The sequence below is a fragment of the Bariatricus massiliensis genome (assembly GCF_900086725.1).
Classification (GTDB): Bacteria; Bacillota; Clostridia; order Lachnospirales; family Lachnospiraceae; genus Allocoprococcus; species Allocoprococcus massiliensis.
In genome coordinates this window covers 290,858-348,055 of sequence record NZ_LT574837.1, presented here as the reverse complement: position 1 = coordinate 348,055, position 57,198 = coordinate 290,858, and the positions used below count along the sequence as shown (strand labels likewise).

The 57,198-nt window shown below is 43.3% G+C and carries 66 protein-coding genes (1 of these 66 running past the window's edge); 62 read left to right on the top strand and 4 right to left on the bottom strand.

The annotated features are described in order from the left end of the window. From BN6465_RS07810 to BN6465_RS07795, 4 genes are all read left to right on the top strand, one after another. On the top strand, positions 1-970 hold the 3' portion of the coding sequence (locus BN6465_RS07810) for a hypothetical protein (protein ID WP_066733236.1). It extends 146 nt beyond the left edge of the window; 970 of the gene's 1,116 nt are visible here — the last part of the coding sequence; its start codon lies off the left edge, out of view; it ends in the stop codon at positions 968-970. Positions 971-1,063: 93 nt separating this feature from the next. Continuing rightward, positions 1,064-1,966, top strand: a complete 903-nt coding sequence (locus BN6465_RS07805) for a coiled-coil domain-containing protein (RefSeq protein ID WP_082891621.1) — start codon at positions 1,064-1,066, stop codon at positions 1,964-1,966. A gap of 4 nt (positions 1,967-1,970) precedes the next feature. Then, on the top strand, positions 1,971-2,369 hold the full coding sequence (locus BN6465_RS07800; protein WP_066733235.1) for an HIRAN domain-containing protein: 399 nt from the start codon (positions 1,971-1,973) through the stop codon (positions 2,367-2,369). A gap of 31 nt (positions 2,370-2,400) precedes the next feature. After that, positions 2,401-3,273, top strand: coding sequence for a hypothetical protein (locus BN6465_RS07795; RefSeq protein WP_066733234.1), 873 nt, complete (start codon positions 2,401-2,403; stop codon positions 3,271-3,273). A gap of 36 nt (positions 3,274-3,309) precedes the next feature. Here BN6465_RS07795 and BN6465_RS07790 read toward each other — a convergent pair whose 3' ends face one another. Beyond that, positions 3,310-3,843, bottom strand: a complete 534-nt coding sequence (locus BN6465_RS07790; protein WP_066733233.1) for an ImmA/IrrE family metallo-endopeptidase — start codon at positions 3,841-3,843, stop codon at positions 3,310-3,312. Between the two features lie 100 nt (positions 3,844-3,943). Continuing rightward, on the bottom strand, positions 3,944-4,354 hold the full coding sequence (locus BN6465_RS07785) for a helix-turn-helix domain-containing protein (RefSeq protein ID WP_003525181.1): 411 nt from the start codon (positions 4,352-4,354) through the stop codon (positions 3,944-3,946). Positions 4,355-4,502: 148 nt separating this feature from the next. Here BN6465_RS07785 and BN6465_RS07780 point away from each other — a divergent pair, with 148 nt between their 5' ends. From BN6465_RS07780 to lepB, 35 genes are all read left to right on the top strand, one after another. Then, complete coding sequence (locus BN6465_RS07780; protein WP_050618047.1) at positions 4,503-5,738, top strand: DNA polymerase Y family protein; 1,236 nt, start codon at positions 4,503-4,505, stop codon at positions 5,736-5,738. Positions 5,739-5,750: 12 nt separating this feature from the next. Further along, positions 5,751-6,050, top strand: coding sequence for a hypothetical protein (locus BN6465_RS07775; protein WP_003525179.1), 300 nt, complete (start codon positions 5,751-5,753; stop codon positions 6,048-6,050). Between the two features lie 2 nt (positions 6,051-6,052). After that, a complete protein-coding gene (locus BN6465_RS07770) occupies positions 6,053-6,304 on the top strand; it encodes a hypothetical protein (protein ID WP_014635881.1) in 252 nt (83 codons plus the stop codon). A gap of 19 nt (positions 6,305-6,323) precedes the next feature. Further along, entirely contained in the window at positions 6,324-7,055 is a 732-nt protein-coding gene (locus tag BN6465_RS07765; protein WP_050618048.1) for an ImmA/IrrE family metallo-endopeptidase, read from the top strand. Next, positions 7,052-7,249: a hypothetical protein gene (locus BN6465_RS07760; RefSeq protein WP_003525176.1), complete on the top strand. Its 198-nt coding sequence runs from the start codon at positions 7,052-7,054 to the stop codon at positions 7,247-7,249. Before BN6465_RS07765 ends, BN6465_RS07760 begins: the two co-directional genes overlap by 4 nt. 244 nt (positions 7,250-7,493) lie before the next feature. Next, entirely contained in the window at positions 7,494-8,078 is a 585-nt protein-coding gene (locus BN6465_RS07755) for a chromatin SPT2 (protein ID WP_050618049.1), read from the top strand. Between the two features lie 109 nt (positions 8,079-8,187). Beyond that, on the top strand, positions 8,188-8,748 hold the full coding sequence (locus tag BN6465_RS07750) for a type II toxin-antitoxin system PemK/MazF family toxin (RefSeq protein ID WP_066733232.1): 561 nt from the start codon (positions 8,188-8,190) through the stop codon (positions 8,746-8,748). Then, entirely contained in the window at positions 8,741-8,962 is a 222-nt protein-coding gene (locus tag BN6465_RS07745) for an excisionase (RefSeq protein ID WP_066733230.1), read from the top strand. The genes BN6465_RS07750 and BN6465_RS07745 overlap by 8 nt, the downstream gene beginning before the upstream one ends. Before the next feature lie 97 nt (positions 8,963-9,059). Continuing rightward, complete coding sequence (locus BN6465_RS07740) at positions 9,060-9,278, top strand: excisionase (protein ID WP_066733229.1); 219 nt, start codon at positions 9,060-9,062, stop codon at positions 9,276-9,278. Between the two features lie 15 nt (positions 9,279-9,293). Beyond that, positions 9,294-9,527, top strand: a complete 234-nt coding sequence (locus tag BN6465_RS07735; RefSeq protein WP_066733228.1) for an excisionase — start codon at positions 9,294-9,296, stop codon at positions 9,525-9,527. Positions 9,528-9,537: 10 nt separating this feature from the next. After that, positions 9,538-9,789 (top strand): excisionase, encoded by a 252-nt coding sequence (locus BN6465_RS07730; protein ID WP_066733227.1) that lies wholly within the window; start codon positions 9,538-9,540, stop codon positions 9,787-9,789. 11 nt (positions 9,790-9,800) lie between these two features. Continuing rightward, positions 9,801-11,051 (top strand): site-specific integrase, encoded by a 1,251-nt coding sequence (locus BN6465_RS07725; RefSeq protein WP_066733223.1) that lies wholly within the window; start codon positions 9,801-9,803, stop codon positions 11,049-11,051. Between the two features lie 443 nt (positions 11,052-11,494). Next, positions 11,495-11,767, top strand: coding sequence for a DUF6462 family protein (locus tag BN6465_RS07720; protein ID WP_025641423.1), 273 nt, complete (start codon positions 11,495-11,497; stop codon positions 11,765-11,767). Beyond that, complete coding sequence (locus BN6465_RS21780; protein ID WP_442876299.1) at positions 11,764-12,249, top strand: DUF6462 family protein; 486 nt, start codon at positions 11,764-11,766, stop codon at positions 12,247-12,249. Before BN6465_RS07720 ends, BN6465_RS21780 begins: the two co-directional genes overlap by 4 nt. 80 nt (positions 12,250-12,329) lie before the next feature. Continuing rightward, complete coding sequence (locus BN6465_RS07710) at positions 12,330-13,403, top strand: hypothetical protein (protein WP_025641424.1); 1,074 nt, start codon at positions 12,330-12,332, stop codon at positions 13,401-13,403. Then, a complete protein-coding gene (locus BN6465_RS07705) occupies positions 13,387-14,019 on the top strand; it encodes a hypothetical protein (protein WP_029467218.1) in 633 nt (210 codons plus the stop codon). The genes BN6465_RS07710 and BN6465_RS07705 overlap by 17 nt, the downstream gene beginning before the upstream one ends. A gap of 187 nt (positions 14,020-14,206) precedes the next feature. Then, entirely contained in the window at positions 14,207-14,566 is a 360-nt protein-coding gene (locus tag BN6465_RS07700; RefSeq protein WP_025641427.1) for a hypothetical protein, read from the top strand. A gap of 36 nt (positions 14,567-14,602) precedes the next feature. Then, entirely contained in the window at positions 14,603-16,693 is a 2,091-nt protein-coding gene (locus BN6465_RS07695) for a hypothetical protein (RefSeq protein ID WP_025641429.1), read from the top strand. A 110-nt stretch (positions 16,694-16,803) separates the two neighbouring features. Then, the gene (locus BN6465_RS07690; RefSeq protein WP_025641431.1) at positions 16,804-18,831 is read left to right on the top strand and encodes a C40 family peptidase; all 2,028 of its coding nucleotides are present in this window, start codon (positions 16,804-16,806) and stop codon (positions 18,829-18,831) included. A 6-nt stretch (positions 18,832-18,837) separates the two neighbouring features. Next, positions 18,838-19,260, top strand: a complete 423-nt coding sequence (locus BN6465_RS20460; RefSeq protein ID WP_025641433.1) for a hypothetical protein — start codon at positions 18,838-18,840, stop codon at positions 19,258-19,260. Then, entirely contained in the window at positions 19,190-21,703 is a 2,514-nt protein-coding gene (locus tag BN6465_RS07680) for a VirB4 family type IV secretion system protein (RefSeq protein WP_227183714.1), read from the top strand. The genes BN6465_RS20460 and BN6465_RS07680 overlap by 71 nt, the downstream gene beginning before the upstream one ends. A gap of 45 nt (positions 21,704-21,748) precedes the next feature. Next, entirely contained in the window at positions 21,749-22,300 is a 552-nt protein-coding gene (locus BN6465_RS07675; protein WP_025641438.1) for a DUF5697 family protein, read from the top strand. Continuing rightward, positions 22,272-22,943 (top strand): DUF6100 family protein, encoded by a 672-nt coding sequence (locus BN6465_RS07670; protein WP_025641440.1) that lies wholly within the window; start codon positions 22,272-22,274, stop codon positions 22,941-22,943. Before BN6465_RS07675 ends, BN6465_RS07670 begins: the two co-directional genes overlap by 29 nt. After that, a complete protein-coding gene (locus BN6465_RS20720) occupies positions 22,930-23,106 on the top strand; it encodes a hypothetical protein (RefSeq protein WP_154670220.1) in 177 nt (58 codons plus the stop codon). The genes BN6465_RS07670 and BN6465_RS20720 overlap by 14 nt, the downstream gene beginning before the upstream one ends. Positions 23,107-23,121: 15 nt before the next feature. After that, positions 23,122-24,276: a hypothetical protein gene (locus BN6465_RS07665; RefSeq protein ID WP_066733222.1), complete on the top strand. Its 1,155-nt coding sequence runs from the start codon at positions 23,122-23,124 to the stop codon at positions 24,274-24,276. Then, the gene (locus tag BN6465_RS07660; RefSeq protein WP_025641445.1) at positions 24,266-26,122 is read left to right on the top strand and encodes a VirD4-like conjugal transfer protein, CD1115 family; all 1,857 of its coding nucleotides are present in this window, start codon (positions 24,266-24,268) and stop codon (positions 26,120-26,122) included. Before BN6465_RS07665 ends, BN6465_RS07660 begins: the two co-directional genes overlap by 11 nt. 20 nt (positions 26,123-26,142) lie before the next feature. Continuing rightward, positions 26,143-27,555, top strand: a complete 1,413-nt coding sequence (locus tag BN6465_RS07655) for a S1 RNA-binding domain-containing protein (RefSeq protein WP_025641447.1) — start codon at positions 26,143-26,145, stop codon at positions 27,553-27,555. A 36-nt stretch (positions 27,556-27,591) separates the two neighbouring features. Next, positions 27,592-28,005 carry a hypothetical protein gene (locus BN6465_RS07650; protein ID WP_025641449.1) on the top strand — a complete coding sequence of 138 codons (414 nt, stop codon included), beginning with the start codon at positions 27,592-27,594 and terminating at the stop codon, positions 28,003-28,005. A gap of 67 nt (positions 28,006-28,072) precedes the next feature. Next, positions 28,073-28,819: a prolipoprotein diacylglyceryl transferase gene (locus BN6465_RS07645; protein WP_025641451.1), complete on the top strand. Its 747-nt coding sequence runs from the start codon at positions 28,073-28,075 to the stop codon at positions 28,817-28,819. Between the two features lie 72 nt (positions 28,820-28,891). Then, positions 28,892-33,415, top strand: coding sequence for a SpaA isopeptide-forming pilin-related protein (locus BN6465_RS07640; RefSeq protein ID WP_066733220.1), 4,524 nt, complete (start codon positions 28,892-28,894; stop codon positions 33,413-33,415). Positions 33,416-33,637: 222 nt separating this feature from the next. Next, complete coding sequence (locus BN6465_RS07635; RefSeq protein ID WP_025641455.1) at positions 33,638-34,771, top strand: Fic family protein; 1,134 nt, start codon at positions 33,638-33,640, stop codon at positions 34,769-34,771. A gap of 62 nt (positions 34,772-34,833) precedes the next feature. Further along, complete coding sequence (locus tag BN6465_RS07630; protein ID WP_049947338.1) at positions 34,834-35,382, top strand: hypothetical protein; 549 nt, start codon at positions 34,834-34,836, stop codon at positions 35,380-35,382. A gap of 382 nt (positions 35,383-35,764) precedes the next feature. Then, entirely contained in the window at positions 35,765-36,238 is a 474-nt protein-coding gene (locus BN6465_RS07625; protein WP_049947341.1) for a DUF3268 family zinc-finger domain-containing protein, read from the top strand. After that, a complete protein-coding gene (locus BN6465_RS07620; protein WP_025641461.1) occupies positions 36,235-36,792 on the top strand; it encodes a sigma-70 family RNA polymerase sigma factor in 558 nt (185 codons plus the stop codon). The genes BN6465_RS07625 and BN6465_RS07620 overlap by 4 nt, the downstream gene beginning before the upstream one ends. A 75-nt stretch (positions 36,793-36,867) precedes the next feature. Continuing rightward, entirely contained in the window at positions 36,868-37,266 is a 399-nt protein-coding gene (gene lepB / locus BN6465_RS07615) for a signal peptidase I (protein WP_025641462.1), read from the top strand. 171 nt (positions 37,267-37,437) lie between these two features. Here lepB and BN6465_RS07610 read toward each other — a convergent pair whose 3' ends face one another. Then, a complete protein-coding gene (locus BN6465_RS07610; protein ID WP_025641464.1) occupies positions 37,438-37,752 on the bottom strand; it encodes a helix-turn-helix domain-containing protein in 315 nt (104 codons plus the stop codon). A gap of 148 nt (positions 37,753-37,900) precedes the next feature. On the opposite strand from BN6465_RS07610, the gene BN6465_RS07605 reads away from it, so the two are divergent. The 20 genes from BN6465_RS07605 (at position 37,901) to BN6465_RS07510 (ending at position 50,753) form a co-directional block, all read left to right on the top strand. Further along, on the top strand, positions 37,901-38,416 hold the full coding sequence (locus tag BN6465_RS07605) for an SLOG family protein (protein WP_025641466.1): 516 nt from the start codon (positions 37,901-37,903) through the stop codon (positions 38,414-38,416). Positions 38,417-38,553: 137 nt separating this feature from the next. Then, positions 38,554-39,018, top strand: a complete 465-nt coding sequence (locus BN6465_RS07600) for a VOC family protein (RefSeq protein WP_066733218.1) — start codon at positions 38,554-38,556, stop codon at positions 39,016-39,018. Between the two features lie 45 nt (positions 39,019-39,063). Beyond that, complete coding sequence (locus BN6465_RS07595; RefSeq protein ID WP_025641470.1) at positions 39,064-39,432, top strand: hypothetical protein; 369 nt, start codon at positions 39,064-39,066, stop codon at positions 39,430-39,432. Between the two features lie 103 nt (positions 39,433-39,535). After that, positions 39,536-40,297 (top strand): MBL fold metallo-hydrolase, encoded by a 762-nt coding sequence (locus BN6465_RS07590; protein ID WP_025641472.1) that lies wholly within the window; start codon positions 39,536-39,538, stop codon positions 40,295-40,297. A gap of 78 nt (positions 40,298-40,375) precedes the next feature. Then, positions 40,376-40,978 (top strand): alpha/beta fold hydrolase, encoded by a 603-nt coding sequence (locus BN6465_RS07585; RefSeq protein WP_025641474.1) that lies wholly within the window; start codon positions 40,376-40,378, stop codon positions 40,976-40,978. 67 nt (positions 40,979-41,045) lie between these two features. Continuing rightward, a complete protein-coding gene (locus BN6465_RS07580) occupies positions 41,046-41,507 on the top strand; it encodes a GNAT family N-acetyltransferase (RefSeq protein WP_044955026.1) in 462 nt (153 codons plus the stop codon). 97 nt (positions 41,508-41,604) lie between these two features. Beyond that, entirely contained in the window at positions 41,605-42,357 is a 753-nt protein-coding gene (locus BN6465_RS07575) for an inositol monophosphatase family protein (RefSeq protein ID WP_025641477.1), read from the top strand. A 76-nt stretch (positions 42,358-42,433) separates the two neighbouring features. Then, positions 42,434-42,766: a DUF3795 domain-containing protein gene (locus BN6465_RS07570; RefSeq protein WP_025641478.1), complete on the top strand. Its 333-nt coding sequence runs from the start codon at positions 42,434-42,436 to the stop codon at positions 42,764-42,766. Positions 42,767-42,809: 43 nt separating this feature from the next. Beyond that, positions 42,810-42,947 carry a hypothetical protein gene (locus BN6465_RS07565; RefSeq protein ID WP_044955039.1) on the top strand — a complete coding sequence of 46 codons (138 nt, stop codon included), beginning with the start codon at positions 42,810-42,812 and terminating at the stop codon, positions 42,945-42,947. Between the two features lie 232 nt (positions 42,948-43,179). Continuing rightward, the gene (locus BN6465_RS07560; RefSeq protein WP_025641480.1) at positions 43,180-43,662 is read left to right on the top strand and encodes a GNAT family N-acetyltransferase; all 483 of its coding nucleotides are present in this window, start codon (positions 43,180-43,182) and stop codon (positions 43,660-43,662) included. Positions 43,663-43,732: 70 nt separating this feature from the next. Beyond that, positions 43,733-44,290, top strand: a complete 558-nt coding sequence (locus BN6465_RS07555) for a CD3072 family TudS-related putative desulfidase (protein ID WP_029467334.1) — start codon at positions 43,733-43,735, stop codon at positions 44,288-44,290. A gap of 36 nt (positions 44,291-44,326) precedes the next feature. Further along, positions 44,327-44,731, top strand: coding sequence for a GNAT family N-acetyltransferase (locus BN6465_RS07550; protein WP_025641483.1), 405 nt, complete (start codon positions 44,327-44,329; stop codon positions 44,729-44,731). A 70-nt stretch (positions 44,732-44,801) separates the two neighbouring features. Then, the gene (locus tag BN6465_RS07545) at positions 44,802-45,218 is read left to right on the top strand and encodes a pyridoxamine 5'-phosphate oxidase family protein (protein WP_025641484.1); all 417 of its coding nucleotides are present in this window, start codon (positions 44,802-44,804) and stop codon (positions 45,216-45,218) included. An 85-nt stretch (positions 45,219-45,303) separates the two neighbouring features. Beyond that, complete coding sequence (locus BN6465_RS07540) at positions 45,304-45,855, top strand: DUF3795 domain-containing protein (protein WP_066733216.1); 552 nt, start codon at positions 45,304-45,306, stop codon at positions 45,853-45,855. A 301-nt stretch (positions 45,856-46,156) separates the two neighbouring features. Further along, entirely contained in the window at positions 46,157-47,080 is a 924-nt protein-coding gene (locus BN6465_RS07535) for a DUF2268 domain-containing protein (RefSeq protein WP_025641490.1), read from the top strand. Then, the gene (locus BN6465_RS07530; protein WP_025641492.1) at positions 47,070-47,291 is read left to right on the top strand and encodes a MerR family transcriptional regulator; all 222 of its coding nucleotides are present in this window, start codon (positions 47,070-47,072) and stop codon (positions 47,289-47,291) included. The genes BN6465_RS07535 and BN6465_RS07530 overlap by 11 nt, the downstream gene beginning before the upstream one ends. Next, positions 47,285-47,620, top strand: a complete 336-nt coding sequence (locus BN6465_RS07525) for a TipAS antibiotic-recognition domain-containing protein (RefSeq protein ID WP_029467290.1) — start codon at positions 47,285-47,287, stop codon at positions 47,618-47,620. The genes BN6465_RS07530 and BN6465_RS07525 overlap by 7 nt, the downstream gene beginning before the upstream one ends. Before the next feature lie 29 nt (positions 47,621-47,649). Next, positions 47,650-48,579 (top strand): AraC family transcriptional regulator, encoded by a 930-nt coding sequence (locus BN6465_RS07520; protein WP_025641494.1) that lies wholly within the window; start codon positions 47,650-47,652, stop codon positions 48,577-48,579. Between the two features lie 191 nt (positions 48,580-48,770). Beyond that, complete coding sequence (locus BN6465_RS21190; protein ID WP_242868062.1) at positions 48,771-48,896, top strand: DUF3788 family protein; 126 nt, start codon at positions 48,771-48,773, stop codon at positions 48,894-48,896. Between the two features lie 240 nt (positions 48,897-49,136). Beyond that, positions 49,137-50,753 (top strand): S8 family peptidase, encoded by a 1,617-nt coding sequence (locus BN6465_RS07510; protein WP_199882803.1) that lies wholly within the window; start codon positions 49,137-49,139, stop codon positions 50,751-50,753. A gap of 175 nt (positions 50,754-50,928) precedes the next feature. Here the strand turns inward: BN6465_RS07510 and BN6465_RS07505 are convergent, their stop codons facing one another. Further along, complete coding sequence (locus tag BN6465_RS07505) at positions 50,929-52,392, bottom strand: GntR family transcriptional regulator (RefSeq protein WP_025641498.1); 1,464 nt, start codon at positions 52,390-52,392, stop codon at positions 50,929-50,931. A 160-nt stretch (positions 52,393-52,552) separates the two neighbouring features. Between BN6465_RS07505 and BN6465_RS07500 the strand changes: the two genes are divergently transcribed. The 3 genes from BN6465_RS07500 to BN6465_RS07490 are packed head-to-tail and all read left to right on the top strand — an operon-like array spanning position 52,553 to position 57,151. After that, on the top strand, positions 52,553-54,205 hold the full coding sequence (locus tag BN6465_RS07500) for a diguanylate cyclase (RefSeq protein ID WP_025641500.1): 1,653 nt from the start codon (positions 52,553-52,555) through the stop codon (positions 54,203-54,205). A 19-nt stretch (positions 54,206-54,224) separates the two neighbouring features. Further along, positions 54,225-54,587: an Hpt domain-containing protein gene (locus BN6465_RS07495; protein ID WP_025641501.1), complete on the top strand. Its 363-nt coding sequence runs from the start codon at positions 54,225-54,227 to the stop codon at positions 54,585-54,587. Positions 54,588-54,592: 5 nt separating this feature from the next. Beyond that, a complete protein-coding gene (locus BN6465_RS07490) occupies positions 54,593-57,151 on the top strand; it encodes a hybrid sensor histidine kinase/response regulator (RefSeq protein ID WP_066733214.1) in 2,559 nt (852 codons plus the stop codon). Positions 57,152-57,198 lie beyond the last annotated feature (47 nt).

Sequence of the window (57,198 nt, the reverse complement as noted above, 5' to 3'; positions counted from 1 at the left end):
TGAAATTCGCAACATCCCGAACGACAAGAAATTAGAATGTGAAAAGTTAAAGAAAATTCGTTTGAAATGGAAACAGCAAGCAGAAAAAATCGAAAGTGATTACAGAGCAGCAGCAGTAAAAAATGCAGGGGCAGGTGCGGCTGGTGTGGGAGCAGGAGTTGCAGTGGTTGCACTTGGCCCCACAGCAGCGATGGGAATTGCAACTACTTTTGGTGTTGCTTCTACCGGCACTGCTATTTCTACATTAAGCGGAGCAGCAGCTACAAACGCTGCATTAGCATGGCTTGGTGGTGGAGCACTTGCTGCGGGTGGTGGCGGTATGGCTGCCGGAAACGCTTTTCTGGCTCTCGCCGGTCCGGTCGGATGGGCAATAGCTGGCGTTGCTCTCATAGCAAGTGGATTGATGTTTTGGAAGTCTGCCAGCGACAAGAAAAAAATCGAGAACATCTTTACACTTATTAGCGAACGAGATGTTAAATCCTACAAACTTGCTATCGTTGAACTAAGTGAGCGTATTTCAAGAATCGAAACTGAATGCGAAACGCTCAAAGAAGCAATTTGCAAGATAAAGAGCTTTGGAACGGATTACGAGGTTATGACAGAGGCACAGCAATATGAACTTGGTGCGTACCTTAATCTAATGTTGTCCTCCACACAGTTACTAGTTAATCCGATTGCGGGCTTATTGCCGAAATTTGCTGATAGTGAATTTGATATGTATATTGCTTGGAAAAAAAGAAAAGCAGATACTTCAATGTGCAACGATTATAAACCTATGATTATTTCCTTTGCAAATCTGCTTTACAAAATTGATTTGGATGATAAGGATAAGAAACTTCTATATAAAGCTTTCAAAAAGAACAAAAAATTGTTAAAGACTATGGATATTAAAAAGAAAGACTTTTCAATAGAAATTATTGATGCAGTTGAGGAAGCACTTTCATATTGCTACCAGTTAAAAAAAGCCTGATTCACGGATTTGATGATACTTCTGATTATTCTACACGGCATAGTTTTTAGAATATCAAAGGTCAGTTATGTTTATAAAGCGAGGTGCGATTGAATGGACGAAAAAGAAATCAGAAAAAGACTTGCCGGTCGTGCCGCAGAGTATCTGATGGTTAGGGACGATGAAGAAAATGCTAAGACGACCGCAGAAGTATCTTCATCGGGTAATGTTATTGTATTCCCTGATTTTGAAAAGCTGAAAAGCGAAGTAGAAAAAATGCGTACAGAACTGTCAATGCTTTTGCTGGAGCGTGACGAGCTTCAATTCGTTATCTGTAAGAATATAGAGACAGAATATATGCTAAAACTCGGCAGTATTGAGTATAAGGCGTATGAAGCTCAATGTGCCGCTCTGCGACTGAAACGCAAAATCGAATTGATTCAGGCAAAGAAAAATAGACAGGAAAAGGTCATTATTTCTGCTATTGAGGAAACTCTCGATAGCGAATTTGCAGAGTATCAAAAACAACTCAACGAGCAGATTGATAGGATGAATGACGCTCTTAAACGAAGTAAGGCGGAAGTTCTGTCTGACGAAGATAACAAGGAACTTAAAAAGCTCTATCGTAAAATAGTAAAGGCATTACACCCTGATATTAACCCCGATGTTTCCCAAGCACAGGTTCAATTATTTGATAATGCAGTATCAGCCTATAAAAGCGGCGATTTGGGAACACTGAGGATTATCGGCGAAATGGTCGGAAACAATCCGCTGCCTGAACAGCATAAGGACGCTATGACACAGCTTGTCGAAGAACGTGAGCGTTTACAGGGACTTCTGAAATCAATAAGAGAGAGCATTGATAATATCAAATCAGAGTATCCGTACACGATGAAGGATATTCTTGAGGATACAGAGAGAACTGAGCAGAAGAAGCAAGAACTTGAAAGTATCCTTGAACAATATAACGAGCTTATCTCTATTTATAAGGCGAAAATCGAAGAAATGTTGAGGTGAGATTATGGGCGATTTGGTTAAATCCGGCGGTAGCGGACTTGTAGGACTGTTACACGGCAAAGGCGGAGAGATTTCCATACCAAAACCCTTTCAAAAAGATATATTCCTTTTTGATACATATGTAGCCGGGACAACCCATATTGAAGGTATTGAAGAATTAGAGCCACATTTGAATAACGATGATAGACTTGAATTTTTCAGAGAACCCGATAACCGATATGATAAGCAAGCAATTGTCATTAAGACTGTTGACGGCGTAAAAATCGGTTATGTGCCGAAGCAGGATAATGTAATATTTGCCCGTCTAATGGACGCCGGGAAGCTCCTTTTCGGTAGAATTACTTCAAAGGAAAAGAAAGGCTCGTGGGTCAAGATTTATATTAAGGTTTTCCTGCACGAGTAATGAAAAACGAGATGAACTGAGAGAATTTATTATGCCTATACCATATGATAAATTGACCTATAACGACATTTTACACCATCAGGCAGCGTATGAGTGCTTCGACAAAGCAGGAAAAGAGTTGTTTCCTGATTGGGATATTATTGGCTTTGAAAAAGCGGTGCTTGGTTGTGGGGATAATCATTATTTGTTTATGGCTGAACAGATTAAAAAAGTTCCTCATCTTTTTGGAGATTTAGATGAAACTATGCCTTTTCTCCGGTTTCGAGAAGAAGGGCAGCATTACGGCTATGAGTTATTCCTTTCTCCTCCAAAGCATTGGGGTAGCCGAGGTGCGCCATTATGGTGGGCATATGCAGCACGCAAATTCACCTATGACAAACTACCTATGGACGAACAGTTCTTCTATGAAAAATATAAGAGTATTGTCCAAGAGTTTGGTATGAGGATTTATAGCAACCACCTTGTCTATATTGAACGATTTGCTGCCGGTGGAATGAGTTCGGGAATGGTTGGGGAAGAATTTGTTCGAGAAGGTTGGTATGATGTGAGACGCAGAAACCGTCTATATCAATCTGATAAAGTTGTCTCTCAAACTCTTTATTTAGATAAGGTTAAAGAGAGAATTGCTTGGTATTGCGATACAACGAATACTATTGATTATGAATTGAACCCTGATTTTGACAGCGACAGTTTTCTATTTGCATTTGAGGATACGGATATGAACGACCATCAAAAGGAAATCGTCGCTCAGCTTTGGGGAATATATACCGGAAAACCAATGAGCAAAAAAGAAGTCGCTGAGAATATGGGAGTCACATATAATAGAATCCGTCAGGTGGAAATATGCTGTCTGCGTCATATACTTCGCAACAGAAATAGAAACACTTTAATAATAGAGAAATAGTAAAGACCGTCAGATCTCATTCGAGACTTGACGGTCTTACATTTTGTGATTGTATTTAAGAAAATCGTTTTGGTGTTCCTGTTTGCGAAGTTGATAGCCTTGTGCAATCAGCGTATCCACTTTCAGAGCAATCAGGTTGATGTCGGAACTCATTGCCCGTGCAATCTGCTGAATGTCATAGCCGTTTTCAATGTATTCCAAAATGGTGTCGTCCGGTAGCGAAGCTTGAGAAGCGAAGATGTTTGCTTCATACTCCATACGGTTTTCTCTCATATCAAAGATGTTGAACTCTTTGAACCCGCCGACAGCAACAGCTTCTTGCCTGTGTAGAACATCGTGCCCGATTTCGTGCCATAGCACTATCTGTTCCACGACCGGGTGCATACCGTTTTTAAGGAAAACAAAGCGGTTCTTCAGAATAACCTTGTATGCTCCACGCTGCTTGTCAAAATTCCGGTAGATTATATTGATACCAAGCTCTTTTGCGACCTTGTATGGGTCACGAGTGCCGCAGCGGTCAATGAGCTTGTTTACGATTTTCACAATCTCAGCCGTAGTGTAATACCCCAATCCGGCTCACCTCCCATATTATAGTATATCGGATATTTACCCTATAATAAATTATAAACTATTATGTGTCCCATATATTGGACTTAGTTCACTTCGAGGATTACTCGTCTTTGCGGTATTTCTTCGGGGTGTATTTTTTATTGTTTTTCTTAGCGATGAGATATGCTTCCTGAATGGCGTCCACCATTTCACGCATATCCTCGTCAGCCATTTCGCCGCCGGCAAACAGACCGGTCACTTCTGCAAGCAACTCTTGAGCCTGTCTTGCTCCTCTGCGTCCGTACTTATCCTCTACATCGGCGATGAAAGCGTCGTCCTCAGACAGCAGATAATTCACATTTACATTTAAGGATTCTGCCAGCTTCTTATATCTTTCCATTCCTCTCGGACGGGATTTATCATTTTCATAAGAACCAATTATGCGTCGGGTTACGCCGATTTTAGCTGCCAACTCATCTTGACTCATACCAAGCTTTGTTCTTTCAGCCTTGACTTTTTCACCGAATGTCATTGTGATTTCACTCCTTAAAAGAATATTTACAGTTGAACTACCCATTTGCTCTTGACAAGTACAGTTGAAGTGTATATAATATGAATTGGGAAGTTGAACTACACATAGTGTACACCAAACTACCCAAAATGTCAAGGGGGTTCTAAAAATGTTACGAAGCATACTTCATTGTGATATGAATAACTTCTATGCCAGCGTCGAATGTATGCTCGACCCCGCATTGAAGAAATATCCGATTGCTGTCTGCGGCTCTGTGGAGGAACGACACGGTATCGTGCTTGCAAAGAACTACAAAGCAAAGGCTTTTGATGTGAAAACCGGGGACGCAGTATGGCAGGCTAAACAGAAGTGCAAGGACTTGGTTGTAGTGCCGCCCCATTATGAGGAGTATATCAAATACTCAAAGCTTGCGAGAAGCGTTTATGAGCGATATACCGACCAAGTTGAACCGTATGGTATGGACGAGTGTTGGCTGGATATTAGCGGGACAGAAAGCCTTTTCGGTTCGCCGGAAAAGGTGGCAAATGAAATTCGTGAGACTATGAAGTTTGAACTCGGCTTGACGATTTCTGTGGGTGTTTCCTTTAATAAGATATTTGCGAAGCTCGGCTCGGATATGAAGAAACCGGACGCAGTAACCGTAATTCCAAAGGACACATTCAAAGAAAAGATTTGGGGACTTCCTGCCGCTGACCTGCTCGGTGTAGGACGGGCAACCCAGCGAGTGCTTGACAGCTATTGTATTCGTACCATCGGGGATTTAGCGAATACCGACCCTGAGTTCTTACGCAGAAGATTAGGAAAGAACGGAGTAGTTTTATGGAACTATGCCAATGGTAACGACCTTTCCCTTGTTGCCAAGAAAGACTTCGTTTCTCCTATAAAAAGCGTAGGACACGGTATAACAACGGTAGCAGACTTAGAGAAACCGGAGCAGGTGTGGCCCGTGTTTCTTGAGTTAACCCAAGACATCGGACACAAGCTCCGTGTTCACGGACTGAGTGCAGAAGGTGTCGCAATACATATTAGAGACAACACACTCAATACAAGGCAATGGCAGACGAAGATTGCACTTCCTACACAGTCTCCGATGATTATTGCAAAGACCGCTTTTCAGTTGTTTGAAAAAAGATATGGGTGGAATAACCCTATCCGTTCTGTGACGGTACAAGCCATAAATCTTGTTCCACAAGACACGCCCCGTCAAATAGATATGTTTATGGACGCCGCCAAGCAGGACAAATTGGAGCGAATGGAAAAGTGTGTTGAAGAAATCAGACGGCGTTTCGGAAAGGACAGCATAAGGAATGGGGTTCTGTGTCAGAACCTGCGGCTACCACCGAAAAAAGCTGAAATCACTATGCCGACAGGTATGGTCGGTTAAGGAGGGCTTAATGTGATTGACGAAAAAGAGGTTACGGCTTATGTTACGATACCCGACTGCTTTTTGCAGGGGTGCAGCGAAGATATTGTTATCTTCCGTGCGGACGGCGGAAACCATTTTACCGACTACGGTATATATGAGGGAATGTTCCTGTTCTTTGACCGGAAAAAACGCTTTAAGAAAGGAAGGCTTTCCTGTTACATCAATACTGCCGGAGATGACCGACCTAAGTACAGGGTGTCGGATAAGAACATCGACGGATACAAGCACTTGGGAAGATTGGTTTTGACTTTGAGAAATTACGAGGTATAGAAATGGAATCCGATAGAAGAAAAGTTTATGTTGAAGTAAATGTAACACACAGACCTGATGGGACGGCTCGTCCGAATTTCATCAAGTTTGAGAATGATGAAAAATATGAGATAGACCGTGTAATTCAGAAATGCCGTGCGGCTTCCACCAAAGTCGGAGGAACCGGTATCCGCTACACGGTACAGATTTGCGGCAAGCCCACATTTCTGTTCGACGAAGAAAACGGAAAGTGGTTTGTAGAAGCAAAATCCTAATGGTAGGAGGTTTTGTAACTTGAAACATTTATCGAGATTTGACATCGAAGCGATTGCCGACAAGTATGTTCAGGCATATATGGCACTTCCTGATGTCCGTAACACACAAATATACAGAATTGACCCGGAGCTTCTCTTGGAGAAGGTTCTCGGATTGAATGTCGAATACCAGCACCTATCCTATGACGGTAGTATTCTCGGAATGACCTCATTTACGGAAATGGGTGTTCAGGTATTTGAAGATGATGATAACGAAGCCTTTTTCTTTTTGGACGGGAAAACCGTTCTTGTGGAAAAGGACTTGAACTTTGACAGCAAGCTGAAAGGCAGAAAGAACTTTACCTTAATGCACGAGGGCAGCCATCAGATATTCAAGATGTTGTTCCCGCATGATTACGGTGTAACACAGAAATCTGCCGGAGTACATTATTGCAAGGCAAATTCCGAGAGGAATAAGCCAATATCCGATTGGGAGGAATGGCAGGCAAACACGCTTGGAGCTGCTATTCTTCTTCCTGAAAACCTCATAAAACAAGGAATGTATCTGTTCAGTCTCGGCGAAAAGATTGAATGCCTGAACAAGATATACTATCCGAGCGTATATAAAAGGTTTGACGCACTTGCCGATTTTTTAGGGTGTTCCAAAAAAGCACTTGCCATACGAATGAAACAGCTCGGACTACTGAAAAAGGAGTATCTTGATAATCCTTTTGATTTGGTTACGGTTTATCCGGAGGTGAGCGAGCTATGAAATCGTTGGAACAAAAGATAATCGTAAGGTGCAAAAACTGTGGCTGGCGTATTTTCGACAAGGTAACAATGACAACAGGTGTTATTGAACTGAAATGTCCGAACTGCCACAGAGTAGTAGAGGTTGACCTGTCCCTACGCAAGGGAACGGTCAAGTACAGATTAACAAGAAGTAATAACAGAGCGAACAATTAAATATCGGGCAGATGTACCGAGCCACGAGTCCTTGAGCGAAAGCTCCTGAGTCATCAAATTGCCGGACGCTGAGAATTAAGGGATAGAAATATCCTAATGTTCTTGGTGTCCGGCTTTTTTGTCGCTCCCGAAAGGAGCAAGACCGTGACATATAAGTGGCTGGCATATATCGCCAAGTATCCGTAATCTCCGAATTTTTGATTTCAACCAAATTCAAAAATTCAAATTTAAGGAGATTACGACAATGACAAAACTTACATTAGAACAACAGGAATTATTATTTGCGAACGACTGCAAACTCATCAATCTGCGGTATGAATACCACGGTTACACCGGCACGGAGAAATGGGCGATTGTAACAGAACTGGCGGAAGAAGAATTGTGGGTTAAATACCCTGATGTTATCCGCCGGTACACCCCGTTCATTCTGCTTTCTATGGCTCAGGGCGAAGTGATTGACGAGTCATACAGAAACAATGATAAGTACGAAAAGCGAGCAAAAAGAACAATCGATGTGTACGGCTATGAAGATGACATCTCTGAACAGTTCCACCGGGAACTGATTACTCCGTTTGTTGACCCGTTTGAGCAGGCGGAGGAAGAACGGATTGAGGAAGAAAAGGAACAGCTTCGACAGTTAGAAATTGCAAAAGTCAGAAAGGTATTGGAAATGCTGAAACCCGTTCAGAGAGAAAGAATGATTAAAGCGATTTTGTTAGGTATGAGTTCAAGAAAAATCGCAAAGGAAGAAGGCGTATATTACAGCGTTGTAGATAAGTCGATTGCCGCCGCAAGAAAAAATTTCAAGAAATTTTATGAAAACCTCTGATTTTGGGTGTGCATTTTGACCCCCTTTGTCCAAATGAGTGAAGGGGTTATTTCAATTCCGGATACGAAATGCACTTTCAAGACTAAATGAACAGAGAGGTTATACATATATGCAGAGAAAAGAAATTCAGCGTGGAGATTTATTCTACTACGATTTTGGAAAAAGGGAGGGGTCTGTCCAGTCGGGAGAGAGACCTGTAATGGTAATTCAGGCGGACAACTTTAATGCAAACGCTCCGACAATTATTGTTGCGGCTGTTACAGCTGTGATGAAAAAGAAGTATCTTCCTTCACACATCATTTTGGGTGAGGACTTCGGTCTGAAGAAGCCGTCAATGGTTCTTCTTGAACAGATACAGACCGTCAATAAGGATGAACTGACAGACTACATTGGTTCGGTAAACGATGAAAGGCTTTGGAAGCAAATTAACGCAGCTCTTAAAAAGACTTTCGGTTTATGGATTTACAACACAGACAGAAACGGAGATGTTCGTTGCTTATGCCCCAAGTGTCTGAGCGACTATATCCACGACCCAAACTATGTTGTCAGGCGTCTTGACCCGTTTGCGAAAAGCAAAGACCACTGCGATAAGTGCAATAACAGCGGTTGGGATTACATCGTTTATGACAAACGCACCTCGGTCAAAGGAAAGGGGTGCAGGAATGAGTAAGCGAGTTAGAAACAAAGACAAATATGATATTCCTATGTGGCACAGACCAACCATTTCCATTGCGGAAGCGTCGGCTTATTCAGGAATAGGGACAGGAAAACTATATGAAATGACAGATACAGAAGATTGTCCGTTTGTTCTTTGGGTTGGCACAAGGAGAGTAATCAAAAGAAGACCATTCGTTGAGTATCTTGAAAGGCAATACTCAATTTAGCTCAAAAGTCAAGTGTGCGATGAGTCAGTTCGCATCATTGGCTCATCGCCGCTTTTTCTGTATCCTTTTAGACAGAAAAATAAAGGAGGTTGGTACAATGCCCGAAAGAAAAAGTAAAGAAAAATATGATATTCCACTTTACAGAAAACCATTCTTATCAATAGAGGAAGCTGTTGCTTACACGGGGATAGGGAGAGATAAACTTTATGAATTGACAAACCCTGAAGATTGCCCTTTCGTTTTATGGATTGGCAACCGCCGAATGATTAAAAGAAGGGTTTTCGATGAGTACATTGAAAAATGCTACTCAATATGACGGGAGGTGTTAATAATGGGCAATAGCGAAACTGTAGAGCGTTTCAAAAGCAGGAGTTCAGAAGTACCTTTATGGCACAGGCAGAATTTATCTGTACAGGAGACTTGTGCTTATACAGGTCTTGGGAGAGAAACGATATACTCTCTTATAAAGCAGAAAGACTGTAATTTCGCCCTGAGAGTAGGGCGAAGAACAATGATAAAGCGTGTTCGATTCGAGGATTATCTCGAAAATCTGTATTCGATTTAGGAGGTCAACAGTGATAAAAGTAGAAGGAAAAGAAATCGCTGATTACAGAAAAGAAATTGAGAACAGAAAGAGCGATTTGCCAATATGGGAACGCAAAGTCCTTACCTGTGATGAAGCTGCGGCATATTCCGGGATTGGAATTGCAAGATTAAGAAGTATGACAATGAAGAAGGGCTGTCCGTTTGCTATTGCAAATGGAACACAGATTCTGATAGTCAGAGAAAAGTTCGACGCTTATATGGATAAAGCGGAAAAGGTTTAGGAGGAAAAATAATGGCAAAGACAAAAAGACGAGATAAATCAAGAGTTGTTCTTCGCACAGGCGAATCACAGCGAGCAGACGGTACATATCATTATTGTTGGACGGACGCCAACCGAAAAAGGCGTTATGTATATGCCAAGACTCTTGACGAACTTCGCTATAAAGAAGAACAAATAGAAAAAGACAAGAAAGATGGCATAAAAGCAGAAGCTCGATATACCACTCTTAACGATATGTATGAGCTTTGGAAAGATTTGAAGCGTGGTCTGAAAAACAACACCTTTGAAAACTATAAATATATGTATGAGACATTTGTCCGTCAACAGATTGGTTCAAAGACCGTTTCTTCTTTGAAAAAATCAGATATTAAGAGGTTTTACAACTACCTTGCAGATGAACGCCATTTGAAACCGGCGACTATTGATAATATCCATACGGTTCTTCATCAGATATTAGATATGGCAGTTGATGATGATTATCTCAGAAATAATCCTTCCAATAATGTGCTGAAAGAGTTAAAGCAGTCCCATTGTTTTCAAACGGAGAAACGCAGAGCCTTAACGAGACCGGAACAGGAACTGTTCTTGAGTTATCTGAAGAATACACCGTCTGCAAGTTTGTGGTATCCGATTTTTGCAGTGTTGATTGGAACAGGGCTTCGTGTTGGAGAAGCGACGGGTCTCAGATGGTGCGATATTGATTTGGAAGAAGGTATAATTGATGTGAACCACACACTGGTTTACTATGACCACCGTACCGAGGGAAGCAAGCGTGGCTGTTATTTTAATATCAATACCACGAAAACTCCGGCTGGAAAACGCCAAGTTCCGATGTTGGATTTCGTCAAAGAAGCATTCCTTATGGAAAAAGAAAGACAGGAATTGCTTGATATTCATTGTGAAGCTGTTGTGGACGGATATACTGATTTTATCTTTCTTAACCGTTTTGGACAGCCGCAACATCAGGCAACCCTTAACAAAGCAATCCGTCGTATCATCCGTGACTGCAATGATGAACAGCTCCTGAAAGATGAAAATGCAAAGGTTTTGCTTCCGCATTTTAGCTGCCATTCATTAAGGCATACATTCACGACAAGAATGTGTGAGGCAGGTGTAAATGTAAAGGTTATTCAGGATACGCTTGGACACAAAGATATTTCTACCACCCTTAACATTTATACTGATGTAACGAAGGAACTAAGAAGGTCTGAATTTGAAGGTCTTGACTCGTACTTCAAAAATGAGTATAATAAAGCGAATTGATTTTTAGCGATTATTCGTTTCAGGATAAAGTGCTTACACCATTTACACCAATTTATACAGTAATAGCAATCAAATTCGATATTATTCGAAGACTTGCGAGCGACCCCAAAAGCACGAAAATTGCTGCGATAGTAAATAATATGATGTCACAGCACATCAAGTAAATGATGTCTGCTTTCGTCCCGACAATGAAGCCCGTCAAGGAATAAACCCAGTAAAATCAAGGGTTTCCGGCTTCTCAAATCCAAGTTGACAACAAATTGACAACAATTTTTCATATCAATACGAAGAATTGCGACGCAGAATGAATAGCTGGAGGCTGAAACGCAATACAGCACACATCGCTGAGAGAACACTTTTTGAAAGAAATTTCAAAGGTGTTCTCTTTTTTCGTTTTGGTGCAACTCTCTGTCAAACAACAAATCGAATGGAGGATTCATTTTATGATTAGTGACAAGACGAAAGCCTATTATGAATTGAAAAAGCGAAATGATGTGCGGGAAAGTGCAAAAAGATTGCGCAGACAGTTTCTCAGGTATAAGGATGCGGAAATAGTTTATAGCATTACACACAAGAAGCTGTTGGAACTTGCTGGTAAAGCGGGAGCCATATATCGAATGGATGGAACCGTTCTGATTAACCGGGATATTTTTGATGAGTATCTGGAACAGTTTCATGAGCCGAGTACGTTGGTTTCACAGGAGGATAAAGAATGAGCGGAAATCTATGGATGTTTTCGGATATGTTGGACGATGAGGATGCCAAGATGATACAGCGTGAGTTCGTTACCTATTATGAAGGCGCTGATTATTACGGACTGGGCTTGAAAGTTTTTACAAGATTGGCTCATGAGGCAGGTGCAGTGTATAAGATTGGAAAGCGGGTTTTAATACGGCGAGATATTTTTGAAGAGTATCTTAGAATCTTGAGGCGCAAAGATGATGCGTCTGAGCAAGATGAAAGTATGAAAAGTGAGGATAATGATATGAGACAAGGAGCATTAACTTTAGATGCCCAGACTGGGCGAATGGACATTCGATTTGATTTGGAGGATTATTATGGAGGTCTTCAGTGTGGGGAGCGTATGGATGTCTTTATCAATGGAGACTGGAGGCCTGCCAGAATTGAAATGGGGAATGGTTGGTATTTAACTGGGATTAAGACGGACAGGCTTGAAGGATTAATTGTAAGGATTTAATTAAATTATATCGCCGGGCGGTTTCTTTAACAGGAACCGCCCTATTTTTATGCCCATAATTATGAAAGGAGGGAACCTAAGTGAAATGTTTGATGAAATACCAGTGGGTAAAGCTGCCCAGAAATTATCTTCCTGAGGGAAAGGGGATTATGGGTGCATGGGCGCGTCTGGCATCCCGTGCAGCATTTCGCAAGGGACAAGCCCTCTACTGCGGGCATATAAACGCTGTAAGCCCCGGGATGTGGTCAGGAGGCGTTGTAGGGCTAAAGAGTATTCTCGGCCTAAAAAGCCGTCAGAAAGCTCTGGAGGCGCTTCAGACACTGTCTGGCTTAGGCTATGTACAGTATACGCTTGACTCTAATACGAAAAAGCTGACCTATCAGATAACAGACTGGGTAGTGAAATGTTCCGGAGAAGAATGTATGCAGGGTGCTGTTTATGCAACGGATGGATATGGTTTTCTCTGCCTTCCTCGCAATATCACAGAACGCCTTGCGGAAAAACAATATATCTTTGAAGAAGCTGACGCTTGGATGGATCTCTGGTGCCATTCCGTGTATGAAGATCCGAACAATGCGTTTTCTTTTATGGCTCCGGTCATCCAGTATGGAAAATACGGAGCCTTACTCACGTTGGAAACCTTGGGACAGCGTTGGGGTTGGGAAAAGACGAAAGTATGGAGATTCATGAAAAAGTATGGGGATGTCTTTGCGCTATATGGTCTTCCAGGTTCCTATGGCTGTCTCATTTTTAATAAATTGTATCCGACAGGATCAGAGGTTTCAGTTCCAAACCAGGAGGAAATACAACGTATTCTTGATGAAATACGCATTTATGGCGCAGGTACGCATAAAACGGGTTCAGACCATGAGCATATGAACAAGCTCATCACATGGTACAGCCGCAGACTGACCAGAAGCAACCTGCCAGATGCAGACACACAGAACGCTGAAAATCGCGTTGCACTTTCAGACCCTATAATACGCGCGTATCTTTCTCCGTGTAGGAATTGTAAGAATTGTGGATATGACTGCCAAGGTAAAGGTTATATAACACAGGCAGTGATAGAAACGAGTAAAATCCGCGGGCCATGTGAGCCGGTGGATATCACGAAAATAGCAAAGGAGTATTTTACATATGAGCAAGCAGGATGAAAAAAAGTTGTATGAACAACAGGAAAACAGGATATTAGCGCAGTCAGACGCATTTATTTCCCTTCTTACAAAGCGAGGGATTCTTGGAGACCAAAAAATTGATGATGAGAAAGTGCGTGCTGCTCAAAAGGAGAAAAAGCGAAATGCTTATCACAATACCCAGATGCTCCTCAAGAATTACCGGAAGATGGTCTGGGTGTTTAGTTGTTACCCAGAGGAGATTTTGCAGGAGCTGGAGGCCCCGTTTGAAAGCTTTGACCGAATGGTGGACAGGCTGGATCTGGAGATGGCTATTGGGAACAAACGGATGGAGAGCCGTCTGGAGGCAGCGGCAAGGTCAAGATTGCTTCTGGATCGGTTTAACGAAGCGATGGCAGTTCTCCGCAAGGAGCCGACACGGGGCGAAAAGTTGTATCAGCTGATCTATACGGCCTATCTGGCACCAGAAAAGCTGAAACTGGAGGAGATTCTGTTTCGGCTGGACTTGTCACAGAGGCACTATTACAGGCTTCGTGAGCAGGCAATCTCCATTCTTTCCATTCGCCTGTGGTCAGCTCCAAGTGAGGATGTGGATGTATGGCTGGAGCTTCTGACGCTTTTTGAACATTTGGAATGACAAATTCAGGGTGAATAAATTGGCACAAAAATGGCATAAGTTCTGCCGATGACAGGGGAATAAAGCCGTGCTATACTTGTATCATCCCAAACTGGGATTGGGCAGACAAAGATGCCGTTTCTAAAGCTGAAATGCTTTGAGAAGCGGCATTTTTTATTGCCTAAAATCAAAAAAGGAGGTACTCGGCATGGTTAAACAAATCAAAAGAGGCGGAGGGCGTATGAAGACAGCCTACTGGTCGTTGGTCAGTATGGCGTCTGCAATGCTTATTTCGCTGCAGCCTGTTATGGCTGACACAATCTGGAACCGTTTTTCGACAATCATGAAGGATGTTTACGGCCAGCTGGTTGGAATCAGCACGATTGTGGCGGTTACAGCGGCGGCCATCGCATTGATTGTCAGGATGATTTCCAGAAACCAGCGCGCAGTCGATGAGGCAACGTCATGGCTTAAACGAATTGTAGTGACGTGGATTGTCCTCAATTCCCTGGGGTTCATCGTCGCCTATCTGCAGCCCCTTATTGCTGGTGGCAATTACACAGGATAAACAAAAAAGAGAAAGCAGATGGAGGAGGTGATATAGATGCTTGATTGGATTTTTGAAGGAATCGTTACGTGGATCAGCAGCATTGTTTCACAAATGATGGATGCAGTATCCGGTCTGTTCCTTCAGGCGCTGGGAACAGATATGACAGCGATGGAAGAATATTTTCCGTTTGTGTCTAAGGCATTTACAGTCATGCAATACACAGCATGGGCGATTCTGTTCCTTGTAACGGTATGGCAGCTTTTCCGTGTCTTTGGAGGACCAATCACGGAGGCAGAAAATCCGTGGGTGCTTTTGGCAAGAGGTTCTATTTTTGCTCTATTGATCGGCTATGCAAAGCCGATTTTTATGATTGTGCTGGATATCGCCCGAGCGCCATATACGGCTTTGATGGAGATTACCATGTCGGCAGAGGATTTTACTTTTGCGGGTGTGGAACAGGCACTGTCTAATGGTTTGACAACCATTGTAGCCATCGTATCAGTGGTAGGGCTGCTGCTTCTCATTATTTTAGAGATCGCTCTTGGCTGGAATTATTTTAAGTTGTTACTGGAAACCGTTGAACGCTATATTGTGGTTGGCGTGCTCTGTTACACCTCCCCTCTGGCTTTTTCCATGGGTGCTTCCAAAACAACAGCGCCGGTTTTCAAGAGTTGGTGCCGTATGGTGGGATCACAGCTTTTGCTGTTGGTGATGAATGTATGGTTCCTCAGGGGCTTTAATAGTTCCATGGGACAGTATATCGGAAACGGCGGTGCTCTTTCCACAGGTCAGGGAAGCATTTTTCTCTGGCTGTTCTGTGCATTGGCTTTTTTAAAAACGGCACAGAAATTTGACTCCTATCTGGCGGCCATGGGGCTGAATGTAGCCCAGACTGGTTCCAGTATGGGCATGGAGCTTATGATGGCAGCGAGGGTGATCAGCGGTGTTGGAGGCGGTGTGAGAAATGCGGGCAGTATGTTCCATAGTACAAGCACTGCAACCGGAACGGGTGCAGCTGCAAGCGGATTTGCTTCCGGGTTCGCATCACGCTTCAAGCCAAATTCCTTTGTCCGTGATGCGGTTGTGGATGGCGGAAGCCGTATGGGTGCCGGCGGCAGCATCGGTTTTGTCGGTCGTGCCTTTGGTGGCATGGCGGCACGCAACGGTGCCACGCTTACAGGTGACTCCATTTCTTCTGTAGCTTCAAGAAATCCTGGTGTTTCCGGAACGATTGCCGGTGACATTGCAGACAGAAGCCTTGGCAACTATATGCCTCAGATGCAGGGTCAGCAGCTGAAAGATACCCAGATTACAGGTGGTCAGATCAGTACAACTTCAATTGGCGCAGATGGAAAGAGTACAGCGCTTGAAATGTATAACGCATCACAGTTTGAGAAACCGGATGCACCGCATTCTGTTGTTACAGCTTCCGATGGAAGCCAGTGGTATCAGATGGCAAGCGGAGCCGGAGCAGGTGCGTTTTATGATGCGCCGGCATTTATGGGAAGTCCGTCAGAAGCGGCACAGGTTGCAGCGACTTTCCCAGACGCTTCCGAAGGAACGACCCTCAGGACGGTTGGCGATGGCGTAATCGAAGCAAGTTCCGATTCTGGCAATACCATGTGGTACAACAGCGCTTACTATGATGAGCCGGATGCACCACATACGATTATGCAGTCGGCAAACGGTGTAGACTGGTATGCTATGCAGCAACACGCTGAAGCGCCTGTATTTGAACAGGGCGAGGCTGCTTTTGCATATAACCAGGCACAGTTCCAGGCATTTATGCCAGGATATGAACAACAGGTATCCTCTGTGGATGGATCCGGACGTATGGATGGTCATTTTGAGGTTCGCCATGAAAATGGATCGGGAACCATGTTCTATGATACATCTCAGTATGCGGCTCCCCGAGGGGACTATCAGGTGTTTGAAGATGCCCGCGGAGGGCAGTGGTTCGCTATTCGCGGCGAAGCCGCTGTGGAACGCAAACCGGTTTATCAGGATGGAAAACCGGTTTATGATGGTGACAGTGTACGCACAGTATCTGTGGAAACTGTTCGTTATAAGAATACGCCATCACGCTATGGAGAGCCAAAGCCCCGCAGCAAAGGGGAAATTAAGCCGCCAAGGCGGAAACGGTAAAATAAGTGCAGGCAGCCGAATCAGAGAAAGATACTGGTTCGGCTGTTTTGCATTTTTTATGTTGAAATAACGCTGCTCTTGCAGCAGCTTGATATAAGGAGGTGGATTGCATGGCTGAGCCAGAGAAACAGCAAATCGGTGATGGTTCTGATGATTATGGACAGGCCGCCGGACAAATGGCAAAAGCGGCGAAGCAGGCAGGACAGGAAGCAGCAAAGCAAACGGCAGTAAAGGGTGCAGAGGCTACAGCTAATGCGGCCGCTGCTACTGTAAAAGCCAGTGTGGAGGGCGGAAAGGCAGCTGCAGAAATCGCTGCCGGTACTGCGGCTGGTGGTCCGTGGGGCGCTATCCTGTCTGCGGCATGGGCAATGCGCCATACTCTTTTCAAGATACTGATATGTATCTGTTTGTTTCTGTTGTTCCTGATTACCATGATTGTTTCCTTGCCGACGATTGTATCAAACAGTATTTTTGGGCTGGATGGTACGCAGCCGGCGGAAGGCGCAACTCTGATGTCAGCCTATACGGAGATGTCAGGTGCTGTTTCCGATGTGGTAGATGAAGGATATAACCAATCGCTTGCCTATGCGGATAAGTTGATTACAGACGGTGGATATGATTACGATCTTTCAATGGATGCGTTGGTCAATTATGCACAGAGTTCCGCCGGATATGATGTCTGTTACATACTGGCGGCTTATTCAGCGTCCATGCAACAGCAAAACACTGGCAAGGACGATATGGTATCAAAGCTCAGAGGCTGTGCTGGAGATATGTTTCCCGTTACAGCAGAAGAAAAGGAAAAAGAGATAACCATTCCTGTTTCCTATTACACCTATAAATCAGTAACGCTCACTGTGATTACAAACAAGGTGCAGACAGGTACGATTAACGGCACACCCCAATACCGGTATGAGACAGCATCAAAAACTTACTATCTCCCGGATGAAGCACATAGCAGTGATACGGCTGTCACGGTGGATGCCTATAAAGAGGTAGCGGTGGATATCCCTGTTTATTCCGGTGGGAAGATTACAGGCACAACCACAGCAAGTTATTATGTGGCAAACGGGCAGGAAACCCTGAGCCCTGGTACTGAGATTATCAAATATCTGGAGTGTACCATTCATCCGTTTGACAATACAGTGATTTCCAAAGCGTTTGGCATTGACCTGAATGCAAAATATGATCAGTTTAACCTCACTTATGGCGAGGTGATTCAGAACATGGCGAATGCGTTAAAACGGACGCTGTATGGTTCTGTAGGCAGTGGACAGACGGTTCCTCTGACGGATGCCGAGCTGATTGCTTTTGTGAACCGACAGAATTGTAATGCGACAAGAAAGCATATCCTCAGCACCGCCCTGTCCCTTGTGGGCAAGGTTCCATATTTTTGGGGTGGTAAGTCGGCACCCGGTTGGAACGATGAATGGAATACGCCAAGGCTGGTAACAGCTGCAGGGTCTTCTACAACAGGCACAATACGCCCTTATGGGCTTGATTGTTCAGGCTTCAGCACATGGGTATTTAATACAGCTGTGGGTGTAGATATCGGAGCAGGTACGTCCGGACAGTATCCAAATACCGTTGGGGTATCAGCAAGTGAGCTGCTTCCCGGTGATTTAGGATTTTTAGCAGAATCTGATGGAAACGGATGGAACCATGTACTGATTTTTGCCGGGTACGGTGAGAGCGGAGAACGGATGTGGGTGCATTCTTCTGGCGGACAGGGTGTAATCCTGAATACGCCCAGTTACGAAGCATCGCTTTCTTTACGTCGGCCTGTCAATGTGGATTTTGATGCGCCGGTATCCGGTGAGGTTTCAGGAACACCGATTTCTACTTTAGAAGTAGATGTTACCCATTACTGTGCATGTGCAAAATGCTGCGGAAGCAACGCAGACGGGATTACTGCCAGTGGTAAAAAGGTGGCTCGCGGCATGGTTGCAATGTCAAGCCATTATCCGTTTGGCACGCAGATTATGATAAACGGAACCATGTATACCGTAGAAGATCGCGGTGGTTCCGGCATTGAGAATGATATCCATCGTGTGGATATTTTTGTGCCGGATCATAACGAAGCATTACGTTTGGGCAGATACAAGACAACAGCTACAATTTACAGGATAGGCAGGTGAGAAATCTTGGATGAAAAAGAGTACAGTAATATTTATGCTATACCGGCAAATTACACAGATTCCGGCAAGATTTTTGGCGGAATGCTGGAGCCGAGAAATGCAGTAGAAACAGGGATATTGTTAATTATTTTGGGATATCCGGAACTGGTGCTGATTCCCATGTCCGGAACGATTCGCATTGTTGTCATGACTCTTACACTTTTACCTCTTGCGGTTCTTTCCATGATGGGGATTGACGGCGATTCGCTGTTTCAGTATATCGGACACATCATCCGATATTTTGCGAGCAGGAGAAAACTACATTACAGAAGGGTGGGATACAGATATGATCCAAAACAGCTCCGAAAAAAGAAAAAAGGTGGCAAAGCAAAGAAAAAAGGCAAAAAAACCGGAAAAGCTGGAGTTCGTTCAGGACTTCATTCCAGTTAAAAGTCTCCAGCACGGTATTATTGAAACGACCGATGGGAGATATATTCGGATTCTTGAAATTGAGCCGATTAACTTTATGCTGCGTTCCGGAGAAGAACAATTTAATATCATATCGTCTTTTGCCAGCTGGTTGAAAATTTCTCCTATGCGGCTTCAGTTTAAGAGTATGACAAGAAAGGCAGACTCAGATAAACACATTGCCATGATCCATGAAGAACTGGAAATAGAGGAAAGTGAAGAATGCCGACATCTTGGAGACGGCTATATCCGCCTGATTAAGGATGTGGGAAGTAGAGAGGCGCTTACAAGGCGCTTCTTTTTGATTTTCCAGTATGAAGAGATTCGTCGTGGGGATGGGGATGATTTTTCCCAGATTTATGGCATGATGCAGACAGCGGAGCAGAATGCCCGCGCTTATTTCCTACAGTGCGGGAATACGATTCTCCAACAGAAAGACCCGGATGAGGCAACTGCGGAGATTTTATATATGTTTTTTAACCGCCGGTCCTGTGTGGATGAGCCGTTTTCGTCCCGTGTGAACCGTGTGGTCGTGGATACGATGGCGGCGAAAGACAAGGTCATTGGCGTGGATCCTATCCCGCAGATTCGCATAGCGCACTTTCTGTCGCCGCGTGGAATTGACTTGACCCACTATAACTATGTCGTGATGGATGGGCTTTATTATTCCTTCTTGTTCATAAAAGGGAATGGTTATCCGGGTATGGTGCGGGCAGGATGGATGTCGGCCCTTATCAATGCCGGGGACGGGATTGACATAGATATACAGCTGAGGCGTGAGAACCGAAGCAAGACCATTGACAAGGTGGCGCAGCGTATCCGACTTAACAGAACAAAGCTGAAAAGTATGCAGGATACCAGTACCGACTATGAGGAATTGACCAATTCCATACAGGCAGGCTACTTTATCAAGAACGGAATTGCCAATAACAATGAGGATCTGTTCTATATGTCTGTGTTCATCACAGTTTCCGCCAAAGGCTATGAGGAACTGATGTGGCGTAAGCAGCAGATCGTGGATATGTTAAAATCCATGGATATGTACGTAAGTGATTGTAGATTTCAGCAGGAAGCGGCACTTCGCTCCGTGATGCCGTTTTTGAAGATTGAACCATCACTGGAAAAGAAGTCGAGACGGAATGTGCTGACCAGCGGCGCCGCATCTGCTTATATGTTTACTTCTTTTGAAATGTCGGACGATACGGGTGTGTTGCTCGGTATCAACCGGCACAATAATTCACTGTGTATCGTGGATTTGTTTAATACGAAGAAAAACAAGAACGCCAACCTGAACCTCTTAGGTACCAGCGGCGCAGGCAAGACCTTTACCATGCAGCTTCTGGCGCTCCGCATGAGAATGAGAGGAATCCAGTGTTTTATCCTGGCTCCAATCAAGGGGCATGAATTCCGCAGGGCCTGCAAGAAAATTGGCGGTGAGTTCATTAAGATCGCCCCTGGTTCTCCGCACTGTATCAATATTATGGAGATCCGGCATACCATCTCCCCGGAGATGGAATTGATAGATGAGATTGATTACAGCGAAATGGATTCTATGCTGGCTCGTAAGATTCAGCAGTTGATGACTTTCTTCTCACTCTTGATACCGGATATGTCCAATGAGGAGGAGCAGATGTTGGACGAGGCTTTGATTCAGACCTATGCGAAGTTCGGCATTACTCATGACAATGATTCACTGTATATAGATCGCAGCGTATCTCCGCCAAAGATGAAGAAAATGCCGATTATCGGGGATCTCCACAAGGAACTGTTGGAGAACCCGATGACAAAGCGCATTGCCATTATCATCAGCCGATTCGTGACAGGCTCAGCCCAGAGTTTCAACCAGCAGACAAACGTGGATCTCAGTAATAAGTATATCGTGCTTGACCTTTCAGAATTGAAAGGCAAATTACTTCCGGTCGGGATGTTTATTGCATTGGATTACGTCTGGGATACGGTCAAGGCAGACCGTACCAAAAAGAAAGCCATAATGATTGATGAAATATGGCAGCTGATTGGCGCCAGTTCCAATCGAATGGCGGCAGAGTTCTGTCTAACCATCTTTAAAACCATAAGAGGGTTCGGAGGAGCAGCCGTCTCTGCGACACAGGATTTATCTGACTTCTTTGGGCTTGAGGACGGCAAGTATGGACGTGCAATCATCAATAACAGTAAGAACAAGATTATTTTGAATCTGGAGCCGGATGAGGCCAAGTATGTGCAGGAAGTGCTGAAGCTGACAAAAACAGAGATCCGTTCTGTTACCCGGTTTGAACGGGGTGAAGCGCTGGTCTGCTCCAACAATAACAAAGTTCCTGTTGTAATCAAAGCTTCCAAAGAGGAGCAGGAAATGATTACGACTGACCGGGCTGAGTTGGAAGCGTTGCTAAAGGAACGCCAGCAGGAGCAAACGCATTCTGCGTAGAATACGCATTTTAAGGAAAATACTTACAAAAAGGAGGTGTTGCCTATGTTGCTGCAAGATGAGCAGTATGTTGTAAAATGGCTCTCACAGTACGGAGCTTTGCCGAAAACTCAGATTACACGAATGCTGCAAAAGCCAGCCCAGACCGCAGATAAAATCCTGCGGAACCTGAAGAAGCAGATGCGGATTGCGGATGTGTCGAGCGGCTATTATATTGGGCTGGATGCAATGGATAAACCGGATCAGAGAACGATTCTTGCCGTATGGGTTCTTTTGAAATTCATTGATTATGTGGACCCGATGGCACATTATCCGGCGGTTTATCCATCTCAGCTTTTTTTCTTAAAGGAGAATACCGGTTACGAAATCGTGGTGTTATACGAAGGTGAGCAGAACCTTTTGAAACTGCTCCAGCCTCAGGAGGATTTGAAGTATATTATCGTTCTTCCCCGTATTTCTATGGCATATGGGATGCGGCTTCCTCACGCTCCCTGCCTGTTTGCGACAGTGGACTTTCAGGGGGACGAGGAGCCGGGGGTTACTTTCTATTCAGAGGAGGCAGTGAGCGATGACGAAATTTCTGGACACGTTGGATAAGATCGGGAGATTGGATAAGAAATTGCAGGAGCAGCTTGCTTCTGTACAATGGTTTTGTGAAAACGGGAGTATCTATGAAGTTTATCTGCATTCTCTTAATCTGGAAGAAACGGCGGAGCGGCTGGTGCTTCTGACGCGGGTGCTTCCCGCGTATACCGGCGTGCGGAATGCAAAGCTTGAGGTGGAGCACCGGATAAAGGATTGTATTCCCGTAGAAATTGGTTTTACAGAGGAGCGTTGGTTTTGCCTTCGCATCCCAGCATTGCTCCCAAAGAAGGCGGGCGGGTCAGCGGATTATATCCGCTCTTTCTTATATCCTGCCATGCGAGCCTTTTTTGAAAAGCGACCGCCTGTGCGGTATCAGGATTGTGTTCTGATTTACCGTCATGTATATGACAGAGCCAGACCCGAAAGAAAAATGCGGGATCATGATAACATTGAAATCAACATGGTTTCAGATATTGTTGCCATGTATGTGATGCCGGACGACAGTCCGGCGGTATGCTCTCACTATTACTGTAGCACAGCAGGACAGGAGGAACGGACGGAGGTATATGTGGTGCCGAAGAAAGAATTTCCTATATGGCTGGCTATGGAAAACACAATGCCGGATGAGGGGGTGGAACTCTATGAAAAAAGATAAATTGAGCCGTAAAAACCTATGTAAAAACGGAACTTTTTTGGACAAGAAAAATTACATATATTCCAAAAGGAGCAAAAAGCCCAGTATAGCAGCGATTTGGGGACGTATTTACGCTGGAAATTCCGACAAAGAGAGCAGTCATGTTGTCGGAAAATGCTTATGAGCGGAGGTGAGTGCTATGGTGCATTTTCGCCCGGGCAGTCAGGTCTGGCAGCTCGTCATGCTTCTCTCATTTTCGGGAGAGTTCCCATTTCATAGCCTTTCCCTGCTTGGGAGTGAGCGGGTCTATAAGGCTCTCGTTTCCAGGCTGACTACGCTTCAGACGATTCGCAACTATCATTCCTGTGATGAAATCACCTGCCGCCTGCTGACCATATCTGGAAAAGGGGCAGGAAAAAGCATCCGGCTCTATAAGGGTGCACTTCCCATACTGGAATGGCTTTATCCGGGTGTGTATGAATATTATATGGACTCATTCTGGGAACATCGTTTTCCGGGTGATGCCTCGCACCGGGATAGGAATCATCGTGTTTCAGAGGCTGCGGCAATGTGTATGAAAGCCGGTATGGAGGCAAGACCTTATCTTCTCCCCAGACTTCAGAACCGGGAGATGCTGCAGGTTATACCTGACAAGCCCTGTTTTTATCTGGCAAAGGATATGAAAAAAGTCGGAGAGACAGAGATGAACAAGACGATGTTCACCCGTATGGCCGGCGCAATATTTTCTTCCAGCAATTGTTATGCTGTTTATAATACAAGGGATGCCGTAATGAAGTGGAGCGGCATGGGTGAGTTTAAAGCTCTCCACAGCCTGATTGAGCTTACAAGACTGAATACTGGTATTTCTGAGGTAGACTCAGCGATATTATTTGGCCGGTCTGGAGAGATAGCCCTGCGGACACTGTTAGAATCAGACAAAACCAGGCGGTTGGAGTTTCGTTTTGATTCCATTTACCGCCATATCCATTTTATTCCAATGAACGGGGGTGGCATCCGGCAGCTGCGTCTCTTTTCTGTACCAGACTGGAAAGCGCAGCTACTTGAACTTTTATTTGAGCCTGAGGTCAGATCCTACGACCGAGGGCTTTTTGAATATGACGCCTGTGTAGACGGCGTAAATATCTTATCGCATCTGGATGGGGACATTGCAAGACTCATCCGTTTTCGGGAAGCAATTGAAAACCGAACCGGACAGTTTGAGGTTCTATGTTTTCCCCATCAGACGCACTTCCTCCGGGAATACTTGGGCGGGCTTGCCAGCATCAAAACCATCGGAATGGACTCGGTGGAAGAGGAGCTTTGCCCAGAAAGGAGGAATTTGCTTGAAAGATAAAAAAAGAACGGCTGCCATTGTGGCGGCCATCATACTGGGATGCGCAGCGTTTTTATATCTTGGTGGAATGCTTGGCCAGTTGTTTACAAACTACGCAGCATGGATGCAGGCAGACGGGCTTGCAGGCGAGGCCGCCATGAAACCGGTCAGCTGGAATCCTGCGGTTTGTTTCCCAATGGCGTTTACCCCAGACGGGCTGAAAGGAATGCTTGGAACCCTGATCCTTGGCGGAGGGATTTTTGCTTACATCAAGCTTCACGATAAGTTTGATGGAAAAAGCTATGACCCCAGAGGCTTCACCAAAAGCAAGTCAGGGATTTACGGAACCGCCTCATGGATGGAAGAAAAAGAAATGCGTGAGGTACTGGAGGTGTCTTCTGTTGATAAGGCTGAAGGAACGATTCTGGGTGAGTATAAGGGAAAAGCGGTCTGTATGCCAAAAGACACCAGACTCAATCGACACATTGCCATATTTGGTGCGTCGGGCACCATGAAATCCCGGGCAATCATCCGGAATTCACTGTTTCAGGCACTAAAGCGTGGCGAATCCGTGATTATCACAGACAGTAAAGCCGAACTGTATGCAGACACAGCAGAAATGTACCGGCAGGCAGGCTATGAGGTGAAGATTTACAATCTCGTCACACCTGACCATGGAGATTCGTGGAACTGTATGTCAGACTTAAACGGTGATACCCTAATGGCACAAGTGCTGACCAATGTTATTATCGGCAATACCAGTTCTGGTAAAGGAGATCACTTTTGGGATAACGGAGAGGGCAATCTTTTAAAGGCTCTTATTCTTCTGGTAGACCAGGATAGAACCCGAAGTCAGGACATGAAGCACCTTACTGCAGTATACCAGCTTCTGACTCAGAACAGTGAGCGACAGCTGACAGCCATGTTCGATAAGCTTCCCCTTGACCATCCGGCGAGGGCGCCTTTTAATCTGTTTGCCCAGTCCAGCGATACTGTAAAATCAGGAATCATTTTAGGTCTCGGCACGCGGCTGCAAGTGCTGCAAAACCAGGCAGTGCAGCGGATTACAAGTCAGTCTGACATTGATCTGACCTCTCCTGCCAGACACAGATGCGCATATTATATTATCCTGAGCGATCAAGATGCCACCATGGCATTCCTGTCATCGCTCTTTTTTTCGTTCATGTTTATTAAATTAACTCGCTATGCAGACAGCCGGCCAAACGGCCGTTGCGATGTGCCCGTAAATTTGATCTTGGATGAGTTTAACAACGTGGGTCGCATCGGTGGTGCAGAAGACGGATCAGATTTTGCCCGTTCTCTTTCGGTGGTGCGTTCCAGAGACATCCGTGTGATGCTGGCAGTGCAGAGCCTGGGTCAGTTACAGAACCGGTATCCAAATAATCTGTGGGCCGAAATCATCGGCAACTGCGACATCCAGTTGATGCTTGGATGTACGGATGAGGTTACGGCTGAGTATATCTCAGCAAGATCCGGAGATATGTCCGTGCAGGTAAATTCTACTATGACGGTGAGGCAAACCATTGCGGTCGCTCAGGTCATACCCCAGTACCGTCATACTGAGGGTCAGGGACGAAGGCGGCTTCTGACTCCGGATGAGGTCCTGCGGCTTCCAAACGAAGAAATGCTCTGCGTCATACGAGGCTGCAATCTCTTGAAGCTTGAAAAACTGGATTTTACAAAACATCCCATGTCAAGACAGATTGTGAGGGCATCCATCATGGATTACCAGCCAGCAACAATATTTACAATACTTAGTGAACCAGTTCCAGTAGCAGAGCCGGAGAAAAAGCCGGCACGTAAAAAAAGCCTTTACAGCTCGGCAAAACCGCCGGCTGAATTTTAAATTTACAGGAGGTACTAATTATGGCAACAAAAAAACAAGAAAAGCTTCCCGGTGAGGAAATTTTGCAGGAAGCAACCCCTCAGACTGATGGGAATCCGGAACTTGAGGAGATGTCCCAGCCTGAAGACGACTCCCCGGATACGGAGCTGCCCCAGACTGATATAGAGGATTCCCTGGAGGATGTCTCTTCAGAGGAATTCAGAGATGCAGATCCTGAAGGTGGGATTCTCCCTCAGACTGATATGGAAATGGCTGATGGGAAGCCGCCTTCGGAGCCGGAAGAGAAAATATCTTCCCAGACCGATGCAGATTCTCCCGGAGATGATATCCCTTCAGGAAACGCGTTAGGCGAAGAGTCCTCTCAGGAGGATGTTTCTCAGACTGAGCCGGAAAAGGTGAAAAAACCCCGTGGGCGTAAGAAGACCAAGGAAAATACAACTCAGTCTGACACAGAAGCAAATCCCGAGGAAAAAAATATCGCCGACGGCGTCGAGGAGGCGCCTAAGCCAAGAAAAAGGCGTGTATCTGTCAGACCGACAACACCGGTGCTGGCCATTGATGACCAGCTCAGCGTCGAGACGGATGCTGAAAAAGCCAAAAATGATTTGCTGGATCTGCTGGAATCCCAGAAAACCGGGCGCATTTTGACTGGAACCATTCAGGGCGTAGAGCGTCCCGAGGACAACCCATCCCGTTCTTTCGCAGTCATTTACCACGGTGAGTTCAAAGTCATCATTCCTGCAGAGGAAGCGGTAGAACCGCCAGCGGATTATCGTGGCAGGCTTCCGGAGGACGTGCTGCATTACATGCTTACTAAGCGTCTGGGTGCGGAGGTGGATTATATTGTCAAAGGAATTGATCCGTCATCCGGCATTGCGGCAGCGAGTCGTCTGGAGGCGATGAAGGCAAAACGCAAGCAGTATTATCTGGGTACAGACAGGGATGGGAACAATCTGCTTTACTCAGGTGTGTGTGCAGAAGCCAGAATCGTATCAGTGATTCGTGCCGGCATTTTCGTGGATCTCTTCGGGCTGGAGATTTACATTCCACTCAGGGAACTCAGTTACCAGAGATGGATGGACGCAGCAGCGCATTTCCAGCCCGGGCAACGTATCCTGGTAAAAGTGCTTGAGGTGGACCGCAGTGATCGGAACCATGTCAAGGCAACAGCCTCGGTCAAGCAGTCTGGGGAAAACCCATATGAGAAAGCACTGCGCAGATATTCCGTCGGCAACCGCTATGTGGGTACAGTCAGTATGGTGGATACCAACGGCGTGTTTGTGGCATTGGATGGCGGTATCGACTGTTTGTGCAGTTATCCCAAGCGCGGCCGTCCGCCCAGAGGTTCGAGAGTGACCGTCAGAATTCTGGGAATCAACCATGACTCCAACAGGATTTGGGGCGCCATCACACATATCGCTGCCCCCAGATAATATATGAAACTCAATCTGAGAGAAAGGAGGAAATCCATGAACCATTGTGATCTCAGCCAGGCTGAGCAGAAGAAGCGCAAAAAGATTGCCGAGCATACCCGAAAGATGATCCTGTCTGAACTGGAAATCGAAAGTCAGGACGAAATATCCCTGATGGCAGGATACCGGGATTATTATCTGCAGATTTCGTTTTCCGAGCTTCATCCACTTTTGGTATTCTGCCTGGCCAAGGCACTTGAAAAGCCGAGCACCGCCAGACAGAGACAGATGACAAACGAACTGAATCTGCACAGTATTCTCGGCAGCCATGCCATCAATGATGAGGTCGGCTGCTATTCTTACCGTGCAACTCAGTGGCTTGATGCAGAACTGGATGCGCCGCGTTTTTTTGAGATACTTGACCGGTGCGTTGATGAGGCGGACCGTGGGTTCTATAAGCTTGCAGGTTAAGATGTGTTGTATTTCTCCATACTCAGTCGTGTAATGTAAATGAAAGCGATCAAAGGAGGAATGCATCATGAAAAAATACGCTTTATTCGTGATACTGGCAATGCTTCTGTCATTTACAGCCTGTTCTAAGGATGTGAGCACTGTGGTTGACCATGGGCAGGAAAACAAACATACCGCTCAGTCTCATACAGAAAAAGAACCTGAAGATGAGAATCTGAAGAAAGCTGCTTCAAAAGAAGAATCAAAGCCAGTCTCTCAGAGTGAGCCGAAAGAGGAGACATCGCTTCCGGATCCGGTTCATGAAACAGATAAAAAATCTGAGTCTGGGAAAGAGTCACAGAATCGGGCAGAGGAAAATGTTCCTGAGGCAAGGCAAACTGCTGCAGACAATGCGCAGCCAGAGCCGGAACCAAATCAACCGGAACAGACCAAACCCACAGAACCTCCGGCAGAGCCGAAGCAAGAAGAGACTTCTGCACCTGCCGCCGAACCGGAGTCTCCGAAAACCATCTATGATTATGCGTTTGATGTGGAAGCCATACGCTCAGAGCTCATTGCACTTGGGCAGTCCATGGGTCTGACACACATTACGGATGATGACGGGACTCCCTGTACGCCGGATACCTGTTCTTGGGCCTCTCCGGTAACAGCGTCCGAATCCTTTCAAGGAAATAACCTGAAACGGGCGCTTCAAAATTATGTAACCTCTATGCCGTCTACAATTGCTTCCTATGGAAGTACGCAGATTACCTGTTTTACCATTTATGTACGGGATAACGGAGGAGGAAGCTATACATTTTATTTTCTATACTAAACATAAGCCTGGCTCCCTGTATGATACGGGGATCTTTTTTTATGCCCAAAATCGAAAGGAAGGTAAACCTTAATGAAGAAGATAATCAAAGAAAGCGGCAGGCGCCTGCTTGCCGCATTATTAAGTCTCCTGACCGTCATCGGTTTAATACCGACGACGGTTTTTGCTTTTACACCATCAGAAGGACAGACGGTGTCATCCTTTTATGGCGATTATTATGTCAGTGCAGACGGAAACTACTACTATTCCGCAAGCTCATACAGCTTTTTGGTGTATGACAGTGACGGTAATACTTCCGTGCAAACAATCTCTGCCGGAAATGCCAGAAAGAAATACATGATTTCCAATGGTTCGGAGAGCCGTTTTGTGTATTGTATTGAGTCTGGCATCAGTTACGGTACATCCGATAACGGATATAGATCCCAGAGCGGAAAGAACAGCGCTTATTTTCAGAATCTCCCCTACAGTGCCCAGTATGGCATTATGCTGACCAGTGTGTATGGCTGGCAGCCGGGAAAAAGCTCCCCTGTATCAGGCGCTAATGAGGATGACTATGCGGTGGCTACACAGATTCTTCTGTGGGAGTATCAGCAGCAACTCAGAACCAGTCCGCAGGATCTGCATACAAACCCGGCAGGTATTCGTGCGGATAACTACCTGCGTACCATCCAGGGCCGTCCGGCGGAGCAGTGTTATAACTGGATTTTAGGTCAGATGTCGCAGCATACGACCATTCCGAGCTTTGCTTCTAACAAAAGCAGTTCAGCGCAGGTACATACGTTAAAGTATGACCCGGCAACCAAGAAATACTCCCTTACTCTCACAGATACCAACAATACGATGGCAGATCTGAAATTCAGCAGCAGTAATGGGATTACGGTAAGCCGCTCTGGAAACAAATATACTTTTACCAGCAGTAAAATGATTACCAGCCCGGTATCTATCAGTGTGCAGAAGAGTGTTCCTGGTGTGAAAAACGATATGTTGATCTGGGGGCGTGTCGGTTTTCAGACGATGATGTGTGGAGCTGAGGATCCGGTGGTGTTCTATCTCAAGATTGATACGGAGACGTATGGTACCGGACGCATTCGCAAAACATCAGAAGACGGTGTGGTATCCGGAATCAGTTTCCATATTTCTGGTAATGGCGTAGATAAGACTGTAACCACAAAGAAAGACGGCACAGTGGATATTCAGCTGATGCCTGGAACTTATACGGTAACGGAACAGTCGATAGACCGCTATCTGCCGCAGGATACCCAGAAAGTTACCATTGCCAGCGGCCAGACATCAACTGTAACATTCAACAATAAGCTTAAACGTGGCTCTTTGGAGGTTATTAAATCTTCAGAAGACAATTATGTGGAAGGCGTTACATTCCATTTGTATGGTACTTCCCTTGCGGGGTTACCTGTTGATGAGTATGCCATTACAGATGCTTCCGGCGTAGCGAAGTTTGAGAATGTCTTGATTAGCGGAAATGAGCCTTATACTGTCGAAGAGGTCGATACGGCAATCCGTTACGTCATACCGGACGATCAGACAGCGCCGATACAGTGGAAACAGGTAACAAAGAGAAACTTCGAGAATATCCTGAAGAAATTCCGTGTTGAAGTGGTTAAAACGGACCGCGTAACCGGCTATGCTCAGGGCGATGCCAGTCTGGCAGGGGCAGTGTACGGTCTGTATCAGGGTGATGAGTTAATCGCTTCTTACACAACGGATGCCGATGGATCTTTTATCAGTGATTATTTCATCTGTAATTCCAACTGGACGCTTCGTGAAATCAGTCCTTCCCCGGGATACCTTTTGGATGAAACCATTTATCCGATTCCGGCAGAGCCTGGCAATTTTACAGTTGAACTGAACCAGATTCCGATGGATGTTACCGAACAGGTTATCATGGGACGTATTCGTTTGATTAAGCACATTGATGCGGAACTGGATGATTCGGAAAGTACACCTGCAGCGAGAGAACAGGAAGCGGATATGGTAATGCTTGCGGCTGTAAGCGGGAACGACCAGCCTGAAGAAACCGTAGACAGCAATGATGTCCAGACTGAGGAAGCTGTAAACGGCGACAATGTCCAGACTGATACAGAAAACGCAGAACCTGAAGTTAGCGATGAAGAGGTCCTGGAAACAGAAGAATCTGGTACAGAAGAAAATGCTGCCCCGGAGACGGAAGCGGAAACGAATCCTTATGAGCCGGATCCGATACCCATGGACGAAATCGAAGCTTCCGGGCATGAAGGTATAATCGAACAGCCGGAGAAAGACGCCAAGTTCCAGATTTACCTTGCCAGCGCAGGCAGTTTTGAAAATGCCCGCGAAGCGGAACGAGATGAGTTGATTACCGATGCGGATGGATTTGCCATTTCTAAAGATCTGCCGTATGGTCGATATATTGTTCATCAGACCGAAGGCATGGAGGGACAGGCATTCATACCAGATTTCACTGTCTTTATCCGTTCCAATGAGCAGACGTATTCCTATATCCTGAACAACCTGACTCAGTCCAGCTTTATCCGCGTGGAGAAGCATGATGCAGAAACTGGAAAGATTATTCCAGCAGCGGGAGTCGGTTTCCAGGTACGCGATCTGTCAACAGGAGAAATCATCTCTCAGACAGTGTATTATCCGACACCTGTTACCATCGACACATTTTTCACCAATGACGAAGGCTGGCTGATGCTTCCTTGCGAGCTTTCCTACGGCCAGTATGAGCTGATTGAAAAAGAAACCTGTTTTGGTTATGTGCTGGACAGTGAGCCGGTGCCTTTCACGGTAGACGGCACACAGGATGTGGTCGTGGTAGAAAAGCATAATATGCCTCAGAAGGGCATCATCCATATCACGAAGACCGGCGAGGTCTTTGCCACCGTTACGGAAATGGACGGCGTGGACAAAGACGGTGCAGAGGTCATGTACCAGCCAGTCTATGAAATCCGCGGGCTTGAGGGCGCAACCTATGAAATCCGTGCTGCAGAGGATATCTATACTCCAGACGGAACGCTCAGAGCAGCAAAAGGCGATGTGGTCGATACCATTACGACCGCCGCAAACGGAATTGCATCCAGCAAGGAGCTTTATCTGGGGAAATATGAGATTCGTGAGATCCAGGCGCCTTTCGGAATGGTACTCAATCAGGAAAGCAAGCAGGTAGAGCTTGTATATGCCGGACAAGAGATTGTTGTGACAGAAGTTTCTTCGGGATTCTACAATGAACGCCAGAAAGTCCAGATGAGTCTGGAGAAAATGCTTGAGGTGAACGAAGTCTTTGGCATCGGCAATAACAATGAACTTGCCAATATCACATTTGGCCTATATGCAGCAGAGGACATTACTGCAGCAGATGGCGCTGTCATACCGGCAGACGGTCTCATAGAGGTTGTAAGCATTGATGCAGACGGAGTCGGCGTGGTCAAAACAGACCTTCCCTTTGGAAGCTATTACCTGAAAGAACATAGCACCGATGCCCATTACATTTTGAGTGATGAGAAGTATCCGGTCACATTCTCCTACGGCAGTCAGGAGGAGGCTTTTGTTACGGTGAAAGCCAACGATGGTGAAGCCATTGTCAATGAGCTGATCTATGGTTCGGTATCTGGCAAGAAAGTCGATGAAAACGGAGACACACTGGGCGGTGCCAAGATTGGTCTGTTTGCACCTTCTGTTACAGAGTTTACGGAAGAAAATGCAATCGTTGCAACAACTTCTGCGGAGGATGGAACCTTCTCCTTCAACGATATCCCATTCGGAAAATGGATCATCAGGGAGATTGAGCAACCGGAAGGTTTCGTGCTTTGCACAGAGCAGTTCCCGGTCGTAGTCAACGAAGATGCGCAGGTAATTGAAGTGGAAATCACCAATGAATTTATCCGCGGCAACCTGCACCTGACTAAGTTTGACAAGGATTATCCGGAAAACAAGCTCAGTGGTGCAGTATTTGAAGTATATCGTGATACCAACGGCAACAAAGAGTTTGATAAAGAGGATGAGCTGCTTGGCGTAATGGAAGAGACAGAACCCGGCCAGTATGAGATGAAAGATCTCTTGTACGGCGGGGTGCTCATCAAAGAGAAGACAGCTCCGGATGGTTTCTATTTGGACGAAAATACCTATTATATCATGATTGATACCGACGGGAAGACCTATGAGGTTGAGAATGAGGCCGGTAAGGGCTTCTATAATCAGGCGTTCAGAGGTAACTTAAAGATTGTCAAGACTTCTTCTGATAGAAAAGTGGAAGGCTTCAGTTTCCGCATCGTCGGTGATAATTATGACAAGACATTCCAGACTGATGCAAACGGTGAGATCTTCATTGAGAACCTGCATGTGGGCAAGTATACCGTGACCGAGGTGGAAGACAGTGTTAGCGCAGGCTACAAGCGTCCGGATCCGGTAACAGTAGAGTTGGTGAAGGATGAAACCTTGACGGTCAATGTTCATAACGATAAAGTTACGGTGGATGTACCAAAGACAGGCGATGACTTCAATCCGTGGATGTGGGTTGGCTTAATTGCTGCCAGCGCCGCTGGACTTGGCACAAGCATCTTCTGGGCCAAAAAACGCAAGAAGAAAGATACGAAGTAAGAATCTGTAAATCAGAAAGGAACTGGGCAGAGATTCTCTGCCCGGTTCTCAATTTAGACCTTTATGTTGATATGAAATCAAAATAAAAAAAGTTTTGGAGGACGAATATTATGACTTAAAAACGTAAATAATAATAAATGAAAACTCTATTTTGAGTTAAGTTGACAAATCAAAATAACAGAGGTATAATAAGAGTGTTATTTTGACTTGGAGGTGTCTTTTATGGGAAGAGCGGGAGAATATGTCAAGAATTTAAGCGGAGAGGCAGAATACAAATCTTTTTGTCCAGCACCACTTCCGCCGTTATTGGAGATGGATGCGGATATGATTACTGCTTTAATTGGGGCGACAAAAGCACTGGCTACACTGGACACTCTTTCTGCTAACATTCCCAATATGAGCCTTTTTATCTCCATGTATGTGCGTAAGGAAGCGTTATTGTCCTCCCAGATCGAGGGCACACAGGCTACACTGGAGGATGTGCTGGATCCACTCGTTGAACAGAATGCAAACCAGAATGTGTCGGATGTCATCAATTATATCAAGGCTACTGAATTTGCACTGAATCGGTTAGAAACTCTGCCGCTTTGTAATCGGCTGATTAAAGAGACCCATGCTGTTTTGATGGAGGGAGTCAGAGGCCAGGAAAAGAGTCCGGGCGAATTCCGGATCTCTCAGAACTGGATCGGAGCTGCAGGAAGCACGCTGAAAAATGCGAGATATATTCCGCCGCGCCCAGAAGACATGCAAAAAGCAATGTCGGATTTGGAAAAGTACATCCATTCGGATGATACGCTGGATATCCTAATCCAAGCGGCTCTTCTTCATTATCAGTTTGAAACGATCCATCCGTTTTTAGATGGAAACGGCCGTGTAGGGAGACTTCTAATTACTTTGTTTTTAATTGAGAAAAAAGCCCTGAAAACACCAGCTCTGTATATTTCCTATTTTCTGAAGAAAAACCGTATCGAATATTATGACCGTATGAGTGAAGTCAGAAACAAGGATAATTATGAGCAGTGGGTCAGGTTTTTCCTGCAGGCAGTGAAAGAATCTGCTGAGGATGCAACGGAGGCAATCCATAAGCTCTCCGCTCTGCATGACCGTAACGAGGCGGTTGTTAAGCAGATGGGGCGTGCAGCGCAGACAGCAGAAAAACTGTTTTCCTATCTGGAGCAAAACCCGATTATTGATATTAGGAAGACAGCGGATGAATTAGGACTCTCTTTTAGCACAGTATCCGCAGCAGTGGGCAGGTTTGTGAAAGAGGGAATCTTAATGCAGACCAACAACGCAAGCAGAAACAGGGTATTTGCTTATCAGGAATATCTGGATATTTTACGAAAAGACACTTAAAAATTCATATGATTATTATGGGCTGTCCTTAAAGGGGCAGCCTTTTTTAGGAGGAAATGACCATGAAAGTAAATTTGTTAAAAGGAATTCTGACAGTCCTTTCTCTCATCTGTATCCTCTGCATTCCGGCCACACCGATCTATGCGGAGCCGCAGGGAACGGATGGAACGGAAATGCAGGTCATAGAACCTGAGAAACTGGAAATTCAGCTCGGTGCAGACTGGGCTGGAGTAGAATTTCAGCTGAAAACGGATTCCGGGATGTACCCTGGAACCATAGCAGTTGGCGAAGACGGTGTCCTGAGAATGGAACTGGGTGGCAGCAATGCCTATGTGCTGACCTGTATGAATTCCTCTGTATCTGCTCCACAAGCAACGCAAGTCCCTGCCACAACAGAGGAGATGCAAAATGAGAGCAGTGAGAACCAGAAAAGCAATGGTTCAAATAGCGGGCAAGATTCAAAGGGCACAGTTGCAGGCATCCCGGTACTTCATCTTGTACTATTTGCAGGCGGCATGGTTTTGGCTGTCGGCAGTTTAGTCGTCATGCAGGTGATGAAAAAACGCAGAGAAAGCGATGTTGAGTACGAGGATGAATATGAAGAGGATTAGTCTCAGACTGATTTCGGAACACACGAGAAACCCTTATAGGAATAATTTATATAAAAACTTAAAATAAATATTCCTATAAGGCTTGACATGCGGATTTTAATTTGCTATACTATAACCGTGGCAGGGACTTGCGTTCAGGCTCTCGGTACGTTTGTGGTATAGCGTCAGACCTGATTCAGGGGAATCAGGGAACCGTTACGGATTCTGCGCATTGAGCGGATCCACAACAACGCAAGTCATTTGAATATTAAAGCCGGAAGGCTGCTTAAATACTTACAGAGTCAATTTGCTGGATGAGACATTGAAATTCCAGTGCTTTGGCTCTGTATGCTTTTTTGCAGACCTTCCGGCTTTTTCTTTTATCCAAACGGAGGTTAAGACGATGAAAAAACAAAAAAAGAAAAGAAAGGGATTTCAGGCAGGTTCGATGCGTTGCCCTTATTGTGGCAGTCCGGTTATTTATCGGAGTGCGGATGGGATTTATCATGATAACAGTAAAAAAACAATGCTCTATGTATGCAGCCGTTATCCGGAATGTGACGCTTATGTACGAGTCCATGCTGGAACCAATATCCCAGTGGGAAGCCTGGCCAATCATGAACTTCGCACCCTCAGGCGGACAGCACATCATTATTTTGACCAGCTGCACCAGTCTGGGATGATGAGCAAACAGGATGCTTATCAGTGGCTGGCAGACTTAATTTGTGCTCCTTTATCGGAAGCACATATTGGCCATCTGGGGGAATATTACTGCAAACAGGTTATTGAAGAGAGCCGCAGGCTCATGGAGCGCCGTAAATCCGGAAAGAACAGATACCGATTTCGAGCATTAGAAGGGGGCGTGGCAGCCTCATGATATTGACAGGAAAAGAACAGGAAAAGGTTGCAAAGAATATCGGTCTGATACATAAAGTGATTCAGGATAAGCTACAGCCCCCTTATCAGGTGGGTATGTATTCCTACGAAGATCTTTTTCAGATTGGAAGCATTGGCCTATGCAAAGCTGCTGCAACTGACAAGGGCGGCACGTTTTCCACCTATGCCTATCGGCTGATCTGGCATGAGATCTGTGATGCCATGGTTTATGCTACCCGAAGACAGGCGAAGGAGATTCTCTCCGATGTGACCCCATATATTGCAGCAGAACAGGAAACTCCGGAGGAACTATCGGATTTTCGTATGGACATCAATTGTATACTCGAACAGGCAAAGGCCGAGGCGCCGCCTTCCACCAGTAAAGGCATAGACGCCATCTGCATGATGTCAAAAGGTTATACAAGCAGTGAAATTGGAGTAAAAATGAATGCTTCAGCAAAATTGGTTTGTGCTTGGGTATCCAAAGCACGGAAGTTCCTGAAGAGCCGGCCGGAGTTTGTACAGCTTGCAGATGCCTATCATCTGGAAGGGTGACGGGCAGATCATATGGGATGCGGATAGCCTTGATTGGTTTTCAGCATCCCGCTTTTTTTATTTTGGAGGCAAATTATGAGTAGACTGAAGAAGAGCACATGGAAATGGATAATTCCGTTTCTCATTATGATCATTACATTGATTTTATTTAGGATGATATTTTTGTTGGGTTATGTACCTACGGAGTCTATGGAACCGACATTGAAAAAAGACAGTTATATTGTTGGAGTCCGGATTTATTCCAAACTTGAAACAGGTGATATTATTATTTTTCATCATGACGGGAAGCTGCTGATCAAGCGGATTGCAGCGGTAAAAAATGAACAAATAGAGCACAATGGAATCAGTGTGGCAGTACCGGAGAACTGTTATTATGTTCTTGGAGACAATGCAGGGCATTCACTGGACTCCAGATACTGGGAAGAACCTTTTGTGAGGGAAGAGGATATTGTGGCGAAACTGATTTGGCCATAAATTTTTTATCATATTTCAGGCTGTAACAGACATTATGGAAAAGAATGTATTTGAATTAGGGAGGGAGTGGCTCTGACAGGGTAAAAAAGTATGAATATAGAATGTTCTGAGGATGGATTTAGGAACACAGAGGAGATAATAAGAAAAAAGCAGCCAATCCGTGTGACCACTTTACTTCTTGCTGTTCAGTTCTTTCATAATGCCGAGGATATATGCCATTAATTTGGGATCCAGTTTCTTTGCTTCTGCAATAAATTCCTGCAGGGTCTCTGGATAAAGATTTTCTTCATCAAAGAATTCCTTTGGTGTTACGCCAAGATATTCACAGATATAGAAGAAGGACTGCATGGCAGGAAGTGATTTTTTGTTTTCAATGTTATTGATGTAGTTGTTTGCCTGCCCCAACGATAATGACATGTCGCGTGCAGATACACCCTTTTGTAATCTCAGTTTTGCCAGCCGTTCCGGAACGAATTCTTCGTACATCAGACCCACCTCCTATTCTGTAATAGATTGTACCTCATACATTGCTTCTATTCGCAAATAGGAAAAGGGTATTTGCATTGACTTGAAAAAATAAACCTATTATAATGATAATAGATACAAAATTAAATCTATTAAACGGAGGAACCTAATGGAAGAAAAGACCTGTTGTGTCACAGGACACAGAGATATACCGGATGAACAGATAGACGCGGTAAAATATGCTTTGCGGCGTGAAATTGTAAAGGCGGTTTCGGATGGTTATACCGGATTTATGACCGGATTTGCCAATGGTGCGGATCAATACTTTGCGGAAATTGTAGTGATTCTGCAAAAGGATTTCCCTGAGCTACGGTTGATTGCGGTGCTTCCATACTGGAAACGGATGGACAGTCTGTGCCAGAAGGAACATACAAACGCCCTTCTGGATGCCTGTGCAGAGGTTATCGTAATTCAGGATGAATACAGGCCCAATGTCTATGCCAAACGCAACCGTTACATGGTGGAACATTCAGACCGTGTAATTGCAGTGTATGACGGTCGGGAAAAAGGCGGTACAGTTAAGACGATTCGTTTTGCGCACCAATTTCGGAAAGAACTGCGGGAAATACCCGTAGGGTTAAACTTGGACAAAAGCAGGATAAATCTTGGACAAAACCGGAAATGAAAAAGTGGAGGTACAGGCTGCTCTATGGTATAATAAATATTCAACCGTGAAGACCAGTGTCAATTCGGTTGGATTTGAATAAATAATCAATCAACTTATATGAAAATGGGAAACCACAGTTTGAAAGGAGTATTTGCATGAAACACGTATGTATGCTTATATCTGTGGCTGATATTAACGCCGCAAGAAAATTTTATGAGGATCTGTTTGGATTAGAGGTGTTCCAGGATTATGGCAGAAACATTGCTTTTACCTGCGGCCTGGCACTGCAGCAGGATTTTGACTGGCTTGTGAATCTGCCGAAAGAAAAGATATTAAAGAAATCTAACAATGCGGAAATCGTCTTTGAGGAACAGGACTTTGACGGTTTTCTAAACAAGCTGAAAGAATACCCGGACATCGAATATCTGGGAGAAGTGATCGAACATAGCTGGGGCCAGCGGGTGATCCGGTTTTACGATTTGGGTGGCCATATCATTGAGGTCGGCGAGGATATGAAAATGGTGATAAAGCGTTTTCTTGCTTCCGGCATGACCATGGAAGAAGTTTCTGTGAAAATGGATGCTTCCGTGGAGGATTTGACAAAACTTCTAAATAGCTAATATATGATGGACGAATAAACAAATCAGAAGTGGAGATGAAGAATAATGAAAAAGATCATGACTATTTTTAGTGTCATGTTACTTATCATATCACTGTCTGCTTGTTCACCAGATTTCAATGGAAGCAGAACAGGGAATGACAATCAACTAATTATGGAATATACAGCGTTTAATACTACTGATTCTCAAGATTTAGTTGTTGAAGCTGGAGACACCATTCATGTGGGAATTGTAATTGAGGACGGTCATTTATCATATAAAATTCAGAAAAATGATGATGAACCTATCGCTGAAAGTGAAAGCATCTTCTTTTCGGAAGAATTTGATGTTGAAGTAAAAGAAAGTGGAACATATACAGTAACTGTAACAGGAGAAAAGGCAAAAGGGAGTGTAAAAATCACGGTAGGTGAATAAATAAATCGGAATCAAAAGAAAACCGAACCGAAAATGACAAATTTCCGTTTATCGGGAAGTTACAGAGAACAAAAAATCGGAATTTGAAGGGAGTATGCAGGCTATGGATAACTGGTTTACATTAGATAGAGTAGATGATAATACTTATATTATCAGTGAATATCGACATTGGGAAGAAACGCATTGCTATTTATTAAATGGAAGCGAGCGAAGCCTACTTATTGACACAGGACTCGGCATTTCAAACATATACGATGAAGTTATAAAATTCACAAATAAGCCTATTACGGCAGTTGCAACACACATTCATTGGGACCACATTGGAGGTCACAAATATTTTCCTAATTTCTACGCTCACGCTGCTGAATTAGATTGGCTAAACGGTAAATTTCCCCTGTCGATGGAAACAATTCGGGAGATGGTAGTTGATCGCTGTGATTTACCAGACGGATTTGATGTCGGTTCTTATGAGTTCTTCCAGGGAACGCCGACAAGGATTGTAGCCGACCATGATATGATTGATCTTGGTGGACGGCAGATTGAGGTACTGCACACCCCTGGACACTCGCCAGGACACCTGTGTTTCTGGGAAAAAGATACAGGATATCTTTTTACTGGCGATTTGGTATATAAAGATGTATTATTTGCCTACTATCCATCCACTGATCCGGAGGCATATCTCACCTCGTTGAAAAAGGTTGCGTCTTTGCCTGTTAAAAGAGTGTTCCCCGCTCATCATTCCTTGGATGTCCAGTCGGAAATCTTATGTCGTATGCGGGACACACTAGAGCAGCTAAAGACTGCCGGGAAACTGCACCATGGAAGCGGCAAGTTTGACTATGGTGATTGGGGGATATGGCTATAACTTCCAATTTGCGCCACAGCCCTGGCAGACCATCGCGCAGAGATTTTATTCAATTAAAATTTGTGGAGGACAACTATTGTGGATAAAGCAGTTATTTATATACATGGAAAAGGTGGAAATGCTGAAGAAGCTATTCATTACAAACCGCTCTTTAGTGATTGTGATGTGATTGGTCTTGACTATAGTGCACAGTTTCCATGGGAAGCAAAAGAAGAATTTCCATTACTTTTTAGTTCGATTTGTAAAAACTACAGGTCAGTTGAAATAATCGCCAATAGCATTGGAGCATATTTTGCTATCAATGCCTTATCAAATCAGCAGATTGAAAAAGCATATTTTATTTCGCCCGTTGTAGATATGGAAAGGCTCATTGCTGATATGATGATTTGGGCAAATGTTACAGAAGATGAACTCAAAGAGAAAAAAGAAATTCAGACAACCTTTGGAGAGACCCTTTCATGGGATTATCTTTGCTATGTAAGAGAAAATCCTGTTACATGGGAAATCCCAACGCATATTTTGTATGGTGAAAAAGATAATCTTACCGCTTATGGAACGATATTTGAATTTGCACAGAGAACTAATTCAACACTTTCTATCATGAAAAATGGAGAGCATTGGTTTCATACTGAAGAACAAATGAAATTTCTTGATGAGTGGATAAACGAATCTGCCAAATAAATACCTTCCCGTTTTTCGGGAAGGTACAGAGAGTGAAAAATCGGGATTTTTTGGAGGTAAAATAAAGATGAGCGAAATTATATTTTTAAGATGCGATGGAAATAACAAAGATTTTATAGAAAATTGCAGGTTGCTTGATGAGGACTTAGATTTGCGAGTTGGAAAAATAATTAAACGAGATAAGTACGCTCAATATAACTTAATTGATAAAATAAACGAAGCGATAGTTGTTTATCGAGGCAATAATCCGATTGGTGGTGGTTCGATACGTTCTTATGATGAAAATACAGTAGAGCTAAAAAGAGTGTTTGTCATACCAGATGAACAAGGAAAGGGCATAGGAACAGAGCTGGTTTCTAAACTAATAGAGTGGGCGAAAGAACTGGGATATAGGAAAATGATTTTGGAAACAGGAGAACTTTTAGCGGAATCCTGTCATGTATATTCAAAGTTAGGATTTAAGCAAATTCCTAATTATGGTGCGTATGTAGATATGCCGGAATCTCTTTGTATGGGAAAAGAATTGTAAATTGACACAGAGAAATTCCAGTTTGCTGAGTTCTTTCAACCCTTTTTTCTAACGATGTTTTGTAACCAAGTAGTTGAAGCCAATGGAGGAAATGTATATGGATATTCAGAAAATTATCAGTTTAGTAACAAAGACGCAGGAGTTCATAAAGAACCGTGAAATGGCCGCTCATGTAAAAGAGAAAGGTCTTGCAGACTACGTAACGCAGGTAGATATTGCAGTGCAAAATTTCTTAAAGAAGGAGCTGTTTGCCCTTGCGCCGGATATTCAATTTCTCGGAGAAGAAACTGGATTGCAGGAAATAAAAGCGGATAGCTTTTGGATTTTAGACCCGGTTGACGGGACTACCAACCTTATGCACGATTATCAGCATAGCGTTGTATCTTTAGCCCTTTGCCGCCAGGGGGAAATTGTTATGGGGATCGTGTATGATCCCTTCCATGAAGAAGTGTTTTCAGCGGTTAAAGGAAAAGGCAGCTTCCTAAATGGACAGCCCATACATGTATCAAACGCAGAAAAACTATCCGACACGATGATTGGACTTGGAACAGCAAAAAGAGAGCTGGCCGATGAAAACTTTGCCCGGTTTCGCAGAGTGTTCGGCCAGTGCCAGGATGTCCGCAGGATTGGCTCTGCTGCCTTGGAACTGGCCTATACCGCCTGCGGCAGACAGGGAGGCTATTTCGAGATATATCTGAATCCCTGGGATTATGCTGCCGGTATGCTGTTGATTCAGGAGGCTGGAGGCCGGGTAACTGATTTTACGGGGAAACCGCTTGATCCGAGGAAAGGCAGCAGCGTTGTGGGAACAAACGGATATATCCATACAGAACTGCTAAAGTTAATATAAAGGGTAAGAAATCAGTATTCGGAGAAAAGTATATGAAAACATTTATAGGGTATAAGGCTTTAGGAGGTACATAAGCATGAGAAATATGATTGCATACTGTGGGCTGGATTGTGGAAAATGCGACGCATATCTTGCAACAATCAATGACGATCAGGCGTTGCGTGAGAAAACTGCAAAACGGTGGGCAGAGTTAAATCATGCTCCCATTTTGCCTGAACATATCAATTGTGAAGGATGTCGTGTTGATGGAATTAAAACTGTATTCTGCGATAGTCTTTGCGGAATTCGTCAGTGTGCATTGAAAAAAGATGTGACGACATGCGGTGACTGTCCGGATATGGAAAAATGTCAGACTGTTGGAGAGATTATCTCACATTCTCCCGAAGCTTTGGAAAACCTGAAAGGATAAACAGGACAATCTGACAACTTTCGTTTTATTGAGGATATCACAAATGAATTTAACTTTTAGAAATGCAGAACGGAAAGATACTTTGTTGATCCTGCAGTTTATCAAAGAACTTGCAGATTACGAAAAAATGCTGAACGAAGTTGTGGCTGTCGAGGCCACACTTGAAACATGGATTTGCTGAAGATAAAGACGGGTGGGATGAAATGATACAATATGCAAAATCACTTGGTGTTCCAGACGAACAGTTAGATTTTTTGCCAGAAGATTTTACGCAGAGACGATAATGAAAAAGTAGACCTAGAGGAGTACAGGCACATCATTCTTTTGTAGATGGTCTGCATATTGGGCAGTTTGTGGAACAATTGCAAAGGTTCTTGAATGAGTGGTTAATTAGAATTTGTGAGGATGTGAATATGCTTAAACTGGAGAAGATAAATGGGAAAAATGTATGGGATATTTTGAAACTTTGTGTATCTGAAAAGCAGAAAAATTTTGTGGCAAGCAATGACATCAGTATTATCGAAGCCTATACCGCCATAACTGGAAATGGATATGTTTTCCCTTTTGGAATATATGAGGATGATACGCCGATTGGTTTTTTGATGATTGGTTTTGATACAGACGATTACTGGGATGATGCACCGATAATAGCAAAAGGCAATTATAATCTCTGGCGATTGATGATAGATAAAATTTATCAGAATAAGGGGTATGGGAAGGAAGCAGTCAGGCTTGCATTGGAATTCATAAAAACATTTCCGTGTGGTAAAGCGGAATACTGCTGGTTGTCATATGAACCTGAGAACGAAATTGCCAGTCAATTATACCGTTCGTTTGGATTTGTTGAAACTGGAGAAATGTACGAAGAAGAGCTGATTGCTATTCTGAAATTGTAAAGACAATTTTTGCTTTATCAGAGAGTAGCACCACAAAAAAACAAATTCGGGCTTAAAAAGAGGAAAATTTATGTTTGAGGACGGTCGAAGCAAAAAAGTTATTTTTATAGCGCATTGTATATTAAATCAAAATTCAATATCTGATGGAACAGCCGTTTTTCCAGCAGCTTTTAAGGATGTAATAAAAATTCTTCTTGATGCTGATATTGGTATTGTCCAAATGCCATGTCCTGAACTTTGCTGTTTAGGGCTTAATAGAGGAAACAACGATGGGGCAGATGTTCCTGTCGTTATTGAAAATACCCGTATTCGTAAAGAAATGCAAAAAGCGGAATCTTACAAAATGCTAATGGTTCAAGTTGATTATGTGATGAAACAAATAATAGAATACAATGCCTACGGTTTCGAGATAATTGGTATTATTGGTGCAAATCGTTCGCCGAACTGCGGTGTGGAAACCACATCAGATTTTAACAAAGAGATAAGCGGTAAAGGTATATTTATGAGCGAACTTAGCAATCGAATAAAGGCGGAAAACTTGAATATTCCTATGTTAGGCATCAAAGATACTGATAATGTATTTGATCAAGTAAAGTCTTTCATTAAGTCAAACTTGGTCAAGGAGTAGCAGAAAAATAAATAAGAAATATTGAGAGATTGTGGTATGAAAATTGAGTATAAAGACACCCATATTTTTACAGAGAAAGAACTGCAAAGACTGTTTTTGTCCGTGGGATGGGAGTCCGGAAATTACCCCGATAAACTCGTTCGGGCGATGCAAAATTCTTCGCATGTAATTTCAGCATGGGATGATAACAAACTGATTGGACTGGTACGGGCACTTGATGATGGCGAAACAGTTGCATTTCTACATTATCTTCTGGTAGACCCTGCATATCAGGGGCATCATATTGGCGATGAATTGATGAAGATGATTATGAGTTGCTTTGAAAACCTCCTTTATGTCAAAATTATGCCGTCCGATCCTAAGATGATTGCGTTTTATGAACGATATGGGTTTCAGCAATATGATAATTACTCAGCAATGGTACTGAAACATTTTCGATAACAATATAGCTTCCGGTTTATCTGGAATTTGATCAGAGTTAAAAAGTGTATTTTAAGAGGAGAATAATTCAATGAAAGAATTTAGTCAAGAAGCAGAACAGGTCATGATTGAGCGTTTCGGGAAAGATACAATTATATCATTAGCAACAACGGAAAATGCAACGCCTTATGTGCGATACGTCAATGCCTATTACGAAAATGGTGCATTTTATATCATTACCCATGCACTCTCAAATAAAATGAAGCATATAAAAGATAATCCTGTTGTTGCAGTCGCAGGTGAGTGGTTTACAGCGCATGGGAACGGCATCAGTCTGGGTTATTTCGGAAAAAAAGAGAATTGTGAGATTGCTGATAAGCTGAAAAAAGTCTTTGCTGAATGGATTGATAACGGCCATACTGATTTTAACGATGAAAACACCATCATTCTGCGTGTGGAATTAACAGATGGCCTGTTGCTCTCGCATGGTACAAGATATGAGTTTTAAAATTCTCTAATTTCCTACTGTGTTAGGTCAAGCATTATTAAAGCTTATCCTAACCGTTTGCAGGTAGGCTGCTTAAGGAGGTTCTATGAAAGGATTTAACCGGCAAAATCAATTATTTTCCCTCTGCGGTTTGAATTGCGGGCTTTGCCCCATGTTTTTGAATAAAAACTGCCCTGGCTGTGGCGGCGGTGAAGGAAATCAGTCGTGTAAAATTGCAAGGTGCAGCATAGAGCACAACGGCGCCCAATACTGTTTCCAATGCAGTGAATACCCTTGCGAAAAATATGATCATATTGACGATTTTGATTCCTTTATAACACATCGAAATCGAAAATCCGATATGGAAAAGGCCAAACGCCTTGGAATAGACGCTTATAATGCAGAGCAGGCGGAGAAGGCCAACATTCTGGAGGTTTTATTATCGAATTATAATGATGGCCGCAAAAAGACACTCTTTTGCGTAGCCGTCAACCTGCTGGAACTGCAAGAACTGCAAACGGTACTTAAAGAAATTGACCGTAAACCTGATATGGAAACACTGACGCTCAAAGAAAAAAGCGCTTTTGTTGCTGGATTACTGCAGGATGCAGCGGCAACGAAAAATATTGACTTAAAGTTACACAAGAAAAAGAGATAATGTATTTGAAAAAGCGCCACATATTTTCAGTGGCGCTTTTTGTTTGTAAAAGAACGCAATGACAATGTAAGAAACTGCAAAGAAATGGGAGTAATACAAGCACCGGGTGCAGAAACTATGTGTAAAGAACCGGATCGATGGTGTGGTTCACCTTAGCCGGGTACGGTTGATTCCGAAAGGTGCGGATAAACTGGCAAACGGATGTAAAAAGAAATTTTTCAAATATTTCAAAAACTATTGACTTTGACGTTCCGTCATACCGTAGAATGAGGTTACAAAATATTGAAAGGAAGTACAAAATATGAGTATCCTAAAAGTACAGGCCGTTCGTTCTGACGGTATCTACAGAAAAATCATGGAAGCGCCAGTTTCTAAAAAGAATGATATTTATCGCTATGAAATGATGAAGCCTTTTGAAAAGAAATGGGCCTGCTACAATGTGCCAATGAAGGCTGCACAGCCGAATGGCTATGATGTTATTATGGCAAGTGGTATGTTAGGCTTTCTTCTGCCAGAAAAAATTGATGAAACATGGGCTCAAAGTATTACACTGTTAGACGATAACCAATTTTGGGATAACTGTCAAAAGTCTATCGAGCGGTCATTAAAGTGTTTTACTGATGCAGAAATTGAGTTGCCGATAAAAGAATATTTCTACACCGTTTTGCTGGCTGATCCAGAGAACCCTTATATGATAATGAATGATAATTACTGTGGAGATGGAGGTATTCCCGGCTACATTTTTACATGGCTTGTTCCATCTGAACACACTAAGAGCAGACTTCCCGTAGCTTTGGCACATGAAACAAATCATAATGTCCGTTTCCAGTTTATTAAATGGCACAATGACATTACTCTTGCTGAAATGATGATAAGTGAGGGACTTGCTGAAAACTTTGCTACTTACCTATATGGTGAGGAAAATGTAGGGCCGTGGGTAAGCAAGACAGATATGGAAACTTTGAACGGATATATCAAGCCTATCATTAGGGGAGGTCTTGATGTACAGGGCTTAGATAACCTGACAGCATATCTATATGGTGATGAAATGGCAAAAATGCAAAATTATTTTCCTGTTGGTTTACCCTATTGTGCCGGATATGCTTGTGGCTATCATATGATAAAATACTATCTGAAAAAAACAGGAAAATCTATCATTGATGCTACCATGACACCTGCTGATGAAATACTGAAAGAAGTGGAGGGATTTTGGGATGAATCCTAAAAAAATGATGATTCACGAGGTAGCAAAGCTGACCGGCATTACGATACGTGCTTTGCATTACTATGATGAAATCAGTCTGCTGGAACCTGCCAAAGCAGATAAGACAAAATATCGTTTATATTCTGAAAACGATTTAGAGAAGTTACAACAAATTCTATTTTACCGTGAAGTGGGGTTTTCACTAAAAGAGATCAAGGCATTATTATGCTGATGTATCTGGGCGAACTCTATCAAACAGATGAACGATTTGTCGAGTATATCAATAGATTTGCCACATGGAATGTTGCGGAATTTTTGGTGAAGCAATTAAAGTCTATTGCTGTAATAGCTAATAAACTATTATATCTGTCCAGCGGCAAAAAAGAAAAACGCTGTTGGGCAGCTCCTTTCCTACACTCATATTACATTTTGCTGGCGGCGGCTCTGTTTTCAAAGCCGTCGTTCAGCAGCCCTTATTCTATGTCTCTGTTTTATAAAGTGCATTTTCTTAATCAAAAAGCGCATTGCGTGAAAAGCCTGGCAAAAAATAAAATGATATAATTTGAACATCAAATATAGGAGGTGCCGCAATGCACGCATATGAAGCAATCGAACAATCCTTGACTTTTATCGAGGAACACTTGACAAAAGAAATTTCAACGGAAGAACTGGCAAATACTGTCGGTCTGTCCCCCTTTTATTTTCAGCGCTTGTTCAAGCGGCTGGTAAATAAACCGGTTCAGGAATATGTGAAGCTCCGCCGTCTGGCAAAGGTTATTGAAAATCTGAAAAGTACCGACCAGAGGATTCTTGACGTTGCCTTGGAATATGGCTTTTCAAGCCATGCGAATTTTACACGGGCTTTCAAGGAAACGTATGGGATTACGCCTGAAAGCTACAGGAGGGATTTACCAATGCTCAATACATTCGATAAGCCGGAAGTTTCCATGAATTATGTTTTAATAGACGAAGGTGTTCCGCTGGTGGTAGGAAATATCGTCTTGGAGATTAAGAGAAAGACATTGGAAAAACCGGAAATTTATTTCGGATTGGAAACAGAGGTTTGCATTTCTGAACAAATGCCGGTTGGTGAAAGCACAGGTGTAGACGTGCCAGGACAGCTTTGGAAGCGTTATCACATGGAGAAGGCTTCAATCGCAGCCAATCTTAATACTACTGTTGAAATGGGAATGTCCCATGCGGAAGGTACTGCACAAAACCTTTTCACTTATTTTGCAGGCGGCCTTGTTCAAAATATTCCGGACCGGCTGCAAGATGGTTTTGTTAAGAGAGAACTCTCGGCAGGAGAATACATCGTTTGCAGAGTTGAAGCAGAAAATTTTGAGGATTTGGTGACGGTAGCTTTGGATCAGGCCAGCAAGTACCTTTTTGGTACATGGTTGCAGCACCACAGCCTGACCACAGAGCCCTTCTCTGCAGAGAAGTATTACAGAGATGCGGAGGACATGGCCTACATGGAAATTTGGGTTAAGCCCTTGCCGCTGAAAAATAAAAGCTAAGGAGGAATTTATGATGGATTGGAATGCGCTATATTCAAATGAACAACCTCCATCACTGGAGCAAGTCACGGAATACATTAACAATCCGTTATGGACAGATTTTAATAACCATATCCAGTCCACCTATCGGAGCAGGCAGGCTGGAATATTAAGAATAAAAAGGTGGAAAGTCTCTTTGTACGCGCTATCCGATGCAAGGCTATTTTATCGCTCTTGTGGTTGTAGGAAGTCGTGAACTTACGGAGGCAGAGTTTCTTATGCCACAATGTTCCGACTATGTGCAGACAGTATTCAAAAACAACGGTTTATTTCAATAATAATGAAATTCACGAATGCTTTTTCTCTTTGAGGAATTTGATAGCCTCTATGTTTCTTTTTCAGGAGGATTTGTTTTACAACTATGATAAAATATCTGTTAGTTTACACAAAGCCATAAAAGTTACATATATTATAACAAATATTGTCGGAGTATGGGAATGATGGAAAGCTGCAGAGAGAAAATTGTCTCAGACAAATATGCTGATTTTTTATGGAAGTCCAGCTGGAGTCCCAATGGCTTGGAAAGTTTTTTTCCGGAAGTGTGTTTTCAGATGATAAATGATTATTATGATGTATATTATGTTTCCAGAGAATATTTGGAAACAAGATCCAGAACTGATTATGAATATGAAGTATTTCCAAAACTATATGGTTTGTTGGAAAATGAAAGTCTGGTAGATTCACGTATACTGCAAATACAAAAGCATCCAGTATTGCAGCTACAAGGAGCGGGTGTGATTTTGGGCTTTTTGGATACGGGAATTGACTATACCAACTCCTGTTTTCAAAACTCGGTAGGAAAGAGCCGGATTATAGAAATCTGGGATCAGTCTATTCAGACGGGAAACACACCGGATGGAATTGACTATGGCAGTATTTATGGACGGGAGATCATCAATCAAGCGTTAGAGAGCGACATTCCTTTTTCAATTGTTCCCAGCAGGGATGAAATAGGACATGGAACACAGATGGCTGCTATAGCCGCTGGAAGCCGGGATAAAGAAACTGGTTGGATTGGTGCAGCCCCGCTAGCAGATATTGCAGTTGTGAAGTTGAAGCCTGCGAAAGGGTATCTGAAACAATATTTCGGTGTAAAAACGGATGTGGTTGCTTATCAAGAAAATGATATTATGCTGGGACTCCGGTATCTTCATGAACTGGCATTGCGAGAAAGAAAACCCCTTGTAGTCTGTATTGGCTTGGGAACTAATATGGGAGGACATGAAGGGACTTCTCCCCTTGCTTCTTATATCAACGCCATTGGCTCTCGTGTGGGGCGTTGTATTGTAGTGGCAGGAGGCAATGAGGCAAATCAAGGGCATCATTTTTATGGGATTCTGAAAGAGGGGCAGGAATATGAAGATGTAGAATTTCGAGTGGCAGAAGGGGAATATGGGCTTACAATGGAACTCTGGGGAAGCACACCGGATGTGCTGTCTGTTTCTTTAATCTCCCCGACAGGAGAAATGGTACCCCGACCCTCTGCTAGAAGCGGAAGTCAGCGGTTTGATTTTATATTTGAAAGGACAATCATATATATTGATTTCCAGCCATTGGAAGCTCAGAGTGGAGATCAACTCATTGTAATCCGCATGTTCTTTCCTATACCGGGGATTTGGCGTCTGCGGGTCTATGGAACTAACGTGCTCAGTAGGATTTATAATATTTGGATGCCCGTAACTGGGTTTATAGCGGAAGGTACAAGATTTTTAAGTTCAAATCCAGATATTACTCTGACCGAACCCTCAAATGCAGAGATTCCTATTACAGTGGGGGCTTATCATGTGCAGAATAAAAGTCTTTATATTAGTTCCAGCCGAGGCTTCACAAGAAGAGGAAGGATCAAACCAGATCTTATAGCTCCGGGGGTAGACGTGAAAACGATAGGTCCGGGAAACCGTTCTGTGTTTATGACCGGAACCAGCATGGCTGCTTCAGTGACAGCTGGGGCAGCAGCATTGATCTTGGAGTGGGGCATTGTAAGGGGAAATTGGCCTGCCATGAGCAGTTTAGAAATTAAGCAACTTCTTATCCGAGGGGCTGACAGAAGCAATAATGAACTGTATCCTAACCGTTCCTGGGGGTATGGAATCTTAAATCTATACGGCGCTTTTGAAGCCTTGCAAAGATTTTGAAGTATTACAAAATGCAGTCTGCTGTTAGCACAACGAATCCGCTTTGGAGGGATAAGGCCATACGGTCGGCTTTACCCTTTCAGAACTCATAAGTGTAGAATGGCAGAAGATTCTGGGATAAAATGGGAAAGACCAGCAGAAACAAGATATTCTTGCCCTACTGGTCTTATTCAGGCTAGTATTTTTCTGGAACTCGAATATTAGCTACATTACGAAATCTATATTTTTCTACCATATGCTTCTTCATACGAACCAAATTGTAACGATAACACTCTGCTATGCCATCCGCAAAGGAGTCTGCATTACCTTTCCTCAACTGTTGAAGCGCAAGAATGACTTGCTTGTTGAGATGTGAAAGTGTATGTTTCTTAGATGGATAATAAGCAAAATGGTGCCCCCATTCAAGGAGATGATTGGTTTCAGATAATATAACATATAAAGGTTCTAACGTGGTGTGTTTCATTATGGCTTCCAAAATATCTGCCAAATAAACAGAGTCAGAAGAAGTAAATCTATCCGCCAACTCGCACAGTTCTTCACCAGCAAACTGTGAAGCTGCAGCTAAAGCAGCTGGGCGAATAATTAGCACCATTAGCTGCAGGGCATGAAGGTAACGTAGTGATTTTTCTACATATCCGGAATTAAGAGCCAGCTGATGAAGTTTAGTACTATCGGGTTCAATAACTATAGTACCTTTACCGTTTAATGTCTTTACGAAACCTCTTTGTTCAAGTTCTGACAAAGCCTTTCTGACCGTCGATATAGAAACATCATACTGGCTGGCCAGTTGCTTTTCATATGGAAGAAACATTCCAACAGAATATTCTCCAAGGCCGATTTTTAGATTCAGGTCATCAACAATTTTTGAGTAACAATAATCTTGACCACGCATGGGATTCCACGAAAACTTCAAACCAGTTTGTGAAGGGCATTTGGGGGTGTCCTCTGACAGATGATTTAACGTATTTTCAATGAAATCCGTAAGTTTCTGATACATATCTGAGAGCAGGTTGTACATTATGAGTGGATCATCGCCTTTTAAAATATCTGGAATGACCTTGGCTACAGATACAGCTTCCTGTAAAAAATGCTTAGAGAAATAAGTGCACTCTTCTGTAAAAAATGAAAGTTTATTATAAAGGCCAAACGTAGAATAGAGTTCGCTGAATAGGGGATTACCGCCTATTCTTAATATATCATATCCTAATTTAGAGGGAGGACGCCATCCACCAGCGGTATATCCTAAACGCAATGCTTTCACCGCCTGTTTATAGTGAGGCAGTACCTCCACATCACATCCCTGCAATGCAAAAACTAAAAGTGAAGGAAGTATTAGAGCAAAAGTTTGATATACCTGTAAAATCTCTTCCTTTTGTTTTAAAATCTCAAAAACAGTGTTTGAGGAATTACAAATATCTTTTGTTGAAACAACAGTCGGTGCAAGACGAGGCTGAATATCAATTAATCCTTCTTCCCTCAATGCGTCAAAAACGCGGTTAATCGTATATCTGCTAACATGGAATTGTTCGCAGTACATTCTTGAAGATGGCAAGGTATTTCCATGAAGTATCTGCCCATCTAAAATACTCTGCTTAATTTCGTTATATACAAATGAAAATTTTGTTTCTTGTGGTTTCATTACTAGTCTCCTATCTGCCTGATTATATCATAATGAACCCATTTTGTCAGCATCAAAAAACGCAAACCTATTTGCATACCTTACCAATATGGCTATTGTTAGCATATGGGATAAAATATATAATAAAACTGTATAATTATTAGGAAAGAGTTTGAATATCATGGAAAAACAAAAAATTTTAATTGTGGACGATTCAGAAATGAATCGCGCTCTTTTAGTGGATATTTTGGAGGAGCAATATGAGGTAGTTGAGGCTGAGAATGGTGTAGAAGCAATTTCTGTTCTTTCAAAGCAAAGAACAGATTTCTCCCTTCTGCTTCTGGACATTATGATGCCTGAAATGAACGGATTTGAAGTATTAGCCTACATAAACAAATACCACTGGAATGACAACTTCGCTGTTATTATGATTTCTGCGGATGATTCTCCTGCGAATATAAAGCGAGCTTATGACTTGGGGGCTTTTGACTACATTAGCCGTCCTTTTGATTCGACCATTGTCCAGCGCCGCATTTCTAATACGATGTTTTTATATGCAAGGCAGCAGCGCCTTGAAAAAATTATTGCAGAACAATTTCATGAGCAGGAAAAGAATAATAAACTGATGATCTCAATTTTATCTCATATTGTGGAGTTCCGTAATGGAGAGAGCGGCCTACATATACTGCATGTTAATACGATCACAAAATATTTGCTGAAACAGTTGGTTCGGCTTACAGATCAATACCATTTGTCCAAAGCAGATATTTCTTTAATCAGCACTGCTTCAGCGCTGCATGATATTGGGAAAATCTCAATCTCGGATGCAATACTTAATAAACCTGGACGACTAACAGCAGAGGAATTTGAAGTCATAAAAACACACTCAGTCGTTGGTGCCAACATGCTGTTAGACCTACCCATTGAGCAGCAGGAAGCTCCGCTTATCAAAGTGGCTTCTGAGATTTGCCGGTGGCATCACGAAAGGTACGATGGTAATGGTTATCCGGATGGATTAAAGGGAGAGGAAATTCCCATAGCCGCTCAAGTGGTTGCATTGGCTGATGTATACGATGCCTTGACCAGTGAGCGATGTTATAAGAAAGCTTATTCACATGAAGAAGCTTTGAAAATGATTTTAGAAGGACAATGCGGTGCATTTAATCCTTCTCTTTTACTGTGTTTACAAGAAATTGCAGATACTCTTGAAAGTGAGCTTATGGAAGTCTCCCCTGAACAAGAAACGAAAAATATTCAGGATATAAGAAATAAAATCGACTACGACAGGCTGTTTTCCTATGAAAAATACACTTTCCTGTCTCGCAAACAGCGGCATCTAAAATTACTATATATTGATTCCCTAACTAGTGTCTACAATCGCCGTTATTATGACGAGCATTTTCAAAGAGCAGACGATATTCAGGCAATGGTGGTAATCGATGTAGATAATTTTAAGCATATCAATGACAATTACGGCCATGATGTTGGCGATATCGTATTGCAGAGAATTGCACAAAGCGTTTTATCCTGTGTACGAAAAACAGATGCTGTTATCCGTTATGGTGGCGATGAATTTGTAATTATCTTTTTCAGTATACCGGCAGATATATTTGAGAAAAAACTGGAGCGGATCCGGCATTCCGTCGATTGTTTGATAATTGATGAATATCCCGAACTACATATGTCTGTAAGCATAGGCGGAGTATATGGAATAGGGAACACAAAAGAACTTTTCAAAGCGGCAGACAATATGATGTATCAATCAAAAAAAGTAAAAAATCAAGTAAGCATATGTTTCCTAAACGAGGAAGAAAGCAAACCAGACAACATTTAAAAATGGAGGAATTGTGATTATGAACCTAAAAGATTGTTATATAAAATTTGGCGGTGATTTTGATGAGGTATTGGGCAGACTGCGGCGTGAACAAATCGTTCAAAAATTTGTTTACAAATTCTTGGACGATAAAAGCTTTCACTTGTTTGAAACGTCTATGGGAAATAAGGATTATGAAGAAGCGCTGAGAGCCGTTCATACACTGAAAGGGATTTGTCAAAATCTTGCTTTTACCAGATTGTTTGAGAGCAGTAATTTGGTAACAAAAGCATTAAAAGAAAACGACTGGAATACAGCAAGCGATATGATGCCGAGATTATCAATGGATTACTATGAAACAATCAATGCTATTAACGAGTTTAAAAGTTCCACGGAGGAATAACATCAATGGAAAACAATAAAAAAAAGAATTCTACAACACGTTTTCTAATATGCAGTTTCATTGGGCTTTTGATCTTCAGTATTATTATTTTCAGTCTGCTCGGAGTCTATATGAGCCGAAAAAGTAAAAATACTGTTTATGAAATTGGGAATATTTATATGTCCGGAATGAATGAACAGATGTCCAGACATTTTGAAACTGTGATTAAATTACGTTTTGATCAGGTCAGCGGCGTTGTTTCTGTTGTCCCAACAGATAACAAAGATAGGGAGAGTCTATATGAAGAACTTATTTACAGAACGCAGGCCAGGGGCTTTGACTATTTAGCACTTTGTTCTGCCAAGGGGGATTTTCAGACACTTTATGGACAATCCATACAGCCACTTAATCCGGAACCTTTTGTTGAAGCATTATTACAAGGAGAGCAACGAGTCTCTGTGGGCGTTGATGCTGATGGAAATGAAGTGGTATTGTTTGGCGTTGATGCTGCTTACCCGATGCACAATGGAGATAGGAGCACTGGCCTGATTGCAGCCGTTCCTCTGGAATATATTACTGATTTCCTTTCCTTAGAAGACGATGGGCAGCTGATGTATTATCATATTATCAGGCCAGACGGTAGTTTTGTTATACAGAACCCTAATACGGAGTTGTGGCATTTATTTGAACAACTACAAAAACAGCTTGATCCTACGGCCAATGAGTTATCTGTTGATAATTCTATTAAAGAATTTGGTGCCGCACTAAAAAATCATCAGGAATTTGCTATGACATTTGAAGTAAAGGGCGAAGAACGGCAAATATACGGTATCTTATTACCCTATTCTGAGTGGTATTTAGTATCTGTAATGCCTTATAGTATATTGGATGATGCCATAAATAATCTGAGCAGCCAGCGTATACTCATGACACTATTATCCTGTGCTTCTGTTTTGATTATTCTGACCTTGATTTTTCTTCGGTATTTCTCCATAACCCGTTCTCAGGTGCGTGAATTGGAGACAGCCCGGCAGGCGGCTCTTGAAGCGAACAAAGCCAAAAGCGAATTTTTAGCAAATATGAGCCAAGACATCCGTACCCCCATGAATGCAATCGTTGGCATGACTGCCATTGCCACAGCCCACATAGATGACCGGAAACAGGTACAGAACTGCCTTAGAAAAATTACATTATCAAGTAAACATTTATTAGGGCTGATTAATGATGTTTTAGATATGTCTAAAATCGAGAGTGGGAAATTAACTTTAACAACAGAACAAATTTCATTAAAAGAAGTTGTTGAAGGAATTGTTAATATTATGCAGCCACAGGTCAAGACAAAAAAGCAAACCTTCGACATACATGTTGAAAATATCTCAACAGAAAATGTGTGGTGCGACGGTATCCGCTTGAATCAGGTTTTATTAAATCTCTTATCAAATGCAACGAAATATACACCGGAGAGCGGTTCGATACAATTATCCCTTTCTGAAGAAGAATCTCCGAAAGGTGAAAATTATGTCCGAATTCATATCAAGGTCAAGGATAACGGAATTGGTATGTCGCCAGATTTCCTGAAAAAGATATACGAATCCTATAGCCGTGCGGATGGAGCCAGAATACATAAAACTGAGGGCGCCGGTTTGGGAATGGCGATTACTAAGTACATTGTGGACGCAATGGAAGGAGCCATTGATATAAAAAGTGAGATTGATAAAGGTACCGAGTTTCTTCTCACGTTTGATTTTGAAAAGGCGGCTGCAGTGGAAATGGATATGGTTCTTCCCTCGTGGAATATGCTGGTGGTTGATGATGACGAGTTACTATGTGAGACAGCCACGGACGCACTAAAATCTATCGGAATAAAAGCTGAATGGACTTTAAGCGGAGAAAAGGCGATAGAACTGGTAATTCAACACCATAAAAAGAGAGATGATTATCAAATCATTCTATTAGATTGGAAACTGCCAGACATAAATGGGATTCAGGTAGCAAGAGAAATCCGAAGTAATTTAGGTGATGAAGTACCGATTCTGCTGATTTCCGCATACGACTGGAGTGAATTTGAGGCGGAGGCCCGTGAAGCGGGGATTAGTGGTTTTATTTCCAAGCCCCTTTTTAAATCCACGCTGTATCATGCTTTGCGTCAGTATATGGACATTGAAACGGAAGATGACCAGACATTGAATCAAAATATCGATCTATCCGGACGTCGTATTCTGCTTGCCGAGGATAATGAACTGAACTGGGAAGTTGCGAAAGAATTGCTGTCCGATTTAGGGGTAGAGCTGGATTGGGCAGAGGATGGCCAGATATGTCTGGACAAGTTCCAAAGTTCACCAGAGGGTTATTACGATGCCATTCTTATGGACATACGAATGCCGCATATGACAGGATATGAGGCCACAAAATCAATTCGGGGCCTGGACCATCCCGATGCCTTAACTATTCCAATCATAGCTATGAGCGCAGATGCTTTTTCTGACGATATACAGCATTGCTTGAAATGTGGTATGAATGCCCATATAGCAAAGCCGATTGATGTCGTAGAGCTGACCCGCTTATTAAAAAGATATTTATCATAATTTACCTTAGACGGTTAAACTGTCATTACAGCAGATGGCGGACAAAC

Bases quoted from the DNA above. Each gene is read 5' to 3' on its own strand.
- BN6465_RS07805 (WP_082891621.1), top strand. From the start codon at position 1,064: ATGGACGAAAAAGAAATCAGAAAAAGACTTGCCGGTCGTGCCGCAGAG.
- BN6465_RS07800 (WP_066733235.1), top strand. From the start codon at position 1,971: ATGGGCGATTTGGTTAAATCCGGCGGTAGCGGACTTGTAGGACTGTTA.
- BN6465_RS07795 (WP_066733234.1), top strand. From the start codon at position 2,401: ATGCCTATACCATATGATAAATTGACCTATAACGACATTTTACACCAT.
- BN6465_RS07785 (WP_003525181.1), bottom strand. From the start codon at position 4,354: ATGACATTCGGTGAAAAAGTCAAGGCTGAAAGAACAAAGCTTGGTATG.
- BN6465_RS07780 (WP_050618047.1), top strand. From the start codon at position 4,503: ATGTTACGAAGCATACTTCATTGTGATATGAATAACTTCTATGCCAGC.
- BN6465_RS07770 (WP_014635881.1), top strand. From the start codon at position 6,053: ATGGAATCCGATAGAAGAAAAGTTTATGTTGAAGTAAATGTAACACAC.
- BN6465_RS07760 (WP_003525176.1), top strand. From the start codon at position 7,052: ATGAAATCGTTGGAACAAAAGATAATCGTAAGGTGCAAAAACTGTGGC.
- BN6465_RS07755 (WP_050618049.1), top strand. From the start codon at position 7,494: ATGACAAAACTTACATTAGAACAACAGGAATTATTATTTGCGAACGAC.
- BN6465_RS07750 (WP_066733232.1), top strand. From the start codon at position 8,188: ATGCAGAGAAAAGAAATTCAGCGTGGAGATTTATTCTACTACGATTTT.
- BN6465_RS07745 (WP_066733230.1), top strand. From the start codon at position 8,741: ATGAGTAAGCGAGTTAGAAACAAAGACAAATATGATATTCCTATGTGG.
- BN6465_RS07740 (WP_066733229.1), top strand. From the start codon at position 9,060: ATGCCCGAAAGAAAAAGTAAAGAAAAATATGATATTCCACTTTACAGA.
- BN6465_RS07735 (WP_066733228.1), top strand. From the start codon at position 9,294: ATGGGCAATAGCGAAACTGTAGAGCGTTTCAAAAGCAGGAGTTCAGAA.
- BN6465_RS07725 (WP_066733223.1), top strand. From the start codon at position 9,801: ATGGCAAAGACAAAAAGACGAGATAAATCAAGAGTTGTTCTTCGCACA.
- BN6465_RS07720 (WP_025641423.1), top strand. From the start codon at position 11,495: ATGATTAGTGACAAGACGAAAGCCTATTATGAATTGAAAAAGCGAAAT.
- BN6465_RS21780 (WP_442876299.1), top strand. From the start codon at position 11,764: ATGAGCGGAAATCTATGGATGTTTTCGGATATGTTGGACGATGAGGAT.
- BN6465_RS07705 (WP_029467218.1), top strand. From the start codon at position 13,387: ATGAGCAAGCAGGATGAAAAAAAGTTGTATGAACAACAGGAAAACAGG.
- BN6465_RS07700 (WP_025641427.1), top strand. From the start codon at position 14,207: ATGGTTAAACAAATCAAAAGAGGCGGAGGGCGTATGAAGACAGCCTAC.
- BN6465_RS07695 (WP_025641429.1), top strand. From the start codon at position 14,603: ATGCTTGATTGGATTTTTGAAGGAATCGTTACGTGGATCAGCAGCATT.
- BN6465_RS07690 (WP_025641431.1), top strand. From the start codon at position 16,804: ATGGCTGAGCCAGAGAAACAGCAAATCGGTGATGGTTCTGATGATTAT.
- BN6465_RS07675 (WP_025641438.1), top strand. From the start codon at position 21,749: ATGTTGCTGCAAGATGAGCAGTATGTTGTAAAATGGCTCTCACAGTAC.
- BN6465_RS07670 (WP_025641440.1), top strand. From the start codon at position 22,272: ATGACGAAATTTCTGGACACGTTGGATAAGATCGGGAGATTGGATAAG.
- BN6465_RS20720 (WP_154670220.1), top strand. From the start codon at position 22,930: ATGAAAAAAGATAAATTGAGCCGTAAAAACCTATGTAAAAACGGAACT.
- BN6465_RS07665 (WP_066733222.1), top strand. From the start codon at position 23,122: ATGGTGCATTTTCGCCCGGGCAGTCAGGTCTGGCAGCTCGTCATGCTT.
- BN6465_RS07655 (WP_025641447.1), top strand. From the start codon at position 26,143: ATGGCAACAAAAAAACAAGAAAAGCTTCCCGGTGAGGAAATTTTGCAG.
- BN6465_RS07650 (WP_025641449.1), top strand. From the start codon at position 27,592: ATGAACCATTGTGATCTCAGCCAGGCTGAGCAGAAGAAGCGCAAAAAG.
- BN6465_RS07645 (WP_025641451.1), top strand. From the start codon at position 28,073: ATGAAAAAATACGCTTTATTCGTGATACTGGCAATGCTTCTGTCATTT.
- BN6465_RS07640 (WP_066733220.1), top strand. From the start codon at position 28,892: ATGAAGAAGATAATCAAAGAAAGCGGCAGGCGCCTGCTTGCCGCATTA.
- BN6465_RS07635 (WP_025641455.1), top strand. From the start codon at position 33,638: ATGGGAAGAGCGGGAGAATATGTCAAGAATTTAAGCGGAGAGGCAGAA.
- BN6465_RS07630 (WP_049947338.1), top strand. From the start codon at position 34,834: ATGAAAGTAAATTTGTTAAAAGGAATTCTGACAGTCCTTTCTCTCATC.
- BN6465_RS07625 (WP_049947341.1), top strand. From the start codon at position 35,765: ATGAAAAAACAAAAAAAGAAAAGAAAGGGATTTCAGGCAGGTTCGATG.
- BN6465_RS07620 (WP_025641461.1), top strand. From the start codon at position 36,235: ATGATATTGACAGGAAAAGAACAGGAAAAGGTTGCAAAGAATATCGGT.
- lepB (WP_025641462.1), top strand. From the start codon at position 36,868: ATGAGTAGACTGAAGAAGAGCACATGGAAATGGATAATTCCGTTTCTC.
- BN6465_RS07610 (WP_025641464.1), bottom strand. From the start codon at position 37,752: ATGTACGAAGAATTCGTTCCGGAACGGCTGGCAAAACTGAGATTACAA.
- BN6465_RS07605 (WP_025641466.1), top strand. From the start codon at position 37,901: ATGGAAGAAAAGACCTGTTGTGTCACAGGACACAGAGATATACCGGAT.
- BN6465_RS07600 (WP_066733218.1), top strand. From the start codon at position 38,554: ATGAAACACGTATGTATGCTTATATCTGTGGCTGATATTAACGCCGCA.
- BN6465_RS07595 (WP_025641470.1), top strand. From the start codon at position 39,064: ATGAAAAAGATCATGACTATTTTTAGTGTCATGTTACTTATCATATCA.
- BN6465_RS07590 (WP_025641472.1), top strand. From the start codon at position 39,536: ATGGATAACTGGTTTACATTAGATAGAGTAGATGATAATACTTATATT.
- BN6465_RS07580 (WP_044955026.1), top strand. From the start codon at position 41,046: ATGAGCGAAATTATATTTTTAAGATGCGATGGAAATAACAAAGATTTT.
- BN6465_RS07575 (WP_025641477.1), top strand. From the start codon at position 41,605: ATGGATATTCAGAAAATTATCAGTTTAGTAACAAAGACGCAGGAGTTC.
- BN6465_RS07570 (WP_025641478.1), top strand. From the start codon at position 42,434: ATGAGAAATATGATTGCATACTGTGGGCTGGATTGTGGAAAATGCGAC.
- BN6465_RS07565 (WP_044955039.1), top strand. From the start codon at position 42,810: ATGAATTTAACTTTTAGAAATGCAGAACGGAAAGATACTTTGTTGATC.
- BN6465_RS07560 (WP_025641480.1), top strand. From the start codon at position 43,180: ATGCTTAAACTGGAGAAGATAAATGGGAAAAATGTATGGGATATTTTG.
- BN6465_RS07555 (WP_029467334.1), top strand. From the start codon at position 43,733: ATGTTTGAGGACGGTCGAAGCAAAAAAGTTATTTTTATAGCGCATTGT.
- BN6465_RS07550 (WP_025641483.1), top strand. From the start codon at position 44,327: ATGAAAATTGAGTATAAAGACACCCATATTTTTACAGAGAAAGAACTG.
- BN6465_RS07545 (WP_025641484.1), top strand. From the start codon at position 44,802: ATGAAAGAATTTAGTCAAGAAGCAGAACAGGTCATGATTGAGCGTTTC.
- BN6465_RS07540 (WP_066733216.1), top strand. From the start codon at position 45,304: ATGAAAGGATTTAACCGGCAAAATCAATTATTTTCCCTCTGCGGTTTG.
- BN6465_RS07535 (WP_025641490.1), top strand. From the start codon at position 46,157: ATGAGTATCCTAAAAGTACAGGCCGTTCGTTCTGACGGTATCTACAGA.
- BN6465_RS07530 (WP_025641492.1), top strand. From the start codon at position 47,070: ATGAATCCTAAAAAAATGATGATTCACGAGGTAGCAAAGCTGACCGGC.
- BN6465_RS07525 (WP_029467290.1), top strand. From the start codon at position 47,285: ATGCTGATGTATCTGGGCGAACTCTATCAAACAGATGAACGATTTGTC.
- BN6465_RS07520 (WP_025641494.1), top strand. From the start codon at position 47,650: ATGCACGCATATGAAGCAATCGAACAATCCTTGACTTTTATCGAGGAA.
- BN6465_RS21190 (WP_242868062.1), top strand. From the start codon at position 48,771: ATGCAAGGCTATTTTATCGCTCTTGTGGTTGTAGGAAGTCGTGAACTT.
- BN6465_RS07505 (WP_025641498.1), bottom strand. From the start codon at position 52,392: ATGAAACCACAAGAAACAAAATTTTCATTTGTATATAACGAAATTAAG.
- BN6465_RS07500 (WP_025641500.1), top strand. From the start codon at position 52,553: ATGGAAAAACAAAAAATTTTAATTGTGGACGATTCAGAAATGAATCGC.
- BN6465_RS07495 (WP_025641501.1), top strand. From the start codon at position 54,225: ATGAACCTAAAAGATTGTTATATAAAATTTGGCGGTGATTTTGATGAG.
- BN6465_RS07490 (WP_066733214.1), top strand. From the start codon at position 54,593: ATGGAAAACAATAAAAAAAAGAATTCTACAACACGTTTTCTAATATGC.